Raw genomic sequence first — 44,973 nt, forward strand, 5'->3', positions numbered from 1 at the left:
CGGCACCAGATCGCCGACCACGAGCGACAGGTAATCCAGCTCGGGGGTGAAGATCAGTTCGGGGATATATCCTATCATCAGATGCTCTCTGAGCTGGGATTTATCGGTCAGCGGATGCGTCTTGAGATAGCTTGGCGCGCCATAGAGATGCAGCGTGTAATCGGTCAGTTTGCGCGAGATCAGCCGTCCCTTTTCGGGCCGCGACAGGGTGATCACGATATCGGCTTCGCGCTTGGACAGAGAAAATACCTGCGGCGTGGCTACAAGTTGCACTTCCAGCTCGGGATGTGCGGTCGCAAAATCGCCCAGCCGGGGGGCAAGAAAGAATGCCCCGAACCCATCAGGCGTGCCGATCCGGACCGATCCCGACAGGGCGTAGCGCTCACCCGCGATATCGTCATGCACGCGGGCTGCGACGCTTTCAATTTGCTCGGCATGCCTCAAAAGGCGTTCTCCCGCATCGGTGAGCGCATAGCCCCGTGGGCTGCGTTCGAACAGCTGAGCGCTCAGCCGCCCCTCCAGCGCGGTGATGCGCCGGGACACAGTTGCGTGATCCGACCCGATCGTCCGTGCCGCCGCCGTCAACCGTCCGGCCCGCGCGACCGATAAAAAATAGCGTAAATCGTTCCAATCAAAAATCATCACTCAACCTCACCGGGGGGTATGGGCAGTTTCGCACATCAGCCTACCGGAAACGTGGCATAGCGACTCATGATTTCCCAGCTATCCTTTTGGCAGTTACGTGTGCAACATTCTTGACAGCGTGTGACGCGGTTTTGAAAAGATGCGATGATAGTCTTTCCCAAAGCGCCTTGAACGCGACAAGCTGATATCCGCTGGTAAAGCCTGCAGCTTGATGAGAAGGTTACCATCTGGCGTCACGGAGGAGTGAGGCACATGGAACGCCGCCAGCGGCCCAAACGGGCAGGGGCGGTCAGAGGATTTCCCGGGTAGTGCGCATCGGAGGGATGCAGCTGCTTCGGGCCAAGTAAAAAACCAGGGAGGAAAATTCATGAAATCAGCAATCTATGCAGGTGTCAGTGCCGCCGCGATCCTGATGGGCGCGCAAGGTGCTCTGGCGCAGGATGCAATATCCGACGGCGTCGTGAAGATCGGCGTTCTGGGCGATATGTCGGGTGTTTACTCGACCGGGTTCTCGGGCAAAGGCGCGGTCGATGCCGTGAAAATGGCGGTCAAGGATTTCGGTGGTACCGTGCTTGGCAAGCCGATCGAAGTGATCTCGGCGGACCACCAGAACAAGGCCGACGTGGCCTCGGCCACCGCGCGTCAGTGGATCGATGAAGAACATGTCGACATGATCACCGACCTGACCAACTCGGCCGTCGGTCTGGCGGTGCAAAAGCTCGCATCCGACAAGAAGACGATCACGATGAATACCGGCTCGGCGTCGAGCGCGCTGACCGGGGCGGATTGCACCAAATACGGCATCCACTACGGCTATGACACCCATGCGCTGCCTGTGGGCACCGCGACGGCCGTCGTCAAGAACGGTGGCAAGAGCTGGTATTTCATCACCGCCGATTATGCCTTCGGCCATGCGCTGCAGGACAATACTTCGGAAGTGGTGAAAAGCCTTGGCGGGACGGTCGTGGGCAGCTCGGACGTGCCGCTGGGCTCGAACGACTTCTCGTCCTACCTGCTTCAAGCGCAAAGCTCGGGCGCCAATGTGATCGGTCTCGCCAATGCCGGTCAGGATACGGTCAACGCGATCAAACAAGCCCATGAGTTTGGTATCGTCGCAGGCGGTCAACAGCTTGCGGGCATGCTGGTGCTGATCTCGGATGTGAAATCGCTCGGCACGGATGTGGCCGCGGGTCTTCAGTTCACTTCCGGCTGGTACTGGAACGGCGATGACGCATCGCGCGCTTGGAAAGAGAAATACGAGAAATTCTCGGGTGGTGAGGCTCCGACCTTCCCGCATGCCGCGGATTACTCGCTGACCATGGCCTATCTGAACGCGATCAAGGCTGCAGGCACCGACGATCCCGACAAGGTGCGCGCGCAGCTTGGCAAGGCACCGATCGACGACTTCTTCGCCAAAGGTGGCCGGATCCGCGAGGACGGGCTTCTGGTGCACGATATGTACCTGCTGAAAGTGAAGAGCGGCGGCACCGATCCGTGGGATGTGGCTGACGTCGTGCGCACCATCCCGGGCGATGAGGCCTATGCCTCGCTCGCAGATGGCGGCTGCCCGCTGGTTAAGTAAGCCAATCCAAACCGTTCGGGGGCGACCGTCGCGGCCGCCCCCGAATGCGTCTTGGCCCAAACGTGTCTCAGACCGAAGGCAGACCATGAGCGATATCATCCTCGAAGCACGCAATCTGACAAAGAGTTTCGGTGGCTTTGTCGCCGTGAACGACGTCAATCTGCGCATTGAACGGGGCTCGATCCATGCGATCATCGGCCCCAATGGCGCAGGCAAGACGACCATGTTTAACCTGTTGACCAAGTTTCACACGCCCACATCGGGCTCGATCCGGTTCAACGATACCGACATCACCAATCGCAAACCCGCTGAAATCGCGAATATGGGCATCGTGCGTTCCTTCCAGATTTCGGCTGTGTTTCCGCATTTGACCGCCCTGGAAAACGTGCGGCTGGCGCTGCAACGCGGCTTGGGGGTGAGTTATCATTTCTGGCGCTCGCAAAAGATGCTGAGCGATCTTGATGCGCAGGCGGTGGCGCGGCTCGATCAGGTCGGGCTGAAATCCTACGCGCATACCCGCGCCGTCGAGCTGCCCTATGGGCGCAAGCGGGCGCTTGAAATTGCCACCACGCTGGGGCTGGAGCCCGAGCTGATGCTGCTCGACGAGCCGACGCAGGGCATGGGCACCGAAGATGTGGGGGCCGTGACCGAGCTGATCTCGCGCGTGCGCGAAGGCCGCACCATTGTGATGGTCGAGCATAACCTCGGTGTCGTTGCCGAACTGGCCGATACGATCACCGTGCTTGCGCGCGGCGAGGTGCTGGCTGAGGGACCCTATTCAGAGGTCTCGCGCAACCCGCAGGTGATGGAGGCCTATATGGGCGTCTCCGCCGAGGAGCAGGAGGAAGAGGCATGAGCAGTACGACCCTGACCAAGCCGATGCTCAAGATCGAGAATCTGCATGCTTGGTATGGCGAGAGCCACGTGCTCCACGGCATCAATCTCGAACTGGGCGAGGGGCAGTTGATCACGCTTCTGGGCCGCAACGGGGCAGGGCGCTCCACGACCCTGCGCTCGATCATGGGCATGGTGGATAAGCGCACCGGCTCGATCCAGATCAACGGGGCCGAGTTCATCAACAAGCCTGCCCACCGGATCACCCCCGAGGGGCGGATCGGCTTTTGCCCTGAGGAACGCGGCATCTTCTCCTCGCTCAATGTCGAGGAAAACCTGATGCTGCCGCCCGGTGTGGGCGATGGCGGCATCTCGATTGAAGAGCTGTTCGAGATGTTCCCCAACCTTGCCAATGTGCGCAAGCGGATGGGCACGCGCCTCTCGGGCGGCGAGCAGCAGATGTTGGCCATTGCGCGCATCTTGCGTACCGGCGCGCGGCTCTTGTTGCTCGACGAGATCACAGAGGGGCTCGCGCCCGTCATCGTCAAAACGCTGGGCCGGGTGATCCGCGACCTCAAGGCGCGCGGCTATACAATCGTGCTGGTGGAGCAGAACTTCCGCTTCGCAGCGCCGTTGGCTGACCGCCATTACATCATCGAGCATGGCGAGGTGATCGACACGATCGAAGCGGCCGATGTTGAAGCCAGCATGGACCGCCTCAACCATTACCTGAGCGTATAAGGAGGGACCCAGACAATGGACCCCATGATCCGACTGATCCTCGCCCAGGGTATGCTGGGCCTCAATAACGGCGTGTTCTACGCAATGCTGAGCCTCGGGCTCGCGGTGATCTTTGGCCTGCTCAACGTGGTCAATTTCGCCCATGGCGCGCTTTACATGCTGGGCGCGTTCCTCGCGCTGATCATGTATTCCTATATGGGCGCATGGATCGGGATGAGCGATCTGTCGATTGGCTTCTGGCCGTCGCTGATCCTCGCACCAATCCTGGTTGGCTGCTTTGGCATGCTGATCGAGCGCTTCATGCTACGCAGGCTTTATAAGCTCGACCCGATCTACTCACTGCTCTTGACCTTCGGCGTGACGCTGGTGCTGCAAGGTCTGTTCATCAACTTCTTCAATGCCTCTGGCACGCCCTATCCCGGGATGCCGGAAAGTCTGCGCGGCGTCGTCAATCTCGGCTTCATGATGTTCCCGAAATACCGCCTCTTCGTGATCGTCTTCTCGATCCTGGTGTGTTTCATCGTGTGGTACGTGATCGAGCGCACACGGATCGGCTCACGGTTGCGGGCGGGCACGGAAAATCCTGAACTGGTCAAGGCCTTCGGGATCAACGTGCCGCTGATGGTGATGCTGACCTTTGGCTTTGGCACCGGGCTTGCAGGTCTGGCGGGTGTGCTGGCCGCGCCGATCTACTCGGTGAGCCCGCTGATGGGCGCCAATCTGATCATCGTGATCTTCGCGGTGGTCGTGATCGGCGGCATGGGCTCGATCGCCGGGGCGGTTGTGACCGGCTTCACGCTGGGGCTGGTCGAGGGGATCACCAAGGTGTTCTATGCGCCGGCCGCCAACACGGTGATCTTCCTGCTGATGGTGATCGTGCTTCTGGTCCGGCCAAATGGCCTCTTTGGACGGCAGGGATAAGGGATGAGTGACGTGACAGAGACAACCGCAAACTCCCAATCCGGGATCGCCGAGTTCGAAGAGGGCCTGGGCGATCCGGTGCTCCGCCGTCGGGCCCGGATCTGGCAGGGGATCTTCTGGGTGGCGATGCTGGGCTTCCTCGCAGCCGCGCCGTTCTTCCTCTACCCGGTCTTCGTGATGCAGCTTTTGTGCTTTGCGCTTTTTGCGGCCGCCTTCAACCTGCTGATCGGCTTCACCGGGCTGCTCTCCTTCGGGCATGCCGCCTTCTTCGGTGGGGCCGCCTATATCGCGGGCCATGTGCTCAAGGTCTGGGGCTTCCCGCCGATCCTGGGGATCCTGACCGGCACGCTTTTCGCCGCAGCGCTTGGCTGGCTGGTCGGCTCGCTTGCGATCCGCAGGCAGGGCATCTACTTCGCGATGATCACGCTGGCACTGGCCCAGATCGTCTATTTCTTCGCGCTGCAAATGCCCTTCACCGGCGGCGAGGACGGGCTGCAAGGGATCCCGCGCGGGCATCTCTTGGGGATTTTCAATCTGAACGATCCGCTCGCGATGTATTACTTCGTGGCCGCCGTCTTCCTCGTGGGCTTCCTCGTGATCTACCGGATCATCCATTCGCCCTTCGGGCAGGTCTTGCAGGCGATCCGTGAAAACGAGCCGCGTGCGCTGTCGCTTGGCTATAATGTGGATCGCTTCAAGCTGCTGGCCTTCGTGCTGTCGGCGGCGCTTGCAGGGCTTGCGGGCTCGACCAAGGCGCTCGTGTTCCAGTTCGCCTCGCTGACGGATGCGCATTGGCAGATGTCGGGCGAGGTGATCTTGATGACGCTGCTGGGCGGTATGGGCACGATCTTCGGCCCTGTCGTAGGCGCGTTCATCGTGGTGGCCCTGCAACATGCGCTCTCGGGCATCGGCTCTTGGGTGCAGGTCGTGATCGGCGGCACCTTCATTGCCTGTGTGCTGCTGTTCCGGCGCGGCGTGGTGGGCGAGTTGGCGCGTCTCTTGCGGATCAACTCGCTTTGAGCCTTAGGGTGGTGGGGGGCTCTGCCCCCCGCCGCCAAGCCCTGCGGGCTTGTCAGCGCCCCTCCGGGATATTTGGATCAAGAGGAAGAGATCTCTTTCAGCTTGGCGGAAATACCTCGGGGGGAATGGCCAAATCCGAGAGGATTTGGAGATGGGGGGCAGAGCCCCCCTTTTTTGTCTCCGGAGCGCGATCCTAGGCCGAGTTAGCGCGTCTCTTTCGGGCGCAGCACCAGCCAGATCAGGGCCGCACCTGCGAGCGTCAGGAAGGGCAGCATCGCGATATTGACCGCATGCCAACCCGTTTGCGGATCGCCTGAGGAGACGCAATTCATCAGGCCGCCCGAGCTGAGCGAGGCCAGAAAGACGCCGCTGAAGACCACGAAGTCATTCAATCCTTGCGCCGTGCCGCGTTCGGCGGGGCTATGGGCCGAGGCCAGCATCGAGGTCGCGCCGATGAACCCGAAGTTCCAGCCGACGCCCAGCAGCATGAGCGCGAGGAAAAACCGCTCCAGCTCAATCCCGCTCAGCGCCACAGCGCCTGCTGCTGCAAGGATCAAAAGACCCGTGCCCACGATGGCCCGGTGGCCGAACTTGGCGATCAGATGACCGGTGAAGAAGCTGGGCAGATACATCGCCAGCACATGGGCCGAGACGATATTGGCCGCATCGCCCTGCGCATAGCCGCAGCCCACAACGGCGAGCGGAGTCGAGGTCATCACGAGGTTCATCAGGGAGTAGGAGACCATCGCACAGATCATCGCCACCAAGATCACCGGGTCGCGCAGCAATTCGCGCCGGGTGCGGCCTTCATGCGGGGTGTCGGCCTTGCGCCGTCCCGGCGCGGGAATGTCGAGAAAGGCAAATAGCGCGGGGCCCAATGCATTGATCGCAATGATCACAAGATACGTGGCCATAAACGGCACGACCATCGCCTGAGAGGTCAGCTTGACCAGTTGCGGCCCTAGGATCGCCGCGACCAGCCCTCCGGCCATCACATAGGAGATCGCCTTGGGTTGAAACTCGGGGGTGGCGGTGTCGGTGGCCGCGAAGCGGTAAAATCCCTGCGCCGACATATAGGTTCCCGTCATCAGCGAGCCCAGCATGAACAACCAGAACGAGCCGATATAAAGCGCATAGGCTGCAACCGCCGCGCCCGCAGCCCCTGCGGCATTGGCGAGCATGAAGCCCGCGCGGCGCCCGTGTTCGGCCATGAAATTCGAGAGCGGATTGGCGCTGAGCACGGAGCCGAGGATGATCATCGAGAGCGGCAGCGTCGCAATACACGGATTGGGCGCGATCATCTGACCGGCCAAGCCGCCCACCGTGAAGATCATCGGCATCTGCGCGCCCAGCAGAGCCTGTGCGAGCACCAGCACGATTGTATTGCGTTTTTCGCGCGTGGCGTGGGGGAGAGATGAGCTGTTCATACTCCGCTTGTTAGGGGGCCGCGCGAGGGCTGGCAAGTGGGCGCGCATTGGGGCAGGGTGCGGGCATGACGGGACGCATCATCACCTGCGAGGACGATATCGCCGAGGGCACGGCGGCTCTGTGCCGTGCCGAGCCGCGTTTTGTGCAGGTTTGCGCGCTGACAGGCCCATGGCCGTTGCGGCGGCGCGAGGATGGGTTTGCAGCGCTCCGCGATGCGATCATCGGCCAGCAGGTCTCGGTGGCGGCGGCCAATGCGATCCGCGACAAGGTGATCGCGGGCGGATTTGCCGCAGCCGAGGCGATCGCGGCGGGGGGTGAAGAGGAGCTGCGTGCCTGCGGGCTGTCGCGCCAGAAGGTGCGCTATCTGCAAGCCTTAGCCGCGTCGGGTGTCGATTTCATGGGGTTGCGCGACTTACCCGACGAGGCCGTGTTTGACACACTTTTGCCGATCCCCGGGATCGGGCGCTGGACGGTCGAGATGTATCTGATCTTTGCGCTTGGGCGGCCGGATGTCTTTGCCGTCGATGATCTGGCTCTGGCCGAGAGCGCGCGGTTGCTCTTTGAGTTGCCTGAGCGTCCCAAGCGCAAGGATTTCAACGCTTTGTCCGCCCAGTGGTCGCCTTGGCGCGCGGTCGCGGCGCGCGGGCTTTGGGCCTATTACGCATATTGCAAGAAACGAGAAGGAGTGGCGCCATGACACGCAAACTGGAGGCCGGACGCAAGGGGCCGCATTCGGGCAAAGTGACCTCGATCGTCGTGTTTCTGCACGGCTATGGGGCGGATGGGGCCGATCTCTTGGGGCTCGCCGATCCGCTGGGGCCGCATCTGCCCGATACGCTTTTCGTGGCCCCTGACGCGCCGGAGCCGTGCAAATCGAGCCCGATGGGGCGGCAATGGTTTCCGATCCCATGGCTCGACAATTCCACTGAAGAGGCCGCGGCTCAGGGGCTTTCGATGGCGGCGCGCGATGTCGATGCCTTCTTGGATGATTTGCTTGAGGAACATGGGCTCGCGCCGTCGGATCTTGCCGTGATCGGCTTTTCGCAAGGCACGATGACGGCGCTGGAAGTGCTGCCGCGGCGATCTGCCCCAGTCGCGGGGCTGGTCGCGTTCTCGGGCCGTTTGCTGCGCCCCGAAGCGCTTGCGAAAGAGGTGCGCAGCAAGCCTCCGGTTTTGCTTGTGCATGGCGATCAGGACCCGGTTGTGCCGTTCGAGGATATGTCCAAAGCCGGCAATGCGCTCGTAGCCGCCGGGTTTGAGACCTATGGCCATGTGATGGAGGGAACGGGGCATGGGATTGCGCCCGATGGGTTGCAGGTCGCGCTGTCGTTTCTGCGCGAGCGTTTGCCGCGTTAAGCGGGCTGTGCGTCATCGCCATGTCATCTTGCAACGCTAAGGGTTTCGAGACGCGGCCATCGCGATATCAAGAGGCTTGCCAGATCGCGAACGCCAGATATAGTCATGCTTAAGGCAGGGGCGGACCCCGCCCCTGGGCCGAAAGCGGCAACAGGGCGAGGACGATTGATCCCATGCTGGACGAGTGCGACAGGACTGATTTTCGAACGCAATTCACGCGCGACCCCGCAGCGCTGCGCAGACATCCCGCGCTTGTGCTCAACGCTGATTTCAGACCTCTCTCCTATTATCCGCTATCGCTTTGGCCGTGGCAGGAGGCGATCAAGGCGGTGTGTCTCGACCGGGTCCAGATCCTCGCGGAATATGACGAGGTGGTACGCAGCCAGCGGCAGGCCATCAAGATCCCCTCCGTCGTTGTGCTCAAAGATTATGTCCGACCCCAGAAGCGCGTGGCATTCACGCGCTTCAATCTTTTTCTGCGCGACGAATTTCAGTGCCAGTATTGCGGCGCCCGGGGGGATCTGACCTTTGATCACGTGATCCCGCGCTCGCGCGGTGGGGTGACGAGCTGGGAAAACGTGGTGGCCGCCTGTTCGCCCTGCAACCTGCGCAAGGCCAACAAGCCGCTGTCGCGCTCCGGGATGCAGCTGCAAAAGCCCGCACGCCGCCCGACACCGCAAGAGATGCACGCCATCGGGCGCCGCTTCCCGCCGGGCCATCTGCACGAAAGCTGGATGGATTTCCTTTACTGGGACACTGAGCTGGAAGCCTGATAGCTCAAACCCCGGAAATTCCGTTATTTTTATGGGGTTTGCGTGGTTTGCCCTAGCGCGTCAAATGCCTTCTGCGGTATGTTTTGCGAAGTTCATTACGCACAAATTTCGCAGGAATTACGCATGGCGAGCATTCGAAAGAACGGCGACAAGTGGCGCGCGGAGGTATATCGGGCTGGGCAGCGTCGGTCAAAATCATTCCGCAGCAAGCGCGAAGCTCAGGATTGGGCGACACGTCAAGAAGTTCTTATTTTAGAAGGCGGTGGAGTGACCGGCGAGAAGATGACTCTGGCAGAGGCGACGCGCCGCTATGAGCTCGAGATCATGCCGCGTAAGACCAGCCGCTGGAACTCGCGCGGCTCGGAGCTGTCAACGATCCGGATGATCCTGGCTGACGACTTGTCGCGCAAGAATGTCGCTCAGATTACGTCTGGGGATTTGGCTGCGTGGCGCGACCGACGGTTGCAGAGCGTTTCACCGGCCTCAGCGCAACGCTACATGAACACGTTGTCCTCGATCCTGTCGGCTTGCGAAAAGGACTGGCAGATCATCCCGACCAACCCGATGCGCCAAGTACGCAGGCCTCCAGCCTCAAGGCCGCGCAAGCGTCGGCCGACGCCCGAGGAAATGGAGCGGCTAGCGGTCGTGGGGGCTGATCTGAACATGGCGATGGGGCGCGCCTGGCATGCGTTCCTCTTCGCGATCGAGACCGGCATGCGCGCCAATGAGATTGCGATGATGGAATGGGTACATGTCGATCTTGAGCGGCGCGTGGTGCATGTGCCGCTGACGAAAAATGGCGAGCCGCGTGATGTGCCGCTCTCCAAGGAGGCGATGCGGCTGCTTCGTGCGTTGCCAGAGGCGGACCCGGTGTTCAATTTGGGCACCGGGCAAAAGCTGTCGAATAACTGGTACCAGTTGAGGGAGAAGGCGGGGGTGACTGGGCTGAACTTCCATGACTCGCGCCATGAGGCGATTACGCGGATCTCCCGTAAACTCGACGTTCTCGCCTTGGCCCGGATGGTCGGACACAAAAATATCCGCGAGCTGATGACCTATTACAACGAGACTGCGGATGAGCTGGCCAAGCGGCTGGACTAGCCCCGGACGTAAGTGACGTTTCCGATCCGCTTGGGGCCGATCTTGCCCAAGCGGGTCCAGGGGCGGACCGTTTGCCGCTGAACGCTAGCGCGCTCGGCATGGTCCTCGATCCGCTCCCATTCGTCGCGGTGCTTGATCGTGGCGCCACGAATAGACTCGCGCAGCACTGTGATCTCGGCACTCAGTACCTTCATTGTGCTTACTTCAAGCTAATTTCAGGGCTTGTTTTCTGCTCTTTGACCTCCGAAAAGCTAACACCACAAAACTTTTCCATGTCTTCCAGTGAGAGCTCCAGTTCGGAAACTAACTCATCCTTGCTTAATACTCCACTCTCGATGACAATTTTTGCAACCTTATTAAGTAGAATAGGCTCTTCAAAGGGCAATGCACCGTGACCCTTGTCTAAGGGCTCATTTGTCCTCCACTTCTTGTATTGGATTTGCTTGTACGCGTTCGTTACTTGCCGGTCATCGAAGATGCCTAAGTCCTTGCAGCGATATATCATTGCTTGAATCGAAGTTTTCCAGCGAGCCTTTAAGTCTACGAAGCTTTCTACGCGCGACGAATACACTTCATTGGGAAACGACCTTCGAGGTAGCAAAAAAGCTCCGGCAAAGCGGTTTGCCTCATCCTCAACTTTCTTTAGCGTTTCTTTGTTTTCAATGTCCTCTCGCCCAATCCCTCGATGTAAAACAATGTGTCCAAGCTCGTGACAAGCATCGTATCTCGCTCTTGCACCAGATTCCTTCTCTGACGCGAGAAAAATGAATGGTCGTGGGCCAGACCAAAACGAAAAGGCCTCGATCTTCTCATTCGGGATTTTATATCTCGCGATTATTATTCCCTTTGATTCTAATAGTCTAATGGTGTTCGAGATCGGCCCAAGACCCAAGCCAAACGCTCGTCTAGTTTCTTCAGCTGCATTCTCTAATTCTTCCTCAGTATAGAATTCGCCTCTTGGTTCGAAAGAGGGTAGGTCAACAGCTGGAAAGTTAGCCACTTTATCAAAGGCAAACGCGAAGCTAGAAAGCCAAGATGCGAATACATCGCAGGCTTGGTTTCTACGTTTCGTATCAGGGCCGTTCTTTCTGAAGAAGTTCGCAGTAAGTCGACCGAACATAGGTCGATCTTCCTTGGTAAAAAAACCAATAGGCAGGGATAGTTCTTCAGAGATTTTCCGTAAAATTGGCGGTTCAGGGCTTTTTTCGCCGATCTCGTAGTAGGAGATTGATTGGCGGCTGACGCCAACTCTCGACGCAAGCTCCGTTTGGGTCATTCGTGCAGCAATACGGCCTTCGGAAAGCCTCTCTGGAATCAAAAGCCGCCCTTCATTCCTGTGGGCGGCCAATGGAAATTCTAATATCTTATTATTAGTCGCCATTATCCCGCCGCCACTTTTCGATTTGTTCTTTTAGAAGGTTCATCTCATCCAAAATATCATCTGTATGTTCAGGAGCGGGCCTGTCGTCCTCGACTAGGTGGGGGATATCCAAAAGGTTGGTTGAGCGCCAATTGAATTTGGTTTTCGAGTCCGACGCAGGGATGCCAAAGTGTGCGAAGTTCAGAGATTTATGTCCATGAATGAGCAGAATGTGAGGAAGTCCGCTAATTTCTGGCGCTTTGAACTCTGGAAGGTCAAAGGAACCCTGATTGTTCAAACGTGCATTCTCCCTGAACACAACATTTCTTGGTTGTATCGTAGGATCTGCTGTCTGGCTGACAGTCGCAATAGAGTGAGCAAATCGCATTTCTAAATAGCGACCTGTTGGCTTCGCAAAAGGCTTCCACCTGTAATCACAAGTGATTGAACCATTTTCGATAGCTGTAACCAGCTGTTTGTCAACAGCCCATGCAATCAAACGCCCGCGGTTGTCTTCGGCAGATTCAACCTGAAGCATTGGCGTGTCCTTCACCAACTCTGCGACTGCTGCGTACGCAGTACGGAGTACGGTTGGGAACACAGACCATTCACGCCTGAGTATCTGATCTTGAACAAAATCTTCTTCGATTGGCATTTATGGTCCTTGCTTGCACTGGCAGCCTCGCAACCATATCGGAAAAAAATTACAATTTGTCAACCGAAATATTCCTGAGAGCGACCTTTGGTTGCTCTTTTGAGGTGTTGCGCGTTGTCGTTCAGGCGTCAGTGTCTAAGACTTGCTTGGCGTGGCTACGGGGAGCTAGTGGGGCCGTTGCCCTGACTTGTTTTCATCTTGCCGTCTGCGATCGCGTCGATCGACAAGCGAAGATCAATCGTGTCGGCTAAGTTTCGCAGCCTTTTGCTTCTTTATGGGCCGCCTATTCTCGCCGTACCTGCATCTACTACGGAGTATCCGGGCATTTCCCTACGAGCCATGGCCTTCGCTTCCTCGAGGCTTTCTGCCACTACAAACATTGTTTGTCCCAAAGAGCCGTTCTTTGCCGCGTTGGTCGCATCTTTGGTGGGTGTGCCTGATCCATGGTACGATGCCCAAAGCGCTTCTTTGCCTTTCGTTACTAGGCTTACTTTGTAGTTTGACTTAACCATCTTGGCCTCCTGTGTCTCGTACCACGCATAACACAGGATTGTTCTTGAAAGGTTAACGGGTGGTAGGGGGGGGATTCCTCGCTAGCCCCGGACGTAAGTGACGTTTCCGATCCGCTTGGAGTCGATCTTGCCCTGGCGGATCCAGAGACGGACCGTTTGCCGCTGAACGCCAGCGCGCTCGGCATGGTCCTCGATCCGCTCCCATTCGTCGCGGGGCTTGATCGTGGCGCCACGAATTGCCTCGCGCAGCGCTGTGATCTCAGCGCGCAGGCCGTCCAGCTCGTCGGTTCCGATCATGACCATCATGCGGGGTTGTTCACCCATGGCTCATCTCCTCTGACAGTGCCGCTGTGTGTTGTTGAGTAGCGGTGCTTTGGGGCTCGTTTGCTTTCGCGGCGAACCCTAGCTCCCGCTCGAGCGTTTCGACGTCGACGCCATGGCTGCGGGCCGCAGCGCGCAGGGGGCCTGCACGATCAGAGCTCAGTAGAACCCCACCGGGCGTGTGCAGCGCGGCTTCCTTGGCGCGTCGGGCGTAGTCGGCCATGGCTAGGATCAAGGCGCGGTCCATTAGTCCATCCCCAAGGCGGATTTATAGAGGTCGAGGATCGCTTCCTCTTCGGCCACATCGTCCTTGTCGCGCTTGCGCAGGGCGATAAGCTTCTTGAGCACCTTGGTGTTGTAGCCGCGCGCCTTAGCCTCGGACATGATGTCCTTTTGCTGATCGGCGATGTCCTTTTTCTCGGCCTCAAGGCTTTCGAATTGCTCGATGAACTGGCGCAACTCTTCGGCGGCAACGCTATAGGCGCCATCAGCTGCTTTCTGGAAATCGGGGTCGTGTTTCATCGGTGGTTTCCCTTCCAATTTGCGGATCGTCTCGGCGGCGCGCTTCATCTGGTCGAGGCTGATCGGGCCGGAGGTGACGGTCTTGCCATCTGCGCCCTTGGTGCTGATCGAGAGCGTCGGCGCGATATCTGCCGCGCCCATCATGCCGCCGCGCTGTCGCGCGGCTTGCGGGCGATCTCGTTGCGGAGCGTGTCGATCTCGATGAACGCATCGGCCTGCCGACGCAGCTCGTCGGAAATCATCGGGGGCTGAGTGCGGATGCTCGAGATCACGGTGACCCGCGTTCCGCGCTCTTGCAGGAAGGCCACAAGAGGAACGAAATCGCGATTGCCGCTGAAGATCACCGCATGCGCGATGGACGGGGCCAGTTTCATCGCCTCTACGGCCAGTTCAATATCCGTGTTGCCCTTGATCCGCTTGCGCCCATCGTCGCCCTCGAAGACGCGGGCGGGCTTGGTCACCACGTTCCAGCCGTTGTATTGCATCCAGTCGATCAGGGGGCGGATCGCGACGTGTTCGTCGGACTCGGCAAGCGTGGTGAAGTAGCTGGCGCGGAGGAGGCGACCCTTGCTTTGAAAGACATCGAGCAGGCGCTTGAAATCCACGTCGAATTGAAGCGACCGGGCTGTGTAGTAAAGGTTCTGGCCGTCAACAAAGAGTGCCAGAGACTCGTCGTGATAAAACATGAATTCTCCTAACGTTGATTGAAAATGCGGCCTGCCCAGGCATCGAACTCGGTGCATAGGCGCTCGAAGCGGTCCTGGGCGTCGCGGTTCCAGTCGAGCTCGCGGCGGCTGGTGACCTTACAGCAGGTGCGCAGGTATTCTGCCGCTGCGCTGGCTTGGAAGCTGTGGCCCGGAAAGCCGCAGCGGATGGCTGCGAAGCGCTGAAACTGTGGGTCGTTGCACAAGATCCCGGCCCGTTGTGCTGCGGGGCGCGTGGCGGGGGCTGATGGGGCTCCGCTCATTGCAGTGCCCACCATATGAGTGCCGTCCAAACTGCAGCACCACCGATGACCCCGGGGCCGATCCACCAGCCGTGGGGGAAAGAGCCGTCGAGGGTCCGCTTGCGCGAACACCTCGACGCAGTGGAGCCGGTTTCATACGGCAGGGGGGGAAGGGTATGCGCTTTCATCATGCAGCCTGCTGCAACTGAGCCAGCACGTCGGATGCGGCGGCGCGCTCGGCGGCGTCGGTTGAGTGGCGCAGCAGGGTTTCACAGGCATCTGTCAGGATGTCTGATGGGATCGGGTTCGCGGCGCGGATCGTGCAGCGGGCATCTGCCACGCGGGTAGCGATCGCCTCAGAGCGCAAGGCCAGCGCCAAAGCCAGCGGCTGCTGAGCTGCCGTCTGGCGCCAGCTTAGCAGCTCATTGCAAATCTCGGGCAGAGCGATCGCCAGTAGGGCGCGGGTTGAGGCGTCGAACTCACCGCGCTGTGCGTTGAAGTCAGGATTGGCAAATTCGGCCAGCAGGCCATCGCTGATAAGCGGCTGTTCTTCGGTTGCACGCATCGCGCCCTCCATCGGTTTTATGGAGGCACGCTATTAGGACAAAAAAACTATGTCAACAAAAATAGGACAAAAAAACTACACCATGATTCGTGTTTGGTGCGTGGGTTAGGGCGCTGTTTGGTCGGCGCTTTGATGGTGCAGATGGAGGCTGACGATTCTCAGTTTTCTGGCAGGTGTTTGGGCTTGGTTCTCAAGATGGCGTCGTTGTGTTCGGCTTCGGTGCAACATAATGCGATTGCATTACAAATCATTTGTTCCCTTAATGTTCGCGAATTTAAGGAGGGTGTGTTGGGGAAAAATGAGTTTATTTGTCGTCTTCTTGAGGTTCATTGTTGTCGCGATTGCGCGCGTCGCGCAGACCTTCTCCGTAGGTTATCAGAAGACGGCGCTCCTGCGGTGATAGCCGAGATAGCAGGTCGCGAATACGTTGCGCTTCTGTGTCAGCCTGAGTCCGGCCGGTCTCAAACGCGCCAGACATAAAGTCCTCGAGTGTCGTGCCGAGCGCGGCGCAAACCTTGATCGCTGTGTCGAGGCGTGGGTTCTTTACTCGGCCTGACAGGAGTGACCGCAATGCGCTGTTGTCCAGCCCTGCTTTCACGGCGAGCCCGGCTACGGTCAGGTTGGGATCGTTATCGATTACGCGCTGAAGGCGCTGAGCAAACGTGGGTTCAGACATGGGTGCAATTCTATCGCTGTAGGATTTTTAGCCTATCGTTCAAAAATCCTTTGACGGCATAGGACAAAAAAACTATCCACGAGCTATGGATCAGTTCATTCAGACAGTGCGCGCCTATGCAGACGCGCTTGGGGTTCAACCTTCGACGGTTGTGCAGCGTGCTGCAAAGCTCGGTGGAGCGGCATGGGCCAAATGGGAAGCAGGCGAGGGTTCGCCAACGCTCCGAACCGCGGACAAAATTCTTAAGTACATCGAAGAAAATCCCGCCCCTGTGGATGTCGATGAAGCTTGTACGCCGTTGAAAGAGGCCAGCTGATGCCCGGCTTTGCGTTTTTCGTTTCATTGCAGCACCTTGCGGCGCTTTTTCTCGCGCGCACAGGAAACGGGGTTTCCAATGGTTGAGATGGCCGAAGGCAAACGGGGGCATCCACCGCGCCAAACGTTGCGAGCGACGTGGCGCGGCACCACGCGGGGTAAGATCCTGTTCGATTGCGAAGACGGGGCGGTGTTGGAGGTGTTGCTGCAGCCGAGCTGCTATCACGCCTTGTGGTCAACGATGCTCGACTACCCAGGGGACGCCCATCTTGATGCGACTGCCCAGGCTCAAAGGTCTTCGGAGATACCGGGCCAATCGCAATGTCCTCCGGTCAGATCTCTGAATTCGACAAGTGGGGACGTGTAGTGTCCGAGCCTTCTTCCAAAAAACACCGCGCTCTAACAGTCGGGCCAACCTGGGTGCCGAGACCTGTGACGGAACAGAAGGAAGCCTTTTATGCCTGACTTCCGCAAAATCACCCGCGCGAACATGAAATCCCTTGTGGACTGGTTCGGCTGCTATGATGCGGTGGCCGAAACCTTCAACGCGCGCTGGGGCGGCGGGTCCAGCAAGGGGACGGTCAGCAAGAAGGTCAGCGGCACGCTGGATTGGACGGTCGCGGATGTGGTTGCGCTCGAAGATGCAGCCGGGCGCTATCCCGTCACGCGCATGTTGGCGCGGCGCTTGGAAGATAGGCCGGCCGTCGATGCGGGCAGCTTGTTGATGGACGGCTCCAGCATCGCCAAGGAAAGCGGCGAGGCGATTGCGGCCATTCTTGCGGCGGAGCAATCGAGCGGCGCGGATGAGAAGGCGCAAGCGATCAAGGAAATCGATGATGCGCTGTTCGCATTGGGGCAGGCGCGGGTGCGCCTCGAGGGGCTTTCGGGGGCAGGGTGGTGATGCGCATTGATTGTCGCCTTCCGCCTGAGCCTGATTGGCCGTGGTTGATCTCGACCTATCCGGGCGATGTTTTGCTACATGTCGAACGGTCCTTTCAGGACATTGCCGATCGGATCTGCGGGCGCCTGGCCTATCTTGCCACGCCTTACACGCGCGAGGTGTTGGGCGCAGATTTGCACTGGGACCGGGGGCTGTCGATTGCGGCTGAGATCCGCGCGGCCCGCTGGGCGCGGAGGTTTGCGCTCGCGGGTGCGACTGTCGTATCCCCCATCATTTTGGCCTGCGCGATCTGCCATTCCGACTTTGAGGGCGATCTGAGCCCGCTCGATGAGGCATTTTGGGCACGCTGGTGTCAGCCGCTGCTCAATGCATGTGGGGCCGTGGTCATTCCCGCCATCGCCGGCTGGGATCAATCGCGCGGTGTCTGGCGTGACGCTTGCTGGGCGCTTCAGTGCAACGTGCCTGTCTATTTGGTCGCGGAAGGCTCGGAATTTGGCGGGCAGAAAATTTGCGCTGAGAGCGCCGCAAGGGGCGGGGGTGGACCATGACCCCATCGGCACCCAAGCTCGCAAATGCACCGGCGGCGCATTTTGATCTCGATCCGTTTCACGTCGTGGCGCATCGCGAATTGGCGGTGCGTCCGCTGGTTGCGCCGGGCGTGTGCTTGAACCCGATGTGTTCGCGGAGCTTTGCGCCATCGCGCAGCTGGCAGCGCTATTGCAGCGAACCCTGTCGCAAGATGGATGAACTTGAGATGCGCCGTGTCGGCCAAAAGGCGGCACCGGCTTTGTTGGCTTGGCGCATGGGGAAATACGAAAAACAGGATGCCGCGCTGCGGGCTTTGTCTCGCGCGGGACGCAACTATGTCACCCGGCTCCAATCGGAGTGGTATGGCGACCGGCTGGCGCGCGCGTCCGAAAGGAGGCGGCATGAGTGAAGCGGCGAAGACCATCAGGCTCGTGGATAGCGATACCCTGTTTGAATATCCGATCCCGTCGGGTGAACGGCTCGATAGCCATTTCTTCCTGACATGGCGCTTTGACTGGTGGCTTCATTCGGAATTCCGACTGCTGGCGGATAAAGAGGTCCGCGCGGTCGGGTTCGATCTGTTCAACATTGCGCAGAAAGAAGATCCGGTTGGCACGTTGCCCGTCGATGAACGCCTTCTCGCGCGACTTGTTGGCGAGACGCTTGAAGAATGGCGTCGGTTGATGGAGCGCCCGATTGGGCCGCTCTACAACTGGCAGCAATGCCGCTGCGACAATGGCCATGTCCGCCTGTATCACCCCGTGGTGCTGAAGGTCGCGCAGGATGCTCTTGGGGTGCGAGAAGATCGCCTGACCAAGAGAGAGGCTGAGCGCGAACGCAAGCGGCTGGACGCTTTGCCTGACAAGATGTTGCGCAGCGGTGCGCCCAAGGGGATGACCGAAGACGCTGTGGTCGTGCTGCAGTTCGATCAGTTCTTGGTCGATCATTTCGACACCATGGGCCAGCGCCGGCCGCCAATGATCCGCAAGGCCCTCGAGGCCTTCTCGTTGGCGCAAGACGGGGTCGACTGGAAGGCCGAATTCAGCCGTTGAGTTTCTTCCGCGTTTCTTCCGCCGGAAGGAACTTGGAAGGAAGTCGGAAAGAAACCGGAAGGAATTCGGAAGGAAACCGGAACGAAATCGGATGTTTTAGGATGGATTTGGCACGTTCTGCGCCGCGTTCGTTCCGATTTCTTCCGGGCTAAAAGGAAAGAAGAAGAAACTATAAAAAAATGAAATTGCCCAAACCGCCCCAATACCAACCGAGCCGTCATTTGAGACCGGGGCAGATGCAATGAAGAAGGCAAAAGTAGATGGACAGTGCCAAAGAGGAAACCAGCGGCGGCAATGATGCTGAGGTGAAGCGCAGCGAGGCCCGGGTGCGCCGCGAGCTGCTGGAGCCATGTGAGGGCTTGAAGCGCCCGCGCGGGGAGACGGCGGAGAAGTTTGAGCGCGAGCTGGCGCGGATTGCGCGCAGGCTTTCCTACATGAGCGATGAGAAGCTGCGCGGGTTGTGTGAGCTGGTCTTGAAGCAGGCCGTGAACGGTGTCTGGCCGAAACCGGCCTTGATCGTGTCCTGGGCGTTCAATCTGCAAACGCCGCCGCCGCCCAATAGCGATTATGTGGCCTCGGTCATGCGCTCGGCGATGGGGCGCGCGGCGCGGGATGGCGGCTATCTGGTCGAGCTGTTCTCCGATGCCAAGCGACTTGGCCCGCCTCCGGGGCGCTACATGCTGAGCGCAATTCGAGATCGGGCGCGGGCGAATGCACGCCGCCGCGACGGCCTGCGCTTGCAGATCGAGCGTGGCGAGACGCTTGCGCCCTCTGATCGCGATTGGCTGGAGCGCTATCACGCCGCCTATGCCGAAGCGGAAGCCATGGTGTTGGGCCAAGCCGACGTGAAACCAGACGCCGAGGGCGGGGCATGATGCATAGCAAGATCGAGGCGCAAGAGATGATCTGGCTTCTGGTGCGCGTGAAGCGCAAGCAGGTGGGCGGGATCAAGACCGTCACGGTGGGTGGCGAGTTTGAGGCCTATCGGGATCGCAAGGGCAGGGCGCGCAAGCGCCGTGTTCAGGGGACGGGAGAGCGCGCCTTCGTGCCTGAGCACATCTTGCGGCGGGCCGGGTTCGAGGTGTTCCTGCCGGTGAGGCATGTTTGGCGCAAACGCAATCGGTTCACGCCGGAAAAAGTCCGGGTTGCGCAGCCTCTTCTCGTGGACTGGATGTTTGTCGGCTGGCCAGCGGATCAAAATCGCTGGGAAGATCTGATGGCGCTGGATGTGGTTATGGGCGTGCTCGGCACTGGCGGGCGTCCCGTGGTGATGAAGCGCGAGACTGTCGCCAAGCTCATGCGGCAGTGGGGCGGCGGCATGTTGTCGGCGCGCTGTCATCAGATCGCTAAGCAGGGGCATCAGTTTGAAACCGGCGACGAGGTGCGGATCTCTATGCCGCCTTGGGAAGGGGTTGCGGCCTATGTCGTTGATGCCCACGGGCCTTCGGTGCGCGTCATGCTCAAGCTTTTTGGGCGAGATGTGCCTGCGGAGTTTTCTAAGTTTTCCGTTATGCCAGCCGGGAAGGCGAGGGGAAGGGGCGATGTCTAAATGCGACGCGGCAATGTCGATGTTAGGTTAGGGTGTGGCGAGAGTCATCGGTGAGCCCTTTGCGGACTGTTAAAAAGTCCAGACTACGTCCATTCGTAGTCGAGGCTGTCGATGCCCGCGCAGTTGAGCAGCAATATTGTGGTGGGATGGAAAAATGCTTTTTGTAGTAGGATAATTTGCGTGGCACCTTGCTGGCCGCAGAACACTAAACGCATTAATGGAGGCTTTCAGAACATGACATTGAGAATTTTCGTTCTCGCTATTGCGGGCATTCCTGCTCTGGTCTCTGCCGCGTGGGCCAAGGACTCACTTTACGTGCCCACCGTCCACATTCTTACCACTAAGGGCACATTCGAAACTATGTTCTTGGCAGGCTTCGAAAATGGCGTGTCCCGTACGGAATGCGAAATGCGACTTGAGGCATGGGATAGGGAGATGAAACTCACGGCAACAGTTGATGAGCTCAAGGCACAAGGGAAGAACGTCTCGGTCCGTTTGGAATGTGAGCCCAAGTAAGCTGGGTAGGCGCCACGAGACATATCACGAACGGCAGTTTTGTCTTGCACTCCGGACGTTGTTGCGGTCTGCAGCGGAGGTCGGCAGAGAGCCCTTTTTGCAGGATGCTGAGACCTCAACCGATTACAAATTCGAGGGGAATGTTCCTTAATTGACAACGTTTCTATGCTAAGAGCTAACCCCCCAACCTACGTCAAAATGGCTTGAAGAGAGTGGACCTAGAGCGCTTCGAGCAGAGATTTTTCGATTACGCATCGCTTCAACATACGAACGTTAGGGGTAGGTCAAATAGGATGATGACGATCACATGAGTAACCCATATCGTTTGCATTGCCGGGAACTTGACGGGGAACGCACAGGCATTCTCGAATTTGACCGGGATGGCGTTGCGTTGTACTTTGTTGGTTATGGCGAATTCACGCATATCCGGGAAGATTCACCCTCATATGTCGTGACTGAGGAAGGCAAGGTGGTCTCGCTACTCGCAAACATCGCGGGACGTCAGTCATCAACTTCAGTTGCGACCAAGTTCGGCGGGCGTGAATTTGGGCATGAGTATAACGAGTACCGAAGCGTAAGCCGAAGGGGTATTCGGTCGAATCTCGCAGTGGTCGGCGTGGATGCTTGGCGATCCGAGGACGTCGTGCAGCGCGTGACGTTCGACGTCGCGCATACGGAGCAAATCCTCGCTCATCAAGGAAAACTGCGATCGCTGGGAAGTAGCTCAAGACCATCGGATGACGATCTCATACTGTATCGTGCTGAAGTAGGTGGAATGGTTCTGACCGCTGGCTACGAAGTCAGCTATGGCCTCGAGACATGCAGCCTAAGGACGCACCGACCCACATTCTCGATTGAGTTCAGTGCAGGTTGCTCTTTGAACGCGATTCAAGGTAGCCTTTTCGGCTATCTTGCGTTCTTGTCGTTTGTTCTTGGCGGACGCATGGCGCCTGAGGAAGTGCGCATTGATCGTATGTCCTTCGAAGAGAAGATCCGTGCCGTTGAGGCGGGAACATATATCGACGACCACGCTATTATATGGAACTGGCCTGCCGAAGGACACGAGGCGAAAGACTTGGCGTTCTATGGCGCGCCCTTCATGGCCATGAACGATGGTGAATTGACCTCATTCGTCGCCGGCCTCATCACGTGGTTTGAGCGGATCGATGAGTGGCGCGCGGCCAGCGTGAGAATGACTGAAAGCCTCCGCTTGCGCCGTGAGATTTCTGGGGAACGCCTTCTCGCAGCTTGGCGTTGGTTCGAGGAGGTGCCTCCAACCAAAGCTAAAAGAGTGATAGATAACGATGTTGTCGAGTATCTTACCGAAGCTGCTCTGAAAGGCGCTCGTGAGAAATGCCTTGGCGCACATATCGAAGATAGGATCAAAGGATCTCTCACGCGGATCGGCGAAGAGAGCATGCGCGACCGCTTTGAGCGGCTTATACACTCAGTAGAAGAGCGCTTCGAAAGAAATGATTGTCTCGATGGTATGGTAAATCATCTCCAGAATGCCCGCTGCTTCCGAGGGCGTATTGCTCACGGGCATTTTTCTAGTCGCAATGCGGCGGAGTTGCGACAGTTCAACAAGGCGACGCTGGCTATGGAGGCTCTGTGTTTTTTGCTAACGGCACGCGACCTTCCTCTTTCTGAGGAGGCTAAGAAGCGGATCTGGGCACATCCCATTCTCGAAGAATACCAGCTTGCCTACGATTAACATGGATAGAATACTGGACATTTACCTTTCGGCAAAACATGGCCGTTACGCCCTATCCGGCAAAAACTCAACCCGCCCAGTTTGAACGGCGTCTTCCCGCGCGTTTGAATTTATCGGTTCAGGCTGACAAGCTGTGATGCCCACGGCTGCCTGTTTAAGTGCCCGCCATAAGCCATTCTCTGTTCCCGCATCGGATCGTTAAGGAGCACCGGATATCGTAAAGGGGGGTTGACGCATCACATTATCTTCCCTTAACAGTCGAAATTGACGAAGGTTCTGTGGCCCCTGTTGAAAGATACATGCCATGGCTCCGGGCGGTCGAAATCGCATGTTTTCCCCCGATTTCGACTGTATTCCGTCAAGTCCGGGCAACCACGCGAGAGCGCCGCTGCCTGTGACACTGCTACTGCTATTGAAGATTGCGGCCCGGCTGAAAAGCCCGGGCCTTTTTCATATCTGACGTTCGATTGAGATATGAACACCGGCAGTGGAGGGCGCGATGAAACGCATCTGATCTTATTTCTCGTCCATCGGCATGAAGGCCGGTCGCAGGTCATTCTGCGGCTGGCCTTTTTCATAACGGAAGGCGTGGAGGCTGCGATGTTCAGCGTAGGCGAAATCGATGTGAAGGGTTTGCGGCAGTTCGAAAACATGCTGGGCGCGTTGGGGGCGGAGGCGCCAAAGGCCGTGAACCGCGCGATCAACCGCACGGGCGATATGGCCAAGACGCAGGTGGTGAAGGAATTGGCGCGCCAGACGGGCCTGCCGCAGAAGCTCATCCGCCGCTCGGTCAAGGTCACACGGTCCTCGTGGACGCATTTGGAGTATCAACTGCACTCGGCGGGCGGTGACGTGTCGCTGAAGTACTTCAAGAAGCGCGAAACCGATGAGGGTGTGCGCGCCTATCTGGGCGATCAGCGCGGCTGGGATTGGTTCGCGGAGTCGTTCTTTCGGGCTGGCCGCTGGCCGCGCCCGCGCCAGCAGATCAGCTGGAGCCATGGCCATGTCTTCGTGCGGGTTGGGGGGCGGACGGATCTGGAGAAGGTCACGTCCGGCGTCTTCATCCCGATTGAGATGGTCGAGGGGGCGACGGCCAAAGCCTTCGAGGACTCGGTCACGAACAACCTGCCGCGCCGGTTGGATCATGAGATCAGTCGCGCCTTGGGGCTGTGAGCGCGCGCTTACATCACAACAGTAAGCGGCCCGAACGCGTCCAAATCGGCCCCACAAAAAAAGGGACCGTACGGCGGGCCAGTGGCACGCGGTGCGTAGGCAGCCCGAGGGATCGGCAGTCAGACGGCTTTTGCAAAGCCTTAACACCAAGGCCCCGGCTTAACGGCTGGGGCTTAACACTGGGGGCAGGTTGGCCGCGCGCCAGATTTAAGGGGGGGCTTTAGGGGGGCGCAATGAGCGTTGAGCGGTTTGTTTCACAGGCGGAATTGGCGCGCGAGCTGGGTGTGAGCCGGGCTGCGGTCAGCCAGTGGAAGGCCAAGGATATTCTGCGCGACGACGCGTTCTCCGAGCCGGGGAAGTCCGGCAAGATCATCCTCAGCGTGGCCATCGCGCAGGTGCGCCGCAACCGCGATGTCGGCCAGTCCCTGGGCAATGGGATCGCCACGCGGACCGCCGTGGAGGCGGATCCTCCCGAGGTGATCCCGGAGCCCCCCGAGGCGCAGCCCAGCCTACCGATGCGCGCGGCCGCTCCGGTCGCTGAGACGGCACCGGCCAGTGCTGCGGGCCCGAAGGTCGACCGGATCGAGGATCAGCTCAAGCGCGCCAAGCTCGAAGAGCAGCTGCGGCGCAACCGTATTCAGGCCGCAGAAGAGGCCGCACGCCAAGGCCAGTTGATGGCGGCGGAAGATGCCCGCGAGCAGATGGCGCGCATCGCGGGGATGATGCTGCAGATCTTTGAGGGCGCTTTGCCGGATTTTGCCTCGGCGATGGCGGCGCAGTTCGATCTGCCGCAGCGCGATGTTCTGCATCTGCTGCGCGCGGAGTTCAAAAAGGTCCGCAAGACCGCCTCGATGAAAGAGCGCATGCGGGCGGACACAGTGGAGCGGGCTGTAACAGCCCTGGTTGATCTGGAGGTCTGATGCTGGATGTTGCCGTGACCAGCGCTGAATGGATGGTGCGCGATGTGCTGGCGGAGATCTTGGATCCACCGCCGCCCGTCGATTACCTGACCTGGGCCGAAGAAAACATCGTCTTCTCTGCGCGCGAAAGCCCGCTGCCCGGGCCCTATAACCGGGAGCGGTTCAGCTATTTTGACGAGATCCTGGTGGCGCTTTCGCCCGATGATCCGTGCCGGATCGTGACCTTGTCGAAATCCGCCCAGCTGGGCGGCACGGTGCTGGCCAATATTTTTACCGGCGGCTCCATGGATATGGATCCGGGCGACTTCCTCTATGTCCATCCGACCGATGAGAACGCGCGGCGTTGGTCGAAAATGAAGCTCTCGCCGATGCTCAAGGGCACCACGGCGCTGCGCAATATCTTCCCGATGAAGGCCCGCGACGGGCAGGACTCGGTGTTTTACAAAGAGCGCCGGGACGGGCGCGGCGCGATCCAGATCTCCGGGGCCAACTCGCCGGCCTCGCTCTCGCAGGTGTCGATGTCGCGGCAGGTTCAGGATGACCTGGCCAAATGGGACATGAACAGCGCGGGCGATCCCGAGACGCAGGCCGATAGCCGCAGTCAGGGCTATGAGTTTGCCAAGATTTTTAAGATTTCGACGCCGATGGTGGTGCCGGGCTGCCGGATCACCAAGAACTTTGAGGCGGGCAGTCAGGAATTTTTATACGTGCCATGCCCGCATGATGAATGCGGCCACATGCAGGTGCTCGAATGGGAGAACATGCTGGCGGGGCTCGATGAGGAGCACCCGGAGCGGGCGCATTTTACCTGCGAGAGCTGCGGGGCGGCGATTGAAGAGCACCACCGCCCGAAGATGCTGCGCGGGGCCAAGTGGGTAGCGTCGAACCCGAAGATGAAGCGGGTGCACCGCTCGTTCTATCTCTGGTCGGCCTATTCGCTGCTGCAGTCTTTTGAGCGCATCGCGCGCTCGTGGCTCTCGGCCAAGGGCGATCCGCCAAAGGAGCAGACGTTTTGGAATGACGTGGTGGGCAAAGCTTACCGTGTGCTGGGCGAGGCCCCGCCCTGGGAAGATATTCGCGACCGCGCTGCGGAGGCGGATTACACCCATGGCAGCATCCCTGCGGGCTATCCGCTGCTGACCTGCGGCGTGGATTGTCAGGGGGACCGGGTTGAGTGGCAGGTGGTCGCGTGGGGCCAGAACAAGCGCCGCGCAGTGGTCGAGTATGGTGTGTTCAACGGGCATATCTCCGATGAGCAATGCCAGGCCAAGCTGAACGGGCTTTTGCGGCAGGGATTTCGCAATGCCTATGGGCGGATGATCGAGATCGACCTGCTGGCGATCGATGGCAACGCCTATACCGAGGACGTTTGGGACTGGGCGCGCAGGCATCCGGCGGCCCGCGTGATCATGGTGCGCGGCGTGCATCCCGAGGGCGCGCCACTGCTGGCGCAGGTCAAAAAAGAGCGCAACCGGCGCGGCAAGATCGTGCGCTATTCGAAGCGGTTTTTTAACTTCGCCTCTTCGGTGATGAAAATGGGGCTCTACCGCAACCTCAAGAAGGATGACCCGGAGGAGCGCGGCTATATCGCCCTGCCCAAAGGGCTGGAGGATGAGTTCTATCGCCAGCTCACGGCGGAGACGCGCAAGGCGCAAAAGGCCAAGTCGGGCTTTACCCGCTATCTTTGGGTGAAAGATCCCAACCAGGCGAACGAGGCGCTGGACACGCATCTGCAGGCGGAGGCGGCCAGCATTCGCCTTGGAGTGCGCACGCTGCCCGATGCTGAATGGGAGCGCGTGATGGCCGAGCGCGAATGCCCGCCGCAAGACGTGCAGGGCGATTTTGAAGATCTGTTGATGGCAGTCCAGCCGCAGGCCGCGCCTGAGGCGGCGGAGCCATCAGCTGACGACACACCCGCCGTGCAGGCCAAAGAGCGTGCGCGCTCGAAGTGGAGAAACAGGACGCGATGAGCAAATTCGCACGTATCTTTGGCAAGGCAGTGGGCCGAGGGCAGGCACACAAGCCGGTTGGACCTGCGCGCCCGACCGCCCGTTATCTGCGCGACACCAAGAGTGGCGTCATTGCCTCGCGGGTCGCCCCCCTGAGCAATCACCGCGATGATGTGCGTAGGTCTTGGGAGCGCGCGGCGGGGCTTGCGATGGATCTGATCCAGAACAGCGGGCGGCTGAAAGGGGCCACCGATCAGGTGCTGGCCGATACGGTCGGGGTGGGGCTGACGCTGACACCCGATCCCGATCTGGCGGGCTTAGGCTATGATGAGACGGAAAAGGCCGACTGGATCCGCTTGGTCAAGAAGCGCTGGCGGGCCTATTGGCACAATGCGCGCGAATGCGACATGCGTGGCAAGCTGACGGGGCCGCAAATGGTCGATATCGCGATGCGCTGGCATATCGCCTATGGCGAGAGCACGGGCGTGTTCGACTTCTTCACGGCCTCCGAGCGCCGCCATTACGGGATTACCTGTGGCACGAAACTGTGCCTCGTGCCGCCCGCACGGCTGGTGCAAGATACCAGCCCGCTTGAGGGGCTGTTCCAGGGCGTGCAGCACGATGGCAAGGGCCGTGCGGTCGCCTATCGGTTTGAGACTGTCACCAACGGCTTCAAATCGAAGCGCGATTATGCGGCTTATGATGCCGATGGCCGTCCGCTGGTGATGCATGTGTTTGATCCGATGGATGCCACGGATGTGCGCGGGATCTCGGTCCTGGCGCCTGCCTTCCGCAAGCACATTCAGGCGGAAATGCTCGATGATGCAACCTTGCAGATGGCGATCTTGCAGACGGTCTTTGCGATCACGCTGACCAGCGAAGCGCCCAGCCAAGACGCCTATGAGGCGCTGGAGGTTTTGAAGGAAAGCGAGGGCGGGACGTCCTATGCGCAGGAATATCTGGATTATTTGGGCTCGCAGCTCGACCGCGCGGCGGAAAGCCGGATCTCGGTCGGGGCGGATCCGCAAGTCTCGCATCTCGGGCCCGGCGAGCGCTTGGGCATGGAGACGGCAAAGATCCCGGGGCAGGATTTTTTGCCGTTCTCGAACAGTCTGGCGCGCGACATGGCCCGCACGATCGGGATCACCTATGGCGGCCTGACCATGGATTGGACGGCTGCGACCTATGCCAGCACGCGGATGGAGAATGCCTCGATCTGGCCGGTGGTGATGCGGCGGCGCGAGCGGATCGCAGCCCCGATGTGCCAGATGGTCTATCAAAACTGGCTCGATGAGGAGGTGGGGGAGGGCCGCATTCCGTTCAAAGGCGGATATGGCGTGTTCCGTGCCAATCGCGAGCGGGTGAGTACTGCGAATTGGCAGGGCCCGGCCAAGCCCACGGCGGATGATGCTAAATCGGCCCGGGCCTCGAGCGAGCGGCTGAGCAATGGCACCAGCTCGATTGCCATTGAGACGGGCGATTTGGGCGTCGATGCGGACGCGCTCTTTGAGGAGCGGCAGCGCGAGCACCAACGCTATGTCGATGCCGGCATGGTCTCGCCCTATGCCCCGCGGGCCCAGACGCCGGGTGTCGAGACGGAGGGCAAGCCGTGAGCACCATGAAGGTGGGCCAAGACATCGTGCAGATGGAGGATCCCTGCGCGATGGCTGCGGCGTTGCGCAAGGTTCGGATCCGGCTTTCGGCGGGACAGATGCGCGAGACGGTGCGGATGGACGGCGAAGAGGTGACGTTCCAGCGCGCGCGGCTCGATGATCTGAAGGCGCTGATCGCCGAATATGAAAATGCCTGTCGCCGCAAGAGTGGCGGCGGGGCCCGCATGCGCCATGCGAAGCGGTTCCGCTTCACCGGCTAAGCCTCAATACAACAGGAGAGAGAGATGGCAGTGATTGTCGAGGACGGTCAGCTGACGCTGACCGGCTATGTCGGTGAGTCCACGCTCGAGATCGACGGCTGGGTGATCTTTGACGGGTTTACCCATGCCGAGGTGGTCGCAGCGCTCGGGGAGTTTGGCCCGGACGAAGACCTGGTCGTGCATATCAACAGCGGCGGGGGCGTTGCGACCGAGGGCACGGCGATCCGCTCGGCGCTGGCCGATCGCGAAGGCCGGACCGATGTGGTGATCGATGGGATTGCAGCCTCGGCGGCCTCGTTGATCGCGATGGCGGGCGACACGGTGAGCATGTCGCTGGGCTCGCTTTTGATGATCCATGATCCGTCCGGGTTCACCTGGGGCACGGTTGAGGATCACGAGAAGACCATCAAGGGGCTCAACAGCTTGGGCAACACCTATGCCCGGGTCTATGCGCGCAAGTCGGGCAAGAGCGATGCAGATTGCCGCGCCATCATGCGCGTCGAGACGTGGTTCACGCCGGAAGAGGCGGTCGCTGCAGGCTTTGTCGATCGCGCCATCGATGATGCGGCCGAGGCGGTCGCGGCCTTTCCCTACCAGCACTATGCCCATGCGCCGCGCGATCTCGTGGCGATGGCCAAGAGCAATAACTGGCGCCCGCCCGTGCCTGTCACGGCGGGCTCCAAACCCAACGTCCCCACACTCGCCAAGGAAAAGGAGACACCCACCATGGCACAAAAACCGAACGCGGCGGCGACACCCGCGCCCCCTGCCGCCCCGGCTCCGAGCGCAACTGCGGTCAGTGCCGATCAGGTCAAGGCGCGGATCAAAGCCATCACGGAAGATGATGCGGCGCAGGGCCATGAGGCGCTGGCCAAGCATCTGGCTTTTGACACCGACATGCCTGCCGAGGAGGCGGTGGCGGCGCTCAAGGCAGCGGCGAGCGATGCGCCGGTCAAGCCCACCGAGGATGTGCCGGATGCGGCCAGCTATCAGGCGCGCCGGAGTGCTGCGTCCGATCTCGCCCAGCCCGCGCCGGGTCCGCAGGCCAAGCCGAAGGCCGCCATCAATACCGGGGGCATCTATGCCGCCCGTCGCAACGCAAAGGAGGTGTAAGCCATGGAAAACGTCACCATGCAGACCCGCAATCTGGTGTTCCTGCTCTCTGAGGCGGCAGGACGGCGCTCGCGCAGCCTGATCACGATCGCCAGCGGCGCGGGCAAGGTGTCGCCCGGAACGGTGCTGGGGAAGGTCACGGCGACCGGCGAATACGTCGCATCGCCGGCCGCCGAGACCGTCGGGTTGGAAGGGGCGGAGACCGCCGTCGCCATCCTCGCCTATGGGGTTGATGCCACCGATCAGGCGGTGGAGGTGGCTGCGATTGATCGCGATGCCGAAGCCAAGATGCCGATGCTGAAGTTTGACGTGTCGGTCGATGACCAAACCAAAATCGACGCCAAGGTCGCGCAGCTCGACGCTGTCGGCATCCGCGCGCGCTAAGGAGGACGCTTTTATGGAACAGTTTAACGACCCGCAATTCAGCGTCATTGCGTTGACCGCAGCGCTCAACAATCAGCCCTTCGTGCCGGGTCAGATCGGCGGGCTTGGGATCTTTGAGGAAGATGGCGTCAACGTCACCACCGTCGAGATCGAGGAAGAGAACGGCATTCTCGATCTCATCGAGCCGACCCCGCGCGGTGCGCCGGGTAATACGCTGGGCGATACCAAGCGCAACAAGATCCCGTTCAACATGGACCATTTCGAGATCAACGATGCGGTCTATGCCGATGAGGTGCAGGGCGTGCGCGCGCTTGGCAGCGATGATGCGCTGGAGACGATCCAGTCGCGCATCGATTCCAAGCAAGAGCGCCATGGGCGGGCGATGGACAACACGCTGGAGCATTATCGCGTGGGCGCGATCAAGGGTCTGATCGTGTCGAAATCGGGCCGGGTGCTGCACAATCTCTATGATCGCTTTGGCATCGCCGTGCCGGCACCGGTCAATCTCGGCATCGGCGGGGGCGATGTGGCCAATCTCGGCGCGTTGCTCGATGGGGTGACGCATTCGGTCGAAGATGATCTCGATGCCAATTACGACCATCTGCATGTGATGACGGGCCGCGCCTTCCACACGGCGATGTGGACGCAGAAAGTGGTGCGCGAGACCTTTCTCAACACGTCTTCCGCCGAGGTGCTGCGGCGCGGGGTGCCGCGTAAGTTCGAGTTCGGCGACATGGTGTTTGAGCGCTATCGCACCGGGCGCAAGGCAGTGGCTGCCAATAATGACGCGGCCTATATCGCCGATGATGAGGCGCGTCTGTTCCCGGTCGGGGTCTCTGAGATGTATCTGACGCGCTTTGGGCCTGCGGATTATGAGGAGACCGTCAACACGATCGGCCTGCCGCGCTATGCGCGTCAATATGCGATGGCCAATGGCAAGGGGCGTCATCTCGACGCGCAGATGAATGTCATCAACCTGTGCACGCGCCCGGCGGCGCTGCGGCGTCTGACGCTCAACTAAGCCCAGCTTCACATGAGAGACAGGAAGGCCCGGCGGGTCACTGCCGGGTCTTTGGTATGCAATTTGAACAGGAGAGCCGCCATGGCGCAGCCGAAGAAAAAATGGGTGGCGTTTCGGACGAATACGCCCGTGCCCGCCGCCGTGATCGGGGCAAAGGCCGATCAGAAAATGCAGGCCGGTCAGCCGGTGCAGCTGCCCGCCGCTTACGCGGATCATGTGGTCCATGACGGCTTTGCCGAGTTCTGCGACGCGCCCAAAGCGCCGGATCTCGGTCCGAAGAAAGCGGTCTCTGACTCTTCCCCGAAGAAAGGGGCGCAGACTGCTGATCTGGATGCGGCAGCCAAGCTGGACGCGGCCCAAGCCAAGGTCGATGAGGCCGGGGCGCATTTGATGGCCGTGGCCGGCACGGATGCGGAAGAGGAGGCGCGCACAGCGCTTGATCTGGCCAATGCGGAGCTGGCTGCGCTGCAGCCTGCCAGCTGATGGATCCGGATCTGCGCGCGGAGCTGAAGGCAGAGGTCGATGAGGTCTGGGCCGAGATCCTGCGCCATCTTCCCTTGGTGCAGGGCCAGCAGGACCCTGCACGCGCGCCTGTCCTGTTCGAGGCCATTCTGCGCACGGGCGATCGGGCCGTCGAGTCCATGAATTTTGGGCGCGGCAATACCGGGCGCGCCGGGATCACGGCAGACGGGGGGTATTTGCGCATCGACCGGGCGCTCAACCCTGATCTGTTGATCTGCAAAGGCGACAAGGTGGTCGCGCTGGCGCGCGACGGAGAGCCGGTCTTCGAGGTGCAAGCGGTCGATGATCGCTCGCATCTGCGACTGATCTGTGAGCTGGGAGATGCAAACTAATGTCTTTGACCATGATGGCCATGCGCATCGCCGCCGTGCAGGCGCTCAAGGCGGGCGGCACGCTGGTGGGCGATAATGTCCTCGACAGCCAGATCTCTGCAATCGATCAGACCGCAGATGGGCGGCTGCGCAGCGATCAGCAGCGGCCCTTCATCGCGGTCTATACGGATGCTGCCAAGGCGCAGGATCTGGGCCAGACGGGCCTGCGCGCAAACGGGCGCGTGGATATCGTCTTCAACTGCGGCGTCTCGCTCACCATGGCGCAGACCGACAAGGACACCGGGGCCTCCAGCATCGTTGAGGGGTTTCCGGCGACGGATGCGCATTTTGAGGCGGTGATCGATGTGCTCGATGTGCAGATCGCGCGGGTGCTGAGCGATCCGGACAATCCGTGGGCGCAGGTCTTTGGGGATTTTGTGCAAGCCTATGTGGCCAAGGAAACCGTGCGCTCGAGCAGTGCTGCGGAAAACGTGCGCCTTGCGGCAGGGCAGATGAAACTGACGCTCGAGGTCTTTGCCGATCCGCGCCTCGGCCAGGCCTTGCCAGAGGGCGGTCCATGGCCGCGCTTTCTGGCGCTGATGGAGGCGCAGGACATGGCGCAACGGAGCTTGTTCCAGCAGCTGATCGGAGAGGGGGCCAGCGCGGCCTATTCCGCTTTTGAGCTGTTGACGGGCATGACCCGCCGCGATGCGCAGGCGCTGCGGCTTTACAGCTTTGGCGGGGTGGCGCGCGATGTCGTGTTCACCGAAGCCAGCAACGAAGCGGAGCCGATCTGATGGCGAGCCTGTCTGATATTATCGATGATCTGCGCCGTAGGGTGGGTGAGTTGGAACGCCGCCAGCGCGCCCAGCTGCGCACCGGGGTTGTGACGCAGGTCGATGCGGGAAATGGCGTGGCCCGGGTGCAGCTGCAAGAGGGCGATGCGCAGATGATCACCGGCTGGATCCCGTGGGCCGAACCCTCGGCAGGTGCGAACAAGACGCATAACCCGCCCTCGGTCGGCCAGCAGGTGCAGCTCCTGTCGGAAAGCGGGGATCTCTATGACGCGGTTATTCAGGGCAGTCTGAACTCGGATGCAAACGGGCGTCCGTCTGCGGCGGGGGATGAATATGTGCTGGCCTCCGTCGGGGGCGCCAGCATCACGATCAGCGGGGGCGGGGCGTCTATCGTGATCAAGGTGGGGGGCAGTACGATCACGCTCACCGAGGCCGGTATTGTGAACGATGCGCCGCGCATCGATCTGAACTGATGCCTGCGGTCACACGAAAGGGCGATATGGGCACGGGCCATGGGCCTTGGCCGTCGCGCCCCAGCACAGGCGGCAGCGAAAATGCGTTTGTGAATGGCATTGCGGTGCACCGTCAGGGCGACGCTTGGGCGGTGCATTGTAACCCCGAGCATGTGTGCCACGGCGGCGTGCTGGCTTCGGGGTCCTCAACTGTCTTCGTCAACGGCAAGCCGATTGGGCGCGTCGGAGATCCCGTCAGTTGCGGGTCGAGCGTTGCGAGCGGCTCGGAAAACGTGTTCGCGGGCGGATAGCCCAAAATCCAAGGAGAGACCTATGAACGTCACGAAACCCGCCCCGGCGGACAAAGAAGTCACGAAACCCGCCCTGGCGGAATATGAAGTCACGACCGCGCGCGAGATCGGCGGGCGGCATCGCAAATTGGGCGAGATCCTCACGCTCGCGTCGCCCCAGGCGAAATACTACCTGCCGCCCTACGGCACCGGGCTTGCCGGTCCGATCGCGCCGAAGGTATCCGCCAAACCTGCCACTGCGAAGGCGGATGATCCCGCTGATCGCTCGGGCGCGTGAGGCGCGCCCGTGGATCTCAATCACGACACTGGAGACGCGGTCGCGGGATGGGAGGAGGTGGTGCAAAGCCTCCTGACCGTCTTGGCCACGCGTGTGAGCACGCGCGTCTTCCGGCGCGAATTTGGCTCCAATGTCCCGGCGCTGATCGATGCACCGATGAACGAGGCCAATGTGCTGGCGCTGTATGTGGCCATCGCCGAGGCGCTGGAGCGGTGGGAGCCGCGGTTTGAGCTGAGTGATGTGCAGGTCCAAGGGGCGGCAGGTGGGGCGATCTTGATGACGCTCACCGGCACCTACCGCCCCAAGGCGCATATCGGGGATTTGAGCACCGTCGCTGATCGCCTGCAAACCGTGCGTGTCCTGCGCGACCGCGTTGAGAACTGGAGCCTATCCGCATGAGCCGCTTTGCTGCATTGGACCTCACGACGCTGCCCGATCCGAGCGCCATCGGGGTGCTGGATTTTGACGCCATCCTTGAGGCACGCCTGGTTGAGCTGGAGGCCCAGCTCACGGACGTGTTCGAGGCCTCAAAGGTCTCAGAGATCATGGCATTGGCGCGCAATATCGCGGCCAGCCCCATGCGCTATCTCACCGAGGCGGCAGCGGCGCGCGAGCTGTATTTGGAAAACCGGATCAACGCGGCGCTGCGCTCGGTGTTTTTGTCGACCGCGCGGGGCGATGATCTCGATCAGATCGGGGCCAATCGTGGGGTTGTGCGCAAGGTGCTCGATGACAGCGATCCGGACACTCCGGTGCTGGAAAGCGATGCGGCCTTCCGGGCGCGGATCCAGCTGGTCATTGAGGCGTGGTCACCGCATGGCACGGAAGGCTCTTACGTCTATTGGGCGCTCGAGGCCGATGACCGTGTGGTCGATGTGGCGGTCTACGGGCCCAATCACGGGCTCGACCCGCCGATCCCGCCTGCCGAGCCCAAGATGGTTGTGCTCTCGAGCGCGGGCGATGGCACGGCGGATGCGGCGCTCTTGGATGCGGTGTTTGCGCATTGCACCACCGATAAGCGCCGCCCCGTTGCGGATAAGCTGAGCGTGGTGTCAGCGCAGATCGTGCCCTACGCGATTGAGGCGGTCTTGTATGTGACCACGCCTGAGACGGCCTCGGCGGTGCAGGCCTCGGCGCAGGCGGCGGCAGAGGCCTTTGTGAATGGGCGCATCCGGATTGGGCGCAAGCTCTATCGGACCTCGATTGCGGCGGCGCTCAACGTCCAGGGGGTGGTGGATGTCGAGCTGATCTCGCCTGCGGCAGATGTTGATATCGGCCCGTTTGAGGCCCCGCATTGCACCGGCATCACCGTGACGCTGCAATCCATCACCGGGGGATGGCGCGATGTTTGATGTGACCAACACGCTCCTGCCGCCCACGGCGACACCGCTGGCCAAGGCGCTCGATATCTTGGAGGAGCGGCTGTTTGCGCTGCCCGTCGAGATGATCTCGAAAGACCCAAGCGTGGTGGATGTGGGCTGGCTCGATCACCTCGCATGGGAGGCCTCGGTAGATACTTGGGACTCGGCATGGCCAGAGGCGATCAAGCGCCGCGTCATTGCGGCCAGCGCCGAGGTGCACCGCTACAAGGGCACGCCCTATGCGATCAAGCACGCGCTGTCTGCCTTCGATGTGGATACCGAGCTGCTGGAATGGTTCGAGCCGGACGGCGTGGCCGATGGGCTGGAGGCGGGCAGCTTCCGCGTGACCGCCTATGCGGGCCGCTCGCTCTATGGCGAGAGTGAGAACACGATCGACACGCGCATGGTGGCCGCGATGAATGCGGTTGTGCAGCGGGTGGCGCCGGTCTCTCGCAAGCTGATCTTCCGGCTGGGCGAGCGGTTTGAAACCGCAGGCTATCTGCGCACGGGCGCGCGCCCTGCGCATCTGCACCAAGCGGAGGTCGATCCCGGGCCGCGCCCGGAGATCGCTCAAACCGGGCCGATCCTGCGCAGCGGTTTGCGCGCGCGGCGGATCTCCAGCGCGACCCATGAGCTGCACCCTCGACCGGCCAGCGTGCCGGTCGCGGCTTTTATGAGAGTGGCGGCGCGGGGCCGCGCCGTCGATCAGAAAACCCATGACGTACAAAGGAGGACAGGGGGCTAATGCCGACAACACTTCTGACCGATATCGCGGAGGCCAAGATCACCGCCGCCGCCGGATCGGGAACAGCGGTCGCCATCACGCATATTGCGCTTGGTGACGGCAGCGGGGCCAATTACGCCCCGAGCTATTCCCAGACCAGCTTGCAGCGCGAGCTTGCGCGCCAGCCCATCGAGAGCCGCCACATCGTGGGCACAAATGCCTGGCGCGTGAAGGCGGAGTTCGATCCCGACACCCCGGCCTTCGCGGTGCGCGAAATGGGGTTTTTTGATGCGGATGGCGATCTGATCGCGATCTGGGCGGGCAATGACGTGGTGGCGCGCCAGACCGGGGCGATCACCTATCTGGTCGACTATGTCCTGAGCTTCTCGCGGGTCCAGGACGGGTTGGTCATCGTAAATGCGCCCGATGATGCTCTGTTTGATCTGGCGATCAGCACAGCTTCAGCTGTCGCAAACCTTCAACTTCAACAGCTGCGCCAAGCGGACGTGATCCGCAAGGCGCACGGTAACAATTAAGGAGTCTTCAGATGACAAGCACCGAGCAAATCAACAACTTGATCACCTCGTGTACGGAGCTGAAAAGCTATTTCGAGACGGCGCGCGACCGTATCGAGAGTGCAATCGATACGATGTATGACACCGTCCTGTTTTATGTCGACGGAGATGTGGGTGACGACGCCAATGATGGAAGCGTGAGCCATCCGTTCAAGAACTTCGGCAAGGCGATGAGTATGGCGCGCAACGGTGGCAAGACGACTATCCGCCTGCGGCAGGGTCAGTCCTACAATATGGATGGTGCCAACGACGACTTCAATTTTACCGACAATACGGTTGTCGAGGTCGCGCGATGGGATAGTGATTGGTCGGATGTGGACAGCCATCCCGAGATTCATATCGAATGCGATGTCAGCAGTGGGCTGAATAGCGTCAAGCGTATGGTTTATGCCTATGCACCGTTTTCTTTTATCGCACGCGGCGTTCGGCTCGTCTGCGATACGCCCATAGATACTGGCCTGGGATGGCTGGCGTTTCGGCGCAATTTCATCCGCGTTGGTAATAACATCGCTGGAACGACGATCGACGTGCGGTTCTACAGGTCGCACCTGACAATCCCTGCTGACGCAGCGCATTTTGCAGGGCCTAATTATCGCGAGACAATTCTTCTCGGATTGGAGTTTTGTACGATCACGGGCGATGGAGCGCTTATTTGCGATGTCTCTAAGGGGTGCGCCATCGTCTCGGTGGGCAACCTGACATCTGAGGGCACAACAAAGCTTCTCGATGGTGGGACGGTCGGTCAGAACGTTCTTACAAACAGCCCTGGCGTTACTGTCTAAGGAGAGACCAAAATGCTTATAAACATCAAGCGCGACAGTGCCACGATCTACAATGTCGATTCCGACAATGCGCTCGGTCTGGGGTTCTCGGCCGATGAAATCGCGAATGGCCTTTCTGTAGCACGCAGCGCGGAGGCCAAAGCGGAATGCCGCCGTCGCATCTACGCCGTGGCCTCCGCCGAAGCACAGATGAACATCTCGGCCTCGGTCGCGGTTATCTCCGGCAAAGCGGCCTCGGCGCGCTCCGAGGACGAAAAGGCGACGCTCGCAGGCGCCACCTCGATGACCGAATGGATCGCCGCCATGCGCGCGACCTGTGCTGATCTCTCGCAAGCTGGCGAGGCGGATTTCAGGGCGGATGCCGCTTGGCCCGAGGTGCCGGAAGACGTGGTCACGCTGGTCGCGCGTTTCTAACGCGCGGCCCTCACTCCTCAATCGGGCACTGAGCCCAAACCCTGACCCCGGTGGATGCCGGGATACGCCCGGCAGATCCTGCCGGGTTTTCTTTTGGCAAAGGAGAACGCCATGAGCTTTGCAAGTTTCCACCACGGCACGCGCCTGCAGGAATCCAATGAAACGCCCGTTTTGGTACAGATCGCGCAGACCGCTGTTGTCGGCCTTCTGGGCACAGCGCCCGATGCGGATCCCAATCAGTTTCCGCTCAACACGCCGGTTTTGCTCAAAGGCACGCCCACGGAGGCGGCGGGCCTCGGCGAGACCGGCACGTTGAAAGACGCGGTCGATGACGTGTTCGACCAGGTCGGCGCCTATACCATCGTCATCCGTGTGGAAGAGGGCGAAGATACGGCGGCCACCCTGTCCAATCTGGTGGGTGATGCCACGACCCTGACCGGCGTGCATGCGCTCAAAAAGGCCGAGGCCCAGCTCGGCATCAAGCCGCGGCTGATCGCCATTCCCGGCTTTACCTCCGGCGATGGTGCGACCACCAACCCAGTCGTGGCCGAGCTGATCGGTGTGCTCGACCAGCTCAAGGCTGTGGCCTTTGTCGATGGGCCCGACACCACCGATGAAGATGCCATTGCCTATCGTGAGTTGATCGGCTCGCAGCGGATCTACGTCGTCGACCCGAAAGTCTTGGTCTGGGATACCACGGCCAGCGCCTATGTGGCCCGCCCGGCCTCGGCGCGCTTTGCCGGGGTACAGGCGCGGGTCGATACCAATCTGGGCTTCTGGCACTCGCTGTCGAACAAAGCGATCAACGGCATTGGCGGGGCCTCGCGCACGGTGACCTATGGGTCGCAGGCCGACTATCTCAATGAGGCCCATGTTGGCACGATCATCAATATGGGCTCGGGCTTCATCACCTGGGGCAACCGCTCTGCAACCGACGAGGATCTCTGGGTGTTCCTCGCGGTGCGCCGCACGGCGGATTTTATCAATGAGGCGATGGAAAAGGCCTATCTGGAATTCGTCGACAAGCCGTTCTCGGCGGCCAATTTGAAGTTCATGTTGGAGAGCGGCAACGCGGCGATGCGGACGTTCAAGGCCTCGGGCGCGATCATCGGCGGGCGGGTCTGGATCGATGAGACGCTCAACGAGCCCACGCAAATGGCGGCGGGCAAAATCACCTTGTCGATGGAGTTCGAGCCGCCCGCACCGATGGAAGACATCCGCTTCATCGCGCATCGCAACATCCAGTATTACCTTGATCTGACTGCGACGGCGCTGCAGGCGGCCTCGTAAGCTCCCCCTCGATCCCTTTGCCTATGCCCCCCGTGAAGGCGCGCGCTGCGCCTTCGCGTCCATTCTCTCGTGCTGACAAGGAGTGACAGCTATGAAATCCACCCCCGCCTATATCCTGCGCAATTGCGCGCTCTGGGCCAATGAAGACGTGAAGGTCGGACAGTTTTCTGAAGTCTCGATCGCGCTGCCCAAGGAAAAGAACGAAGGCTTCCGCAATGGCGGTATGATCAAAGAGCGCAAGGCCAGCATGGGCTATGAGCATGATGATCTCGAATTCACCATGACGGCCTTTGATCCGGCCACCCTCAAGCTGATGACCGGCAAGCCCGGCACGGAGCATGTCTTCATGGTGACCGGCGCACATGTCGATGAAGACGGCGTGACCCATAGCGCGGTCTATTACGTGCGCGGACGCCTCGTTGCGCCCGATGCGGGCAACTGGAAGCCTGGCGACAAGGCCGAGATGAAATGCACCGTGGTGCAGAACTACGCCAAGCTGGAAATCGACGGGGCGGAGATCTTCGAGATCGACGATTTCGACTTCTCGGTGGGCGGTGTCAGCCAGACCGGCGACATCCGCTCCGCACTCATGCTATAAGGGGGAGCCATGGAGTATCCGATTGAAGTGGCGCTCAAGCGCCCGCTCACCGTGGGCGAGACCAGGATCGACAAGCTGGTCTTTGATGAGCCCGATCTTGGCACGGCGATTGCGGTGGAAGAGGCGGGCTCGGCGGTCGAGCAGCGGATCGCTTTGCTCACGGGCATGGCTGGGGTGGACCGCGCGGTGCTGCTCAAGGTGAAGGAAAGCGATTATCGCGAAATCACCCGGCGCGTTCTCGATCCCTATCAGGCCCAAGTTGCGGCAGAGCAGGGGGCGGATTCGGGAAACGGCGGGGCGGCGGAGTAGCAAAGGATCTGCGCTTTGCCGCCGGCTTCGTGGCCCGGGTGCTGGCCACGCCGCTCTCCGAGATCTTGGCGATGAAGATCAGCGCCTTTGAGCTCTGGCAAGAGAGTGCGCGCGAGATCTGGGAGGCAACCCAGGCCGGGTGATCTCAACCGTCTGAGAGCGGGCGCTGGAACGCGTTGAGCTGATCGCGCCGCATCGGGCCCAACGGCGCGCTGCGATGCGTGACGGCTCGGTAGAGCAGGATCAGAAGACCTGCGAAGGCCAGCGCGCCCCAAAGCCCGACTGCAAAAAGCCCAATCAGGATCGTCGCCGCGAGCGCGGCGGCGATCATCAGAGCGGTGAAGATCATCGCAAGGCTTTCCATGCCTTGAATGTAGTTCAATGAGAGGGCGAGAGCCATGGCCACCAAGCGTATTCAGACCCAGCTGTCGATCAAGGCCGTCGATCAGTATTCCGGCAAGCTGCGCGAGATGCGGACCGTCACCGGGCGCTTTGCCGATGGCGTGCGCACGGAAATGGGCCGTCTGCAAAAGATGCGCGGGCCGCTCAAGCTGATCGAGGATTTCCGCAAGCAACAGCAGGTGGTCGGTAAATCCGGGCAGGCCCTTGAGCAGGCGCGTGAGCGCGTGCGCCAGCTCAAGCACGCGATCACCACGACGCGTCAGCCCTCAGCCCAGATGCGCCGTGAGTTTGATCGGGCGCGGGCGGCGGCAGGGCGGCTTGAGGCGCAACACCAGCGTAACCGCCGCACCTTGTCTGGATTGCGCGGGCAGCTGCGCGAGACGGGCGTGAACATGGGCGATCTGTCGGGCGAGGAGCGCAGGCTCGCCGGATCGATTGATCGCGTCACCACCGCCTTTGGGCGACAGGTTGAGCGCATGCAGCGCGTGGAAACCATGCAAAAGCGCATCGCGGAGGGCCGCGCGCGCATGGATCGCTCGCTTGCGACGGCGGCCAATCTGACGATCGCGGGTCATGCCTCCATGCAATCGGGGCGTCGGATCCTCACGGGGCTGTCGGGGGTGGTTCAGGAGGCCGTGGCGTTTGAAAGCTCCATGTCGGATGTGCGCAAGGTGGTGAACTTTGAGGCGCCCGATGGGTTTGCGAAGATGTCCGACGATATTTTGACGATGTCGACGCATATCCCGGTTGCAGCCGATGGTCTGGCGGAGATCGTGGCCGCGGGCGGGCAGTCGGGGATTGCCACCAAAGATCTCTCCAAATTCGCCGAGATGGCGGCGAAGATCGGGGTCGCGTTTGATATCTCTGCCGATCAATCAGGCGAGTCGATGGCGAAGATCAAAACAGCCCTCGGTCTGTCCCTCGATGAGACGGCGTCGTTGTTCGATGCGATGAACCATCTGTCGAACAATATGGCGGCAACCGCGCCCGATGTGTTGAACTTTACCAAGCGGGTTGCGGTGGATGGCGCTGTCAAAGGGTTCTCGCCGACCCAAACGATGGCGTTCGGGACGGCGATGATTGCTGCGGGCGCTGAGGCAGATGTCGCGGCCACCTCGTTTCGGAATATGGGCAAGGCGCTGGCCCGGGGCGAGAGTGCGACGGATCGCCAACAGGCAGCTTTTGCGAAGCTCGGCTTGAGCTCTGCCAAGGTCGCCAAGTCCATGCAAAAGGATGCGGTCGGCACGACGATTGACGTGATGGAGAAGATCAACGCGCTGCCCAAACACCTGCAGGCATCCGTCACCTCTGATCTCTTTGGCGATGAGGCGCGCGCCCTGGCCCCGCTGATCAATAATCTCGATCTCGTGCGCGAATCTGTCGGCTTGGTCTCGGATCAGCAAAACTACGCGGGCAGTGCGGAGAAAGAATATGCCGCCCGCGCCCAGACCACGGCGAACAATCTCCAGCTGATGCGCAATCAGATGAGCCGCCTCGGGATCACCATCGGTGACGCGGTCCTGCCGCCCTTGAACGATCTGCTCAAGGCGGCCACCCCGATTGTCGAGAGCTTCACGGCTTGGGCAAAGGAGCACAAGCCCTTGGTCAAATGGCTTCTGGTCGGCGCAGCGGCGGTGGGTGGTCTGGCCGTAGCTGGCGGGGCGCTCTTAACGGCTGCGGGTGGGCTGATCGGCACGATGGCGATCCTGCGCTTTGGCCTTGTCGGTTTTGGCGCGCGTGCGGCCTTTGCGGCAGGGGATCTGCTGGGCTTGGGCGGCGCGTTTCGAGGTTTGCTGCGCCTGCCGAAGCTCGCGCTCTCAACGCTCATCACGCCGCTGCGCTGGACGTCGCGGCTCTTGCCGAATTTTGCGCCGGCCTTGGCGCGCTTCGTGGGGTTCCGCGCGGCGGCGAGCGCCGAGATGGCGGGGCTCGCAACCTCGGTGGGGATGCAGTCGAAGCTCATCGAGCGGAGCCTGTCTGGCATTCGCTGGAAAGCGTTTTCTGCGGGCACAATGGCCTTCCTGGCCATGAAGAGCCTGCCGAAGGACCCCAAAGATCTGGCCGGGTTCCAGGCCAAGAACCGGGAGGGCATGGAGGGCCTGTTCCGGTCCCTGCCGGGGCTGGGCTCGGTGATGGGCGGATATGACTGGCTGTTCAAAAAGGTGCACGGAACAGCGCCGCCGGTTGAAACGGGGATGAACTGGACGCGTCCGCCTGCGAATGAGGGCGGCGCGCCTGAGGCATCCTCGGGCCGGATCACGCAGCTTAAGAGTGAAGCGGAAGATCTTCGCGCGCAAATCGCCGGGATCGAAGGGCAGATCGCAAATCTGGGCGATGGGCCGATGACGGCAGCCATGGCGGCCCCGTTCCGCGATCAGCTGGAGGCGCGCAAATCCGATCTGGCCGATGTCGAGGCCGAGCTGAAGACCGCCAGCGCTGCGGCGGAAGATACCGGGCAGGCGATCAGCGGGCTGGATGACATTGCCGTCTCACCAGAGATCGACACGACGCAGCTCGATCGAGCCTTGGATAAGGTCGATCAGCTGGGGGCGGGGCTGCTGGCTTTGCCCTTTGCGGGGACGGGGCCGCGTCCCGTACCAAAGCCTGCGGGTGCGCGCGCAACGGGTGGGCCCGTGCGCACGGGGCTGCCGTACCTGGTGAACGAGAACACGCCGCGTTCGGAATGGTTCGTGCCCTCGCAATCGGGCGGCATCTTGAATGTCTCGCAGGCGAAAGACGCGATGCGCACGTCGTTGTCGTCTGCGGTGCAGCGGCCTGTCGGACGCAGCCCAGGTCTGTCGCGCCTGCACCAGGGTGTGCAGGGGCTGCGGGCGGCCAGCCTTGCGATGGTGGCGGCAGCGCCCGTCGCGGCCCAACCTGCGGCGACCTCTGGGGCGGTGAGCGTCCAGATCGAGAACTTCACCGTGCAAGTGCCGTCTGGCGTCTCGGATCCGGAGGCAATTGCGGATCTTGTCTCTGAGCGGCTCGGGCAGCGGGTCGCGGCCACGATCTCGGCCAGTTTTTCTGATTAAGGGGGTGATATGGCGGGACCAGTCACGATGGCCCTTGGGCCGTTCATGTTCCATGCGCATGGCTTTGGCTATACGGGCGTCGGGCGCAAGCTCGATACCAGCTGGGCCGAAATTGAAACGGCGGGGCGGTTTAACGCCCTGCAATGGACCGGGCCGCGCAGCGAGGTGGTCACGATCACGGGCGTGCTGTTTCCCAAAGAGTTTGGCGGGGCAGGGACGCTGGAGAGTGTCCGGCTTGCGGCCACCTCGGGCGTGCCGCTGATGCTGGTGTCGCTGGGCGGCAAGGTCTTTGGAAGCCATGCCATCCAGAAGATCGATGAAGATCGCGCATTCCATGACCGCTTCGGCGCGCCGGGGCGCAATGCCTACACGATTGAGGTGAAGCGTCTCGGCGCAGGGTTCTCGCTGCTCTCACTGTTGGGGGTGATCTGATGGCCAGTACCTATATCACCGCCACGGGCGATGCGTTGGATCTGATCTGCCTGCGCGCTTATGGCGTGCAGGCGGGGGCGGTCGCGCAGGTGCTCGAGGCCAATCCGGAGATCGCAGACATCGCGCATCGTCTGCCTGCGGGGGTCGAGATCATCCTGCCCGATTTGGCGGTGCAGGATCAGGCGCGCCAGCCAGTGAGGTTGTGGGACTGATGACGCATCCAAGCATTCAGGTCACGGTGGATGGCGTCCCGGTCTCGGGGCCGTTCTTCAATAGGCTGGTCAGCCTGACCATCACCGATCGCGAGGGGATCCGCTCGGACACTCTCGAGCTGGTCTTTGAGGATAGCGCCCCGCATATCCAATCGCCCCGGCGGGGCGCGGTGGTCCGCGTGTCGCTGAGCAATGGGGCAGGGGGCGGCTTTGTCGGGGCCTATATCATCGACCGGGTTGCGTTCTCTTGTCTGCCCTACACGATCTCGGTGCGCGGGCATTCCGCCGATCTGCGCTCTGAGATGAAGGCGAGCAAGACCAAGTATTGGGATAACGCCTCGGTCAAGGCCATCGTGGAAGAGAAGGCCAAGGCGTACGGGCTGAAGGTGAAGATCGCGGCGGCGGTCTCAGGCCATGTCTATCATTGGATCGGGCAGCAAGACGAATCCGATCTGAACTTCCTCGAGCGTCTTGCACGCCGACACGGTGCGCTCTTCACGATCAAGAACGGCGTGCTGCTCTGGTTGGAGCGCGGGACAGGCAAAACGGCGGAGGGTGCTGCGATTGCACCTGCGGTGGTGCTGCCGCCCTCCATCATTGAGGGCTCATGCCGCATGTCGGAGACCGATGTGGATCGCTTCGCCACGGTCAAAGCCTATTGGCAGGATCGGCGCGGGGCAAAGCGGCAGGAGATCATCGTGCCCGCCGATCCGGACGGTGTCGGCGAGCACGTCCTGCGCGATCCTTACAGCTCGCAGGCAGAGGCCGAGGCCGCCGCGAAAGCTGCGGCGCGCGAGATCGTGCGGGGCTTGATTGAGGTGAGCTGCGCGATTGTCGGTCGCCCCGGGCTGATGGCGGGGCAGCCTGTTCTGTTCTCGGGCGTGCGCCCGGTGCTCGACGGCCGGACATTCATCGTCGATCTCGTGACGCATAGCTTTGCCAAGTCGAGCGGATTGCGCACGAGCTTCAGGGGCAAGCTGAAGGCCGAGAGCTGAGCAAACAACACTAGAACGACCACGACCCGCCGCAGGCGGGCTTTTTTATGCGCGATTGGAGGGGGCATGACGGCCATGCGAAAGGAAACCAAAGAGGGGTGGGTCGCATTCGCCCGAAACATTACGGCGGTTGTCACCGCCTCGACGCTACTGGTGACCGGGTTTTGGTATCTTGCCGGTCCGCGCATCAAGGCCGATCTCGGGGAGCTGA

Annotated in this window: 57 protein-coding genes (1 of these 57 running past the window's edge); 45 read left to right on the forward strand and 12 right to left on the reverse strand. The window is 60.9% G+C overall.

What is annotated here, in order from left to right; genetic code table 11:
- Positions 1-642, reverse strand: the 5' portion of a protein-coding gene (locus tag DL1_RS11145; RefSeq protein ID WP_038066084.1) for a LysR family transcriptional regulator. It extends 273 nt beyond the left edge of the window; the window shows 642 of its 915 coding nt (coding positions 1-642); its start codon is at positions 640-642; the stop codon falls past the left edge of the window.
- Positions 643-1,012: 370 nt separating this feature from the next.
- On the opposite strand from DL1_RS11145, the gene DL1_RS11150 reads away from it, so the two are divergent.
- The 5 genes from DL1_RS11150 (at position 1,013) to DL1_RS11170 (ending at position 5,743) form a co-directional block, all read left to right on the forward strand.
- Positions 1,013-2,227: an ABC transporter substrate-binding protein gene (locus tag DL1_RS11150; RefSeq protein WP_038066086.1), complete on the forward strand. Its 1,215-nt coding sequence runs from the start codon at positions 1,013-1,015 to the stop codon at positions 2,225-2,227.
- Between the two features lie 85 nt (positions 2,228-2,312).
- Positions 2,313-3,083, forward strand: coding sequence for an ABC transporter ATP-binding protein (locus DL1_RS11155; RefSeq protein ID WP_038066088.1), 771 nt, complete (start codon positions 2,313-2,315; stop codon positions 3,081-3,083).
- Positions 3,080-3,802 carry an ABC transporter ATP-binding protein gene (locus DL1_RS11160; RefSeq protein ID WP_038066090.1) on the forward strand — a complete coding sequence of 241 codons (723 nt, stop codon included), beginning with the start codon at positions 3,080-3,082 and terminating at the stop codon, positions 3,800-3,802. The genes DL1_RS11155 and DL1_RS11160 overlap by 4 nt, the downstream gene beginning before the upstream one ends.
- Before the next feature lie 15 nt (positions 3,803-3,817).
- Positions 3,818-4,723, forward strand: a complete 906-nt coding sequence (locus DL1_RS11165; RefSeq protein ID WP_038066092.1) for a branched-chain amino acid ABC transporter permease — start codon at positions 3,818-3,820, stop codon at positions 4,721-4,723.
- Between the two features lie 126 nt (positions 4,724-4,849).
- Positions 4,850-5,743 carry a branched-chain amino acid ABC transporter permease gene (locus DL1_RS11170; RefSeq protein ID WP_038066192.1) on the forward strand — a complete coding sequence of 298 codons (894 nt, stop codon included), beginning with the start codon at positions 4,850-4,852 and terminating at the stop codon, positions 5,741-5,743.
- Between the two features lie 203 nt (positions 5,744-5,946).
- On the opposite strand, the gene DL1_RS11175 is transcribed toward DL1_RS11170, so the two are convergent.
- On the reverse strand, positions 5,947-7,170 hold the full coding sequence (locus tag DL1_RS11175) for an MFS transporter (protein ID WP_038066094.1): 1,224 nt from the start codon (positions 7,168-7,170) through the stop codon (positions 5,947-5,949).
- 65 nt (positions 7,171-7,235) lie between these two features.
- On the opposite strand from DL1_RS11175, the gene DL1_RS11180 reads away from it, so the two are divergent.
- The 4 genes from DL1_RS11180 to DL1_RS11195 all read left to right on the forward strand — a co-directional run bounded on the left by DL1_RS11180 (position 7,236) and on the right by DL1_RS11195 (position 10,401).
- Entirely contained in the window at positions 7,236-7,868 is a 633-nt protein-coding gene (locus DL1_RS11180; protein ID WP_038066097.1) for a DNA-3-methyladenine glycosylase family protein, read from the forward strand.
- The gene (locus DL1_RS11185) at positions 7,865-8,527 is read left to right on the forward strand and encodes an alpha/beta hydrolase (protein WP_038066098.1); all 663 of its coding nucleotides are present in this window, start codon (positions 7,865-7,867) and stop codon (positions 8,525-8,527) included. The genes DL1_RS11180 and DL1_RS11185 overlap by 4 nt, the downstream gene beginning before the upstream one ends.
- Positions 8,528-8,700: 173 nt before the next feature.
- A complete protein-coding gene (locus DL1_RS11190) occupies positions 8,701-9,300 on the forward strand; it encodes an HNH endonuclease (RefSeq protein WP_038066099.1) in 600 nt (199 codons plus the stop codon).
- 267 nt (positions 9,301-9,567) lie between these two features.
- Positions 9,568-10,401, forward strand: a complete 834-nt coding sequence (locus DL1_RS11195; protein WP_245739584.1) for a tyrosine-type recombinase/integrase — start codon at positions 9,568-9,570, stop codon at positions 10,399-10,401.
- On the opposite strand, the gene DL1_RS11200 is transcribed toward DL1_RS11195, so the two are convergent.
- From DL1_RS11200 to DL1_RS11245, 9 genes are all read right to left on the reverse strand, one after another.
- Entirely contained in the window at positions 10,398-10,595 is a 198-nt protein-coding gene (locus DL1_RS11200; RefSeq protein ID WP_038066102.1) for a hypothetical protein, read from the reverse strand. The genes DL1_RS11195 and DL1_RS11200 overlap by 4 nt on opposite strands.
- 5 nt (positions 10,596-10,600) lie before the next feature.
- Positions 10,601-11,782, reverse strand: a complete 1,182-nt coding sequence (locus DL1_RS21210) for a helix-turn-helix domain-containing protein (RefSeq protein ID WP_081856326.1) — start codon at positions 11,780-11,782, stop codon at positions 10,601-10,603.
- Complete coding sequence (locus tag DL1_RS11210; protein ID WP_038066103.1) at positions 11,772-12,416, reverse strand: hypothetical protein; 645 nt, start codon at positions 12,414-12,416, stop codon at positions 11,772-11,774. The genes DL1_RS21210 and DL1_RS11210 overlap by 11 nt, the downstream gene beginning before the upstream one ends.
- A gap of 593 nt (positions 12,417-13,009) precedes the next feature.
- Positions 13,010-13,252: a hypothetical protein gene (locus DL1_RS11215; protein WP_038066105.1), complete on the reverse strand. Its 243-nt coding sequence runs from the start codon at positions 13,250-13,252 to the stop codon at positions 13,010-13,012.
- Positions 13,253-13,495: 243 nt separating this feature from the next.
- A complete protein-coding gene (locus DL1_RS11225; protein ID WP_038066194.1) occupies positions 13,496-13,771 on the reverse strand; it encodes a DUF2312 domain-containing protein in 276 nt (91 codons plus the stop codon).
- A 140-nt stretch (positions 13,772-13,911) separates the two neighbouring features.
- A complete protein-coding gene (locus DL1_RS11230; RefSeq protein ID WP_038066109.1) occupies positions 13,912-14,457 on the reverse strand; it encodes a LabA-like NYN domain-containing protein in 546 nt (181 codons plus the stop codon).
- An 8-nt stretch (positions 14,458-14,465) separates the two neighbouring features.
- Entirely contained in the window at positions 14,466-14,738 is a 273-nt protein-coding gene (locus DL1_RS11235) for a hypothetical protein (RefSeq protein WP_038066196.1), read from the reverse strand.
- Positions 14,739-14,904: 166 nt separating this feature from the next.
- Positions 14,905-15,282 carry a hypothetical protein gene (locus tag DL1_RS11240; protein WP_038066111.1) on the reverse strand — a complete coding sequence of 126 codons (378 nt, stop codon included), beginning with the start codon at positions 15,280-15,282 and terminating at the stop codon, positions 14,905-14,907.
- Positions 15,283-15,586: 304 nt separating this feature from the next.
- Complete coding sequence (locus DL1_RS11245; RefSeq protein WP_038066114.1) at positions 15,587-15,958, reverse strand: helix-turn-helix domain-containing protein; 372 nt, start codon at positions 15,956-15,958, stop codon at positions 15,587-15,589.
- Between the two features lie 85 nt (positions 15,959-16,043).
- Here DL1_RS11245 and DL1_RS11250 point away from each other — a divergent pair, with 85 nt between their 5' ends.
- The 32 genes from DL1_RS11250 to DL1_RS11410 all read left to right on the forward strand — a co-directional run bounded on the left by DL1_RS11250 (position 16,044) and on the right by DL1_RS11410 (position 39,689).
- Positions 16,044-16,274, forward strand: a complete 231-nt coding sequence (locus DL1_RS11250; RefSeq protein WP_038066116.1) for a helix-turn-helix domain-containing protein — start codon at positions 16,044-16,046, stop codon at positions 16,272-16,274.
- Positions 16,275-16,730: 456 nt separating this feature from the next.
- Positions 16,731-17,174 carry a hypothetical protein gene (locus tag DL1_RS11260; RefSeq protein ID WP_051693496.1) on the forward strand — a complete coding sequence of 148 codons (444 nt, stop codon included), beginning with the start codon at positions 16,731-16,733 and terminating at the stop codon, positions 17,172-17,174.
- The gene (locus tag DL1_RS11265) at positions 17,174-17,722 is read left to right on the forward strand and encodes a DUF1937 family protein (protein WP_051693497.1); all 549 of its coding nucleotides are present in this window, start codon (positions 17,174-17,176) and stop codon (positions 17,720-17,722) included. The genes DL1_RS11260 and DL1_RS11265 overlap by 1 nt, the downstream gene beginning before the upstream one ends.
- Positions 17,719-18,111 (forward strand): hypothetical protein, encoded by a 393-nt coding sequence (locus DL1_RS11270; RefSeq protein ID WP_038066120.1) that lies wholly within the window; start codon positions 17,719-17,721, stop codon positions 18,109-18,111. Before DL1_RS11265 ends, DL1_RS11270 begins: the two co-directional genes overlap by 4 nt.
- Entirely contained in the window at positions 18,104-18,754 is a 651-nt protein-coding gene (locus tag DL1_RS11275; protein WP_038066122.1) for a hypothetical protein, read from the forward strand. Before DL1_RS11270 ends, DL1_RS11275 begins: the two co-directional genes overlap by 8 nt.
- A gap of 260 nt (positions 18,755-19,014) precedes the next feature.
- Positions 19,015-19,629: a hypothetical protein gene (locus DL1_RS11280; RefSeq protein WP_038066124.1), complete on the forward strand. Its 615-nt coding sequence runs from the start codon at positions 19,015-19,017 to the stop codon at positions 19,627-19,629.
- Between the two features lie 26 nt (positions 19,630-19,655).
- Complete coding sequence (nusG, locus tag DL1_RS11285; protein WP_162178747.1) at positions 19,656-20,303, forward strand: transcription termination/antitermination protein NusG; 648 nt, start codon at positions 19,656-19,658, stop codon at positions 20,301-20,303.
- A gap of 111 nt (positions 20,304-20,414) precedes the next feature.
- Positions 20,415-20,819, forward strand: coding sequence for a hypothetical protein (locus tag DL1_RS11290; protein ID WP_156022731.1), 405 nt, complete (start codon positions 20,415-20,417; stop codon positions 20,817-20,819).
- A 307-nt stretch (positions 20,820-21,126) separates the two neighbouring features.
- Positions 21,127-22,533 (forward strand): hypothetical protein, encoded by a 1,407-nt coding sequence (locus DL1_RS11295; protein ID WP_038066128.1) that lies wholly within the window; start codon positions 21,127-21,129, stop codon positions 22,531-22,533.
- 600 nt (positions 22,534-23,133) lie between these two features.
- The gene (locus DL1_RS11300; protein ID WP_038066202.1) at positions 23,134-23,706 is read left to right on the forward strand and encodes a phage tail protein; all 573 of its coding nucleotides are present in this window, start codon (positions 23,134-23,136) and stop codon (positions 23,704-23,706) included.
- A 233-nt stretch (positions 23,707-23,939) separates the two neighbouring features.
- Positions 23,940-24,626 carry a hypothetical protein gene (locus DL1_RS11305; protein WP_038066130.1) on the forward strand — a complete coding sequence of 229 codons (687 nt, stop codon included), beginning with the start codon at positions 23,940-23,942 and terminating at the stop codon, positions 24,624-24,626.
- Positions 24,626-26,596, forward strand: coding sequence for a phage terminase large subunit family protein (locus DL1_RS11310; protein ID WP_038066132.1), 1,971 nt, complete (start codon positions 24,626-24,628; stop codon positions 26,594-26,596). Before DL1_RS11305 ends, DL1_RS11310 begins: the two co-directional genes overlap by 1 nt.
- Positions 26,593-28,188: a phage portal protein gene (locus tag DL1_RS11315; RefSeq protein WP_038066134.1), complete on the forward strand. Its 1,596-nt coding sequence runs from the start codon at positions 26,593-26,595 to the stop codon at positions 28,186-28,188. The genes DL1_RS11310 and DL1_RS11315 overlap by 4 nt, the downstream gene beginning before the upstream one ends.
- The gene (locus tag DL1_RS11320; protein WP_038066136.1) at positions 28,185-28,448 is read left to right on the forward strand and encodes a hypothetical protein; all 264 of its coding nucleotides are present in this window, start codon (positions 28,185-28,187) and stop codon (positions 28,446-28,448) included. Before DL1_RS11315 ends, DL1_RS11320 begins: the two co-directional genes overlap by 4 nt.
- Positions 28,449-28,472: 24 nt before the next feature.
- Positions 28,473-29,561, forward strand: a complete 1,089-nt coding sequence (locus tag DL1_RS11325) for a head maturation protease, ClpP-related (RefSeq protein WP_038066138.1) — start codon at positions 28,473-28,475, stop codon at positions 29,559-29,561.
- A 3-nt stretch (positions 29,562-29,564) separates the two neighbouring features.
- Complete coding sequence (locus DL1_RS11330) at positions 29,565-29,945, forward strand: head decoration protein (RefSeq protein WP_051693498.1); 381 nt, start codon at positions 29,565-29,567, stop codon at positions 29,943-29,945.
- 13 nt (positions 29,946-29,958) lie between these two features.
- Complete coding sequence (locus DL1_RS11335; protein ID WP_038066141.1) at positions 29,959-30,966, forward strand: major capsid protein; 1,008 nt, start codon at positions 29,959-29,961, stop codon at positions 30,964-30,966.
- A gap of 81 nt (positions 30,967-31,047) precedes the next feature.
- Positions 31,048-31,449, forward strand: coding sequence for a hypothetical protein (locus tag DL1_RS11340; RefSeq protein ID WP_038066143.1), 402 nt, complete (start codon positions 31,048-31,050; stop codon positions 31,447-31,449).
- On the forward strand, positions 31,449-31,820 hold the full coding sequence (locus DL1_RS11345; protein ID WP_038066144.1) for a hypothetical protein: 372 nt from the start codon (positions 31,449-31,451) through the stop codon (positions 31,818-31,820). Before DL1_RS11340 ends, DL1_RS11345 begins: the two co-directional genes overlap by 1 nt.
- A complete protein-coding gene (locus tag DL1_RS11350; RefSeq protein ID WP_051693499.1) occupies positions 31,820-32,596 on the forward strand; it encodes a hypothetical protein in 777 nt (258 codons plus the stop codon). The genes DL1_RS11345 and DL1_RS11350 overlap by 1 nt, the downstream gene beginning before the upstream one ends.
- Positions 32,596-33,069: a phage baseplate assembly protein V gene (locus tag DL1_RS11355; RefSeq protein ID WP_038066145.1), complete on the forward strand. Its 474-nt coding sequence runs from the start codon at positions 32,596-32,598 to the stop codon at positions 33,067-33,069. Before DL1_RS11350 ends, DL1_RS11355 begins: the two co-directional genes overlap by 1 nt.
- Positions 33,069-33,359, forward strand: coding sequence for a PAAR domain-containing protein (locus DL1_RS11360; protein ID WP_038066146.1), 291 nt, complete (start codon positions 33,069-33,071; stop codon positions 33,357-33,359). Before DL1_RS11355 ends, DL1_RS11360 begins: the two co-directional genes overlap by 1 nt.
- A 22-nt stretch (positions 33,360-33,381) precedes the next feature.
- The gene (locus tag DL1_RS11365) at positions 33,382-33,636 is read left to right on the forward strand and encodes a hypothetical protein (RefSeq protein ID WP_038066149.1); all 255 of its coding nucleotides are present in this window, start codon (positions 33,382-33,384) and stop codon (positions 33,634-33,636) included.
- A 9-nt stretch (positions 33,637-33,645) separates the two neighbouring features.
- A complete protein-coding gene (locus DL1_RS11370) occupies positions 33,646-34,035 on the forward strand; it encodes a GPW/gp25 family protein (RefSeq protein WP_038066151.1) in 390 nt (129 codons plus the stop codon).
- Positions 34,032-34,988 (forward strand): baseplate assembly protein, encoded by a 957-nt coding sequence (locus tag DL1_RS11375; protein ID WP_038066153.1) that lies wholly within the window; start codon positions 34,032-34,034, stop codon positions 34,986-34,988. Before DL1_RS11370 ends, DL1_RS11375 begins: the two co-directional genes overlap by 4 nt.
- Positions 34,981-35,742, forward strand: a complete 762-nt coding sequence (locus tag DL1_RS20890) for a phage tail protein I (protein WP_051693500.1) — start codon at positions 34,981-34,983, stop codon at positions 35,740-35,742. Before DL1_RS11375 ends, DL1_RS20890 begins: the two co-directional genes overlap by 8 nt.
- Positions 35,742-36,257 (forward strand): phage tail-collar fiber domain-containing protein, encoded by a 516-nt coding sequence (locus tag DL1_RS11385; RefSeq protein ID WP_038066154.1) that lies wholly within the window; start codon positions 35,742-35,744, stop codon positions 36,255-36,257. The genes DL1_RS20890 and DL1_RS11385 overlap by 1 nt, the downstream gene beginning before the upstream one ends.
- Before the next feature lie 11 nt (positions 36,258-36,268).
- Entirely contained in the window at positions 36,269-37,078 is an 810-nt protein-coding gene (locus DL1_RS11390) for a hypothetical protein (protein WP_038066155.1), read from the forward strand.
- Between the two features lie 12 nt (positions 37,079-37,090).
- Positions 37,091-37,492 (forward strand): hypothetical protein, encoded by a 402-nt coding sequence (locus tag DL1_RS11395; RefSeq protein WP_038066157.1) that lies wholly within the window; start codon positions 37,091-37,093, stop codon positions 37,490-37,492.
- A 111-nt stretch (positions 37,493-37,603) separates the two neighbouring features.
- A complete protein-coding gene (locus DL1_RS11400; RefSeq protein WP_038066159.1) occupies positions 37,604-38,782 on the forward strand; it encodes a phage tail sheath subtilisin-like domain-containing protein in 1,179 nt (392 codons plus the stop codon).
- Between the two features lie 91 nt (positions 38,783-38,873).
- Positions 38,874-39,380 carry a phage major tail tube protein gene (locus tag DL1_RS11405; protein ID WP_038066161.1) on the forward strand — a complete coding sequence of 169 codons (507 nt, stop codon included), beginning with the start codon at positions 38,874-38,876 and terminating at the stop codon, positions 39,378-39,380.
- Positions 39,381-39,389: 9 nt separating this feature from the next.
- Positions 39,390-39,689, forward strand: coding sequence for a hypothetical protein (locus DL1_RS11410; protein WP_038066163.1), 300 nt, complete (start codon positions 39,390-39,392; stop codon positions 39,687-39,689).
- 145 nt (positions 39,690-39,834) lie between these two features.
- Here DL1_RS11410 and DL1_RS11415 read toward each other — a convergent pair whose 3' ends face one another.
- Positions 39,835-40,089 carry a hypothetical protein gene (locus DL1_RS11415; protein WP_143081653.1) on the reverse strand — a complete coding sequence of 85 codons (255 nt, stop codon included), beginning with the start codon at positions 40,087-40,089 and terminating at the stop codon, positions 39,835-39,837.
- Between DL1_RS11415 and DL1_RS20895 the strand changes: the two genes are divergently transcribed.
- Genes DL1_RS20895 through DL1_RS11435 form a run of 4 tightly spaced genes read left to right on the forward strand, consistent with a single transcriptional unit; the run spans position 40,088 to position 44,762 of the window.
- A complete protein-coding gene (locus tag DL1_RS20895; protein WP_051693501.1) occupies positions 40,088-43,123 on the forward strand; it encodes a phage tail tape measure protein in 3,036 nt (1,011 codons plus the stop codon). The two genes, DL1_RS11415 and DL1_RS20895, sit on opposite strands and share 2 nt — an antisense overlap.
- A gap of 9 nt (positions 43,124-43,132) precedes the next feature.
- Positions 43,133-43,555, forward strand: a complete 423-nt coding sequence (locus DL1_RS11425; RefSeq protein WP_038066167.1) for a phage tail protein — start codon at positions 43,133-43,135, stop codon at positions 43,553-43,555.
- Positions 43,555-43,767 carry a tail protein X gene (locus DL1_RS11430; RefSeq protein WP_038066169.1) on the forward strand — a complete coding sequence of 71 codons (213 nt, stop codon included), beginning with the start codon at positions 43,555-43,557 and terminating at the stop codon, positions 43,765-43,767. The genes DL1_RS11425 and DL1_RS11430 overlap by 1 nt, the downstream gene beginning before the upstream one ends.
- A complete protein-coding gene (locus DL1_RS11435; RefSeq protein WP_038066170.1) occupies positions 43,767-44,762 on the forward strand; it encodes a phage late control D family protein in 996 nt (331 codons plus the stop codon). The genes DL1_RS11430 and DL1_RS11435 overlap by 1 nt, the downstream gene beginning before the upstream one ends.
- The last annotated feature ends 211 nt before the right edge of the window (positions 44,763-44,973 follow it).

Origin of the sequence: Thioclava dalianensis (assembly GCF_000715505.1) — a bacterium.
In the GTDB taxonomy this organism is placed as follows: Bacteria; Pseudomonadota; Alphaproteobacteria; order Rhodobacterales; family Rhodobacteraceae; genus Thioclava; species Thioclava dalianensis.

Coding starts and splice junctions, on each gene's coding strand:
- DL1_RS11260 (WP_051693496.1), top strand. CDS start 16,731: ATGCCTGACTTCCGCAAAATCACCCGCGCGAACATGAAATCCCTTGTG.
- DL1_RS11165 (WP_038066092.1), top strand. CDS start 3,818: ATGGACCCCATGATCCGACTGATCCTCGCCCAGGGTATGCTGGGCCTC.
- DL1_RS21210 (WP_081856326.1), bottom strand. CDS start 11,782: ATGGCGACTAATAATAAGATATTAGAATTTCCATTGGCCGCCCACAGG.
- DL1_RS11155 (WP_038066088.1), top strand. CDS start 2,313: ATGAGCGATATCATCCTCGAAGCACGCAATCTGACAAAGAGTTTCGGT.
- DL1_RS11415 (WP_143081653.1), bottom strand. CDS start 40,089: ATGGCTCTCGCCCTCTCATTGAACTACATTCAAGGCATGGAAAGCCTT.
- DL1_RS11150 (WP_038066086.1), top strand. CDS start 1,013: ATGAAATCAGCAATCTATGCAGGTGTCAGTGCCGCCGCGATCCTGATG.
- DL1_RS11350 (WP_051693499.1), top strand. CDS start 31,820: ATGTCTTTGACCATGATGGCCATGCGCATCGCCGCCGTGCAGGCGCTC.
- DL1_RS11230 (WP_038066109.1), bottom strand. CDS start 14,457: ATGTTTTATCACGACGAGTCTCTGGCACTCTTTGTTGACGGCCAGAAC.
- DL1_RS11175 (WP_038066094.1), bottom strand. CDS start 7,170: ATGAACAGCTCATCTCTCCCCCACGCCACGCGCGAAAAACGCAATACA.
- DL1_RS11385 (WP_038066154.1), top strand. CDS start 35,742: ATGCCGACAACACTTCTGACCGATATCGCGGAGGCCAAGATCACCGCC.
- DL1_RS20895 (WP_051693501.1), top strand. CDS start 40,088: ATGGCCACCAAGCGTATTCAGACCCAGCTGTCGATCAAGGCCGTCGAT.
- DL1_RS11310 (WP_038066132.1), top strand. CDS start 24,626: ATGCTGGATGTTGCCGTGACCAGCGCTGAATGGATGGTGCGCGATGTG.
- DL1_RS11245 (WP_038066114.1), bottom strand. CDS start 15,958: ATGTCTGAACCCACGTTTGCTCAGCGCCTTCAGCGCGTAATCGATAAC.
- DL1_RS11345 (WP_038066144.1), top strand. CDS start 31,449: ATGGATCCGGATCTGCGCGCGGAGCTGAAGGCAGAGGTCGATGAGGTC.
- DL1_RS11325 (WP_038066138.1), top strand. CDS start 28,473: ATGGCAGTGATTGTCGAGGACGGTCAGCTGACGCTGACCGGCTATGTC.
- DL1_RS11355 (WP_038066145.1), top strand. CDS start 32,596: ATGGCGAGCCTGTCTGATATTATCGATGATCTGCGCCGTAGGGTGGGT.
- DL1_RS11335 (WP_038066141.1), top strand. CDS start 29,959: ATGGAACAGTTTAACGACCCGCAATTCAGCGTCATTGCGTTGACCGCA.
- DL1_RS11425 (WP_038066167.1), top strand. CDS start 43,133: ATGGCGGGACCAGTCACGATGGCCCTTGGGCCGTTCATGTTCCATGCG.
- DL1_RS11295 (WP_038066128.1), top strand. CDS start 21,127: ATGAGTAACCCATATCGTTTGCATTGCCGGGAACTTGACGGGGAACGC.
- DL1_RS11235 (WP_038066196.1), bottom strand. CDS start 14,738: ATGAGCGGAGCCCCATCAGCCCCCGCCACGCGCCCCGCAGCACAACGG.
- DL1_RS11405 (WP_038066161.1), top strand. CDS start 38,874: ATGAAATCCACCCCCGCCTATATCCTGCGCAATTGCGCGCTCTGGGCC.
- DL1_RS20890 (WP_051693500.1), top strand. CDS start 34,981: ATGTTTGATGTGACCAACACGCTCCTGCCGCCCACGGCGACACCGCTG.
- DL1_RS11185 (WP_038066098.1), top strand. CDS start 7,865: ATGACACGCAAACTGGAGGCCGGACGCAAGGGGCCGCATTCGGGCAAA.
- nusG (WP_162178747.1), top strand. CDS start 19,656: ATGATCTGGCTTCTGGTGCGCGTGAAGCGCAAGCAGGTGGGCGGGATC.
- DL1_RS11315 (WP_038066134.1), top strand. CDS start 26,593: ATGAGCAAATTCGCACGTATCTTTGGCAAGGCAGTGGGCCGAGGGCAG.
- DL1_RS11225 (WP_038066194.1), bottom strand. CDS start 13,771: ATGAAACACGACCCCGATTTCCAGAAAGCAGCTGATGGCGCCTATAGC.
- DL1_RS11240 (WP_038066111.1), bottom strand. CDS start 15,282: ATGCGTGCAACCGAAGAACAGCCGCTTATCAGCGATGGCCTGCTGGCC.
- DL1_RS11280 (WP_038066124.1), top strand. CDS start 19,015: ATGGACAGTGCCAAAGAGGAAACCAGCGGCGGCAATGATGCTGAGGTG.
- DL1_RS11215 (WP_038066105.1), bottom strand. CDS start 13,252: ATGGGTGAACAACCCCGCATGATGGTCATGATCGGAACCGACGAGCTG.
- DL1_RS11265 (WP_051693497.1), top strand. CDS start 17,174: ATGCGCATTGATTGTCGCCTTCCGCCTGAGCCTGATTGGCCGTGGTTG.
- DL1_RS11410 (WP_038066163.1), top strand. CDS start 39,390: ATGGAGTATCCGATTGAAGTGGCGCTCAAGCGCCCGCTCACCGTGGGC.
- DL1_RS11180 (WP_038066097.1), top strand. CDS start 7,236: ATGACGGGACGCATCATCACCTGCGAGGACGATATCGCCGAGGGCACG.
- DL1_RS11300 (WP_038066202.1), top strand. CDS start 23,134: ATGTTCAGCGTAGGCGAAATCGATGTGAAGGGTTTGCGGCAGTTCGAA.
- DL1_RS11365 (WP_038066149.1), top strand. CDS start 33,382: ATGAACGTCACGAAACCCGCCCCGGCGGACAAAGAAGTCACGAAACCC.
- DL1_RS11305 (WP_038066130.1), top strand. CDS start 23,940: ATGAGCGTTGAGCGGTTTGTTTCACAGGCGGAATTGGCGCGCGAGCTG.
- DL1_RS11170 (WP_038066192.1), top strand. CDS start 4,850: ATGCTGGGCTTCCTCGCAGCCGCGCCGTTCTTCCTCTACCCGGTCTTC.
- DL1_RS11400 (WP_038066159.1), top strand. CDS start 37,604: ATGAGCTTTGCAAGTTTCCACCACGGCACGCGCCTGCAGGAATCCAAT.
- DL1_RS11330 (WP_051693498.1), top strand. CDS start 29,565: ATGGAAAACGTCACCATGCAGACCCGCAATCTGGTGTTCCTGCTCTCT.
- DL1_RS11200 (WP_038066102.1), bottom strand. CDS start 10,595: ATGAAGGTACTGAGTGCCGAGATCACAGTGCTGCGCGAGTCTATTCGT.
- DL1_RS11395 (WP_038066157.1), top strand. CDS start 37,091: ATGCTTATAAACATCAAGCGCGACAGTGCCACGATCTACAATGTCGAT.
- DL1_RS11160 (WP_038066090.1), top strand. CDS start 3,080: ATGAGCAGTACGACCCTGACCAAGCCGATGCTCAAGATCGAGAATCTG.
- DL1_RS11430 (WP_038066169.1), top strand. CDS start 43,555: ATGGCCAGTACCTATATCACCGCCACGGGCGATGCGTTGGATCTGATC.
- DL1_RS11390 (WP_038066155.1), top strand. CDS start 36,269: ATGACAAGCACCGAGCAAATCAACAACTTGATCACCTCGTGTACGGAG.
- DL1_RS11190 (WP_038066099.1), top strand. CDS start 8,701: ATGCTGGACGAGTGCGACAGGACTGATTTTCGAACGCAATTCACGCGC.
- DL1_RS11270 (WP_038066120.1), top strand. CDS start 17,719: ATGACCCCATCGGCACCCAAGCTCGCAAATGCACCGGCGGCGCATTTT.
- DL1_RS11360 (WP_038066146.1), top strand. CDS start 33,069: ATGCCTGCGGTCACACGAAAGGGCGATATGGGCACGGGCCATGGGCCT.
- DL1_RS11275 (WP_038066122.1), top strand. CDS start 18,104: ATGAGTGAAGCGGCGAAGACCATCAGGCTCGTGGATAGCGATACCCTG.
- DL1_RS11250 (WP_038066116.1), top strand. CDS start 16,044: ATGGATCAGTTCATTCAGACAGTGCGCGCCTATGCAGACGCGCTTGGG.
- DL1_RS11210 (WP_038066103.1), bottom strand. CDS start 12,416: ATGCCAATCGAAGAAGATTTTGTTCAAGATCAGATACTCAGGCGTGAA.
- DL1_RS11435 (WP_038066170.1), top strand. CDS start 43,767: ATGACGCATCCAAGCATTCAGGTCACGGTGGATGGCGTCCCGGTCTCG.
- DL1_RS11340 (WP_038066143.1), top strand. CDS start 31,048: ATGGCGCAGCCGAAGAAAAAATGGGTGGCGTTTCGGACGAATACGCCC.
- DL1_RS11375 (WP_038066153.1), top strand. CDS start 34,032: ATGAGCCGCTTTGCTGCATTGGACCTCACGACGCTGCCCGATCCGAGC.
- DL1_RS11290 (WP_156022731.1), top strand. CDS start 20,415: ATGCCCGCGCAGTTGAGCAGCAATATTGTGGTGGGATGGAAAAATGCT.